Source organism: Streptomyces sp. NPDC029956 (assembly GCF_055574655.1).
Genome location: NZ_JBVHZJ010000006.1, coordinates 1 through 57,671 on the forward strand (window position 1 = coordinate 1; position 57,671 = coordinate 57,671).

The following is a 57,671-nucleotide window of genomic DNA, read 5'->3' on the forward strand; positions in this document are numbered from 1 at the left end:
CGGATGTGGAAGCCCAGTAATGGGTGGAGCTGACCGGTACTAATAGGCCGAGGGCTTGTCCTCAGTTGCTCGCGTCCACTGTGTTAGTTCTGAAGTAACGAACTGTGCTGATTCCGGTTGGTTAACTTCATAGAGTTTCGGTGGTCATAGCGTTAGGGAAACGCCCGGTTACATTCCGAACCCGGAAGCTAAGCCTTTCAGCGCCGATGGTACTGCAGGGGGGACCCTGTGGGAGAGTAGGACGCCGCCGAACAATTTTTAGCCTCAACCCCCGGACCTTGTCCGGGGGTTGAGGCATTTTTGCGTTCGGCTGCTTTCAGCCAAAGATTGATGCGCGCATGACATCTCGTGCTGGCCGTGACACGCTCCGTGGCGCACTCCGAACCCGGGCGGCTCCGGTGAGCGGCTCGGGTTCCCCCCACCCACAAGCTGTGGCAAGGAGAGCGACATGAAGTACACCCCCACCCTGACCGGCTTGGCCGCGCTCGTGATGGCGGTCGGCATCGGTGTTCCCACGTCGGCCCATGCGAGCGTCACCGTGGCCGGCGCGGAGGTCGACGGCGTGATCGTCGTCTCCGGGAACACCTGTAGTTGGACCGGAGCCGACGCCAGTGCCGTTCCGCCGAGCGCGCTCACCGTCGACCGGTCCACGATCAACAAGCCGGGAGGGAATCTGACCTGTGGCGGGGGGATCACCGCCTCGCTCAACAACAATCCGGCCTTCACCTTCGACGACGCCGCCGGCACGGCGACGACGGACGTCATCGACCTCACGGGGAAGCAGTCGTTCGTCTCCTGCCGCTACAAGGTGACGAACATCCTCTGGAACCGGGACGGAGCCACCAGGAAGTATGTGAACACCCCCTTCACGGCCACCAAGGTCTCGGGCTCGTTCCTGTGTCCGGGTTCCTTCAGCGCCGCGGCCGGGGAGGCCTCCGTCGTGTTCCGTTGATCCGGAGCGCCACGCGTGATCGATGGCCGGTGCGGCGTTCTTCGCCGCACCGGCCATCGGTGCTCGGGGCTCTACAGGCGGCCGGCTGCCTTCAGGGCGAGGTACGCGTCGGCCAGGGCAGGGGCGAGAGTGTCGGGGGAGGCGTCGACGACCGTGACGCCGTGGCGGCGGAGCTGGTCCGCGGTCCGGGAGCGCTGGGACCGGGTCTGGGTGGCCGCCGCGGCCTCGTAGACGCCCTCGATCGTGCCGCGGGTCGTCGCCATGCGAGCGATGTGAGGGTCGGAGACCGAGGCGAGCAGGACCGTGTGGCGCTGAGCGAGCTGCGGCAGCACCGGGAGGAGGCCCTCCTCGATCGGAGCGGCGTCGAGGCTCGTCAGAAGGACGATCAGCGAGCGGCGGGGAGCGCGTGAGAGGGCCGTCGCGGCCAGGCCGCGGGCGTCGGTCTCCACCAGCTCGGGTTCGAGCGGGGCGAGAGCGTTGACCACGGCGGGGAGGACGTCGCCGGCGGAGCGGCCCTGGACCTGGGCGCGGAGCCGCCGGTCGTAGGCCAGGAGGTCCACGCGGTCACCCGCGCGGGACGCGAGAGCGGTGAGCAGCAGAGCCGCGTCCATGGACGCGTCCAGACGGGGGACGTCGCCGACGCGGCCGGCCGAGGTGCGGCCGGTGTCGAGGACGATCAGGATGTGGCGGTCGCGCTCCGGGCGCCAGGTGCGGACGGCGACCGCGGTCTGGCGGGCGGTCGCCCGCCAGTCGATCGAGCGGGTGTCGTCGCCGGGGACGTACTCGCGGAGGCTGTCGAACTCCGTGCCCTCACCGCGCGTCAGGACGCTGGTGCGGCCGTCGAGTTCGCGGAGGCGGGCCAGGCGGGACGGCAGGTGCTTGCGGCTGGTGAACGGGGGCAGGACGCGGACGTTCCAGGGAACCTCGTGGTTGCCCTGACGGGCCGCCAGGCCCAGGGGGCCGTACGAGCGGACGGTGATCCGCTCGGCCCGGCGGTCACCGCGGCGGGTCGGACGCAGGCTCGTCGTGAGGCGGCGGCGTTCGCCGGCGGGGACTGTCAGACGGTGGCGTGAAGAGGCCTGTTCGGTGCCGGGGAGCCAGCTGCTGGGGGGCCATGCGTCGCGGAGCCGGGCGCGGAGGGGGCGGCGGGACCGGTTGGTGACGGTGAGCTCGACGCGTGCCGCGTCACCGAGTCGAACGGATGTATCACCACTTCGGGTGAATTGGAGCGTTCGTACTGGTGCCGCCATGGCGTAGTCGCACAGAATTGCGAGGGAGAGGGGCGCGTTCACCGCGAGCATCCCCGCCCAGCTGGGGGCGAGGACGCCGACGGGGATCGATCCGAGGGCGGCGAGCAGCGCTGTTCGTCCGGTGAGGGCCATGGGGCGCCGTTCTCAGCGGGGGACGGGGACGTGGGCGAGGATCGAGTTGATGACGGAGTCGGGGGTGACTCCTTCCATCTCGGCCTCGGGCCGCAGGTGGATGCGATGACGCAGGGTGGGGAGAGCGAGGGCCTTCACATCGTCCGGGGTGACATAGTCCCGGCCGGTGAGCCAGGCCCAGGCGCGGGCGGTGGAGAGCAGGGCGGTGGCGCCTCGGGGGGAGACCCCGAGCGTGAGTGAGGGGGATTCACGCGTGGCACGACAGATATCGACGACATAGCCGGCGATCTCGGCGGAGACCGAGACCTTGGCGACGGCATCCCGGGCGGCTTCGAGCTCGGCGGGGCCTGCGACGGGGCGGACACCGGCGGCCTTCAGGTCGCGGGGGTCGAAGCCCTCGGCGTGACGGGTGAGGACCTGGATCTCGTCCGCGCGAGAGGGCAGAGGAACCGTCAGCTTCAGCAGGAAGCGGTCCAGTTGGGCCTCGGGGAGGGGATAGGTGCCCTCGTACTCGACGGGGTTCTGGGTCGCGGCCACCAGGAAGGGTTCGGGCAGGGCGCGCGGGGTTCCGTCGACCGTGACCTGACGCTCCTCCATCGCCTCCAGAAGAGAGGCCTGGGTCTTCGGGGGCGTGCGGTTGATCTCGTCGGCGAGCAGGAGATTCGTGAAGACCGGGCCGGGCTGGAAGGAGAACTCGGAGTTCCGGGTGTCGTAGACCAGGGAGCCGGTCACGTCGCTCGGCATCAGGTCGGGGGTGAACTGGACGCGCTTGGTGTCGAGTTCGAGTGCGGCGGCGAGCGAGCGGACCAGCAGGGTCTTCGCGACGCCGGGCACGCCTTCGAGGAGAACGTGTCCGCGGCAGAGCAGGGCGACGACGAGACCGGTGACGGCGGGGTCCTGGCCGACCACGGCCTTTCCGATCTCGGTGCGCAGGGCCTCCAGGGAGGCGCGGGCGCTGTCCGAGTTCGCAACGGTCTCGGGGGTCGGGGCGCTCATGAGGTGCGTACCTCTCTTTCGAGGGCGTCGAGTTGGTCCGCCAGGCGGATGAGGGTGGCGTCGTCGGCGGGAGCCGGGCCGAAGAGGAGGTGCCGGGGGTCCGCGGTGGTCTCGGGGAGACGGGCGGAGAGTGCGGGGAGGAGGCGATCGGCGGAGTGGGCGTCCTGGACGGGGACCCCGAGCAGCGGGGCGATCCGGGTGCGGGTCGCGGTGCGCAGCACCGAGGCGGCGCGGTCGCGGGCGTTGGCCTTGCGGTACAGGCGGGCGCGGCCCTCGGTTGTCTCGGAGGCGCGGAGGGCGACGGGGAGGCGTTCGGTCACCAGGGGGCCGAGGCGTCGGGCGCGCCAGATGGCGGCGAGCAGGGCCGCGAGGGCGAGCTGGAGTGTGCCCCACAGCCAGCCGGAGGGGATGAGGGAGAGGAAGTTGCCCGTGGTGTCGTCGTCGGGTGCGTCGGCGGCGGAGGCATCGGTCAGGGAGGGGAGGTACCAGACGAGATGGGGCCGGGAGCCGAGGAGTTGCAGGGCGAGCGAGGCGTTGCCCTGCTGGTCGAGACGCTTGTTGTGGAGGATGTCGGGCGAGCCGAGGAGGACGGTGTCGGTGGCGCCCTGCCCGGGGAGGCGGAGCAGGGTCGGCAGGCCGTCGGAGGGGTAGCAGGAGTCCGCGGTGGTGCCGGGGGCGGTGCGGTAGCGCTCGCCGCCGAGGTCGACGCTGCCGGCGCGGGTGGCCTCCGCCAGGGTGCAGGAGGGGGCGCGGTTCGTCACGGGGGTGCTGGTCGAGGCGGTGACCCCTGGGGCGAGGGCGTCGAGGGAGGGCTGGCCCGCGCCCACGAGGACCGTGCGGCCGGAGGAGCTCGTCATGGTCCGGCGGAGCGTGGACTGCTGAGAGGGCGTCAGCAGGTCGGGTGTGGTGACCAGGAGGGTCGCGTCGGGGTCGGTCGCGGCGGTGGCCTCGTCGAGGGTGGTGGCGAGGGTGAGCTCGATGCCACGGGACGTGAGGAGTTGGGCGACTGCCCGGCTGCCGTTCGGGTCGGCGGAGCGGGGGTCGAGGGCGCCGTGGGCGTCGGAGGAACGCAGCGTCGCGAGGGCCAGGCCGCCGATGAGGATCAGGGCGAGGACGAGGGCCGCGCCGCGGGCCCGGGTCCAGAGCTGGCGGGCGGAAGGGGCGGTCGACGTGGTGGTGGCCGGGCGGCTCATGCGGGCGTTCCCGTGGAGGCGGTGTCGAGGAGGGGACGGGTGCGCTCCAGGGCGGTGTCCAGTTCCTCGATGCGGCGGTACGCGGGCTCGTCGGCGGTGCGGCCGCCGTATGTGACGTCGTCGAAGACACGGACGGCGAGGCGCAGGTCGTCCCCGTGGGTGGGGAGGGAGCGGCTCGCCTCGGCGGCGGCCTCGTCCGCGGTGCGGCCGGGGCGGGGGTCGAGCAGGGCGCGTTCCTCGAGGGAGCGGACGATGGCCCGGGTGCGTTCCTGGACGGCCTGGTTCCAGTGGCCAGCGGAGGCGTGGCGGGCGGCGGCCGCCCGGTGGTCGCCGGCGGTGCGGGGGCCGTCCGCGAAGAGGGAGTCGCCGGAGGCGCCCGGTGCGCGGCGGGGGGTGCCGAGGCGCCACCAGAGGGCGGCGACCGCGGCGATCACGAACAGGACGACCACGACGAGGCCGATCGCACCGCCGGGCGTGGCACCCGACGCAGCCTCGAAGAGGTCACCGACCCACTCCCAGAAGCGGTCGAGGCCGCGCTGGAGGAGGCTCGGGTCGTTCTCGTGGTACATCGGCTTTGACAGCTCCCGTTCCGCCGCCTCCTGGGCGGGGACGCGGGAGATGTCCACCGGGATGTCGTCGTCGGCGCGGAGCCGCGCCAGTGCCGTGGTCGTTCCCCCCGTGACCGTCACGGCATCAGCCTCCGACGGAGTGGGTGCCCGGGGTGGGGCCGTAGCCGGGGATGCCCGCGGCCCGTGCCAGTTCGAGGTCCAGGGCTTCGCGGCGGATGCGCTGGTCCACGTAGAGGAGGACCGTGACACCGGCCGAGATCGGATAGGTGATCGCGCTGGTGATCACACCACCGATGCCCGTGATGATCAGGAACGGCCAGCCGAAGGTGGTGGACGCGCCCGAGAGCATGCCGGAGAAGCCGTCTCCGTCGACCGCGATGCCGAGGATGGTGAACGGGATCGCGATGATCATGGAGAAGATGAAGATCAGCAACTGGGTGAGGATCGTGATGCCGAAGATCCGCCACCACACGCCCTGAACCAGCTTTGCCGAGCGCTTCAGAGACTGGGTCACGCCGCCGCGCTCCAACATCAGGGCTGGGGAGGCCAGGCTGAAGCGGATCATCAGCCAGACGGCCGCCACCACGGCGCCGAGTCCGCCGAGCAGGGTCAGGGCCGCACCAGCGGCACCGCCGATCAGAAGACCGGGGAGCAGGCCGACCATGACGATGGCGGCGCTCATCGCCGCGAGCAGCAGCGTGAGGCCGATGAGCTGGAGGAGGCGAGGTCGGGCCTCCTGCCAGGCGGCTCCGAGCGAGACCGGGCGGCCGAGGACGGCGCGGCTGATGACAACGGTCAGCAGGGCGGCACTGACCAGGGAGGCCATCAACGTCACGAGCAGGGCGGGGCCCAGGCCGATCAGGGACGACTGCGCCGCGTCGAGGGACTGCTCGAGCGCTTCGGCGGGGGTCGCGTCGGGGCTCGCCGCAGGAACGTCGGGGGCGAGGTACCGCTGGGCCAGGATGTTGGCGATCTGGGAGATCACCGCGACCGTGACCGTGATGGCGAGCACGGTGCGCCAGTAGGTGCGGAGGGTCTTCACCGCGCCGTCGAGGATCTCGCCCATGCCCAGCGGGCGCAGCGGGATCACTCCGGGCTTCGCGGCCGGCGGCCGGCCCCAGTGGACGTTCGGGGGAGGAGCTCCCCAGCCCTGGCCCTGGCCGGGGGCCGGGGGCGGGGTCTGGCCGGTCGGCGGGGACCACTGGCCGGCGGGCGGCTGGTCCTTGGACCACTGAGGGGCGGAGCCGTTCGCGTCGGCCGGAGCGGCGGGCCGGGGGATCCCGGAGCCGTTCTGGTCGTCGGAGGGGGCGGATCCGGGCGAGGTCCAGCCCGGAGTGTCGTTCACGGTCGTCCACCTCGGAGGAATGGTCGCGGTGCCGGATCGGCGAACCGGCTCGGTCACGGCGGCCGACACCTGACACGGCGGCGGGCCGGGTGCCATCGTGCCACGCGGGACCCGCCCGTGGGCCGGAGCGACCGTGACCTTCGTACCTTTGTCCGGACCTTCATTGTGCGAGCGGCAGACGGCACACTGTGCGGATACCCGATCATCTCGCGCGAACCGTGCGGTGGCGGGCCGAGCGGGGCACGGTCGACGGGATCGGGCTCCGGGCTGGGGGAGACGCTGTGGGGCAGGTCACGGCAGGTAACGATTGGCTAATGGGATGATGTCGATATGAAGGGACGCGTTCTTGTCGTCGACGACGACACCGCACTGGCCGAGATGCTCGGCATCGTGCTGCGGGGTGAAGGGTTCGAGCCGTCGTTCGTCGCGGACGGTGACAAGGCGCTTGCCGCATTCAGGGAGGCCAAGCCTGACCTGGTGCTGCTCGACCTGATGCTGCCCGGGAGGGACGGCATCGAGGTGTGCCGCCTGATCAGGGCCGAGTCGGGTGTGCCGATCGTCATGCTCACCGCGAAGAGCGACACGGTCGACGTGGTCGTGGGTCTGGAGTCAGGGGCCGACGACTACATCGTCAAGCCGTTCAAGCCGAAGGAGCTCGTGGCCCGTATCAGGGCGCGGCTGCGGAGGTCCGAGGAGCCGGCACCCGAACAGCTCACCATCGGTGATCTGGTCATCGACGTGGCAGGGCACTCCGTGAAGCGGGACGGGCAGTCCATCGCCCTGACCCCGCTGGAGTTCGACCTGCTCGTCGCGCTGGCGCGCAAGCCGTGGCAGGTGTTCACGCGTGAGGTGCTCCTCGAGCAGGTCTGGGGCTACCGGCACGCGGCCGACACCCGGCTGGTGAACGTGCATGTCCAGCGGCTGCGCTCGAAGGTCGAGAAGGACCCCGAGCGGCCGGAGATCGTGGTGACCGTACGTGGTGTCGGATACAAGGCGGGACCGAGCTGACATGAACACAGGCAGTACTGCTCCGAAGCCCGGGGACCCGGGAGACCGTACGGGGCGGGCTGCCGGACCGGGGCGGGGGGGCTCGCGTTCCGGCCGTCCGCCGCGGGGCGGACGGCTGTTCCGGGACGGGACTCCGGGAGGGCCGGTCCTCCGGCTCTTCGCACGCTGGGTGCGCCGGCCGTTGTTGCCCGCTGTGCGGCTGTGGCGGCGCAACATCCAGCTGCGGATCGTCGCGGGCACTCTGCTGATGTCGCTCGGCGTGGTGCTGCTGCTCGGCCTGGTCGTGATCGGCCAGGTCCGCAACGGACTGCTCGACGCCAAGGAGAGGGCCGCCCAGAGCCAGGCCGCCGGCGGGTTCTCCGCCGCCCAGGACCGGGCGGCGACGACGCCTTCGGCACCCGGTCAGCAGGACGGCGCGCGGGCCGGTGCCTCCGTGAACTGGCGCTCCACGCTGGTCGAGCAACTGGCCAGTGGTGGGCAGAGCGCCTTCAACGTGGTCGCGCTCTCCCTCGACACCGGTGATGCCGCGAGCCGCGGCGCCCGGGCCTCCGGGGAGGTCGACCCGACCACCAGCATTCCCGCGGAACTGCGGCAATCGGTGGCGCAGGGCACGGACACCTTCCAGAAGTTCACCCGCATCCACTACACCAGCGGGAAGCCGTCCGAGGCCGGTCTGGTGATCGGCCAGCGGCTGAACGACGCCGAGGGCACCCAGTACGAGCTGTACTACCTGTTCCCGCTGACCCAGGAGGAGGACTCCCTCACCCTGGTCAAGGGCACCCTCGCGACCGCCGGGCTCTTCGTCATGGTGCTGCTCGGCGCCATCGCCTGGCTCATGGTGCGCCAGGTCGTCACCCCCGTACGGATGGCCGCCGGGATCGCCGAGCGGCTCTCGGCCGGCCGCCTCCAGGAACGCATGAAGGTCACCGGCGAGGACGACATCGCCCGGCTGGGCGAGGCCTTCAACAAGATGGCCCAGAACCTCCAGCTCAAGATCCAGCAGCTGGAGGAGCTGTCGCGGATGCAGCGGCGGTTCGTCTCGGACGTCTCGCACGAGCTGCGGACCCCGCTCACCACGGTCCGGATGGCCGCGGACGTCATCCACGAGGCCCGGGTCGACTTCGACCCGATCACCGCCCGCTCCGCCGAACTCCTCGGCGACCAGCTCGACCGCTTCGAGTCGCTGCTCTCCGACCTTCTGGAGATCAGTCGCTTCGACGCGGGAGCGGCCGCCCTGGAGGCCGAGCCGATAGACCTGCGGCAGGTCGTGCGCCGGGTCATAGGCGGCGCCGAGCCCCTCGCCGAACGCAAGGGCACCCGGATCGTGGTCGTCGGCGACAAGCAGCCCGTGGTGGCCGAGGCGGACGCCCGCCGGATCGAGCGGGTGCTGCGCAACCTCGTCGTCAACGCCGTCGAGCACGGCGAGGGCCGCGACGTGGTGGTGAAGCTGGCCGCCGCCGGCGGTGCCGTCGCCGTCGCCGTGCGCGACTACGGCGTCGGACTCAAGCCGGGCGAGGCGACCCGGGTCTTCAACCGTTTCTGGCGCGCCGACCCCGCCCGCGCACGGACCACCGGCGGCACCGGCCTAGGCCTGTCGATCGCGGTCGAGGACGCCCGGCTGCACGGCGGCTGGCTCCAGGCCTGGGGCGAGCCCGGTGGAGGTTCGCAGTTCCGGCTCACCCTGCCGCGGACCGCGGACGAGCCGCTGCGGGGCTCCCCGATACCCCTGGAGCCCGAGGACTCCCGGCGCAACCGCGAGCAGGCGGCCGCCGGACGCGCCCAGGACAACGCCCGCCTCACGGCGGTGCCGGCGCAGCCCGCCGGAGACCGGCCGCAGCTCCCCGTACCGCCGAGGCTGCCCGCGCCGCCGCGGGCGACCGTCGACCCGACGGCCCTGCCCGGCAGCGGCGCCCGGGTCGTGGCGCGTGCGGCGGCGGAGAACGACGGTGGCGGGGCGGGGTCGGCCACGGCCGACACACACGGGAACGCGGAGCGGGAGGACGGGACACGTGGGCGCTGACTCCTCAGAGGGGCACGCGGGGCGGGGCTTCCGAAAGGGGCGCACGGTGCGGGCCTTCCCGGGCTTCCGGGCCGGGCACGCCGATCCGGATCCTCATCAGGGCCAGGGCCAGGGCCGGAGTGCGCGCGCGGTGGTGATCGCCGCGTGCGGCGGGCTCCTGGTCACCGGGTGCGCGACCATGCCCGACAGCGGCGAAGTCCAGCCGGTCAAGGGGGCCAACCAGGGCGACTCGCAGGTGCGGGTCTACGCCGTGGCGCCCCGGGAGAACGCCGACCCGGACGAGATCGTCGACGGCTTCCTCGAGGCCATGACCAGTGACGACCCCGGCTTCGCCACCGCACGCAAGTACCTGACGAACCAGGCCGCGCGGACCTGGAAGCCGGAGGAGAGCATCACCGTGCTCACCACCGCTCCCAACCGCGACCCGGCGGACCGCAACGCCGACCCCGACAACCAGGGCCGTTCCTACCCGCTCTCCGGCCGCAGGATCGCGACGGTGGACGCCCGGCACGCGTACCAGCCGTTCAGCCCCGCCCCGTACCTCCAGTCGATCCACGTGGTGCAGCAGCCCTCGGCCAGCGGCAAGGGCAAGGAGTGGCGCATCGACAGCCTGCCGCCGGGCCTGGTCCTCGGCGAGGCCGATTTCCTGCGCAACTACCGGTCGGTCAACAAGTACTACTTCGCCTCCGGGGAGGACTGGGTCGTCGCCGACCCGGTCTACATCCGGCAGCGCCAGGACCCCGTCACCCGGATGGACCCGGTGACGCAGACGGTCCGGGCGCTCCTCGAAGGCCCCACGAACTGGCTGAAGCCGGCCGTCGACTCCAGCTTCCCCTCCGGTACTGAGCTCCGGAAGGGCGTCACCACGCTCACGCCCGACGACCAGTCCACGCTCAAGGTGCCGCTGAACGCGAAGGCGGACCTGGTGGGCGGCGAGCCGTGCCGGCGGATGGCGGCGCAGCTGCTGTTCACGCTGCGCGACCTGACCTCCGTGAACGCCGAGCAGGTGGAGCTCCAGGGGTCGAAGGGCCAGGCGCTGTGCCGTCTCGGCAAGGGACAGGCGACCGACGAGTTCGCCCCCGTGCGGAACACGGACCCGGACGAGAACCCGTACTTCGTCGACGAGCAGCACAAGCTGGTGATGCTGCGCGGCGCGGGCAAGGACGCCAACCCGCCCACTCCGGTGCCCGGCCCGCTCGGCAAGGGCACTCTGCGGCTGGGTTCGGTCGCCGTCGACCGGGGCGAGACCCGGGCCGCAGGCGTCGGGGAGAACGGCCGCGAGCTGTTCGTCTCCTCCATCACCACCGAGGAGGAGGCGGCCCCGGCGATCCTGCGGAGCAAGGCCGTCAAGCCCACCGACCGGCTGTCCGCGCCCAGCTGGGACGGCCGGGGCAACCTGTGGATCGCCGATCGCGACCCCGCCGCCCCTCAGCTGTGGATGGTGCCCGGCGGCACCGGCGACCCCGTCAAGGTGCAGACGCAGTGGCCGGCGGACGAGGCGAGGATCGAGTCGCTGCGGCTCTCCGCCGACGGGGTCCGGATCGCGCTCGTGATCACCAGGGACGGGGACACGACCCTGCAGATCGGCCGGGTCGAGCGGCAGATGTCGGGCGACGAGCCGGTCGTCTCCGTGACCGGTCTCCAGCCCGCCGCGCCCCGGATGGAGTCGGTCACCGCCGTCTCCTGGGCCGGGCCGAGCCGGCTCGTCGTGGTCGGCAAGGAGGCGGGCGGCGTCCAGCAGATCCGCTACCTCCAGACCGACGGCTCGACCTCGGCGACCTCGGTGCTCCCCGGCCTGAACGGGGTGACCTCGGTGGCCGCGCCGTACAAGGGCTCCGTGCCGCTGGTCGCCGACTCGGGCAACGACGGCATCGTGCGGCTCGCGCCGGGCACGAACTGGCAGCCCGTGGTCAAGACCGGGACCTCGCCCGTCTATCCGGGGTAGCGGTCTCCGGGGTGCGTTGCCAGGGGTGGCGCACCCCCGGGGTGCGGGCCCGGGGTGCGGTGCCCCGGGGTGGTGGACTCCGTCGCCCGTGTCCGGGGTACCTGACGTACTCCGGGGGCACCCACGGGGGTTTTCCACAGGGGTGGCCGAGGCGCCGGGGAAGGCGCACAGTGGAGCCATGCGGGGGTGGTGGCGCGAGATCGCCGGGCTGGTGCTGCCGGTCGCCTGCGGAGGCTGCGGCAGGCAGCGCACCGAGCTGTGCCCGTCGTGCGAGGCCGCGTTGACCGGGGCGGGGGAGGGGCCGCGCAGGGTGCGGCCGTCGCCCGAGCCGGCCGGGCTGCCCGTCGTGCATGCCGTCGCGCCCTACGCCGACGCCGTACGCGAACTGCTCATCGCCCACAAGGAACGTGGGGCGCTCTCCCTCGCCGGCCCCCTGGGCGGCGCGCTCGCCGTCGCCGTGGAGGCCGCTGCCGGGGGCACCGAGGGCCTCGCGGCCCGCCCCCTGCTCCTTGTGCCGGTGCCCTCCTCGCGGCGCTCCGTACGGGCGCGTGGCCACGATCCGACGCGCCGGATCGCGCTGGCCGCGGCGGCCCGACTGCGGGGCGCGGGGCGGCAGGCGCGGGTCGTGCCGGTGCTGCGGCAGCGGCGGTACGTGGCGGACCAGGCGGGTCTCGGGGCGCGCGGACGGCTCGCGAACCTCTCCGGCGCGCTGGAGGTCGTGCCCGGCGGCGGGCGGTTGCTCTGGTCGGGAAAGGTGGTGCTCGTCGACGATCTGATGACCACCGGTGCCTCGTTGACGGAGGCGGCGCGCGCCCTCGGAGGCGTACACCTCCCGTTCATTCCTGGAATACCGAACTGCTTACCGCGCGGTTCGGCGCAGCGCGGATTCGAACAGCGGGCGGCGGCTGTGATCGCATCCTCTCCCGCTTCGTTCGAAATAAACCGGAACTCGCAAGGAACTTGGAACGTTGCAGGTGGTGAGAGGTGAAGGCACCCGAACGGAGGTATGTCGCGGTAGCGGGTGCCGACACCCGTCCGAAGGGGCTATGTTCGGTTGTGAGGAATGGCGAAAGCCATCGCCTAGCCGAATACATGGTTGCGCCTACAGGACAGGAGTTCAGGGCGAATTAACCTCTCGTCGATGGGGTGGGGATCTTGTCGACTGGGGAGGAGGAGGTGAAAGTCGCCGAGTCCGAGCTCCGGTAACCACCGGAGTCTGGTGCAAAGGGAGATGCCCTGCGGCCGAGAGAGCCGATCAGGGCTATCCGGGAACGGAGTTCTGCGTGGACATCGTCGTCAAGGGCCGCAAGACCGAGGTGCCCGAGCGGTTCCGCAAGCACGTGGCCGAGAAGCTGAAGCTGGAGAAGATCCAGAAGCTCGACGGCAAGGTGATCAGCCTCGACGTCGAGGTGTCCAAGGAACACAACCCGCGGCAGGCCGACAGGTCGGACCGCGTGGAGATCACCCTCCACTCCCGAGGCCCGGTGATCCGGGCGGAAGCCGCGGCGGCGGACCCGTACGCGGCCCTCGACCTCGCCAGCGACAAGCTCGAGGCACGACTGCGCAAGCAGCACGACAAGCGGTACACCCGCCGTGGAAACGGCAGGCTTTCGGCGGCGGAGGTCGGGGACGTGGTGCCCGGCGCCGCCCAGCTCAACGGAGACGGCCAGCTCGTCGCCGACGAGTCCGACAAGGTGCCCACCACGATGATGGGCTCGATCGAAGTCCAGGGCGAAGGCCCGCTGGTGGTCCGCGAGAAGACCCACCGGGCCGCACCGATGACGCTCGACCAGGCTCTCTACGAGATGGAGCTGGTCGGACACGACTTCTACCTCTTCGTCGACTCCGACACGAAGCAGCCGAGTGTCGTCTACCGCCGACACGCGTACGACTACGGCGTCATCCATGTGGAGAGCGACCCGCTCGCCGAGGGTGGCGGCGCCGGTGGTGCGCTCGGCGGCTGACCGCCGTCTCGCGCCCCCACACCCCCATTGCCTCTCACGGTGCCCCTGGAGCGCCTTTCGCGCCCCCAGGGGCACCCCCGTGTGCCCGCGGGTCGCCCCGCGGGCGCCGGAGCATGAAAGCATGGCGTGCACGCCAACCGGTGCTCCCTGAGTAGCGGTTGGAGGACCGGAAACGAATTCAGGCCACGGCCTTCAGGGGGAGGAACGATGGCGGACAGCTTCGGGCCGGTGCTCAGCGGGCGCGAGCACGGTGGTGCGGTCCCGGAAGGATCGGAATCGGACAGCGGCGCATTCCGCAAGGAGCCGATCCGAGTCCTCGTCGTGGACGACCACGCCCTCTTCCGCCGCGGACTCGAGATCGTCCTCGCGCAGGAGGAGGACATCCAGGTCGTCGGCGAGGCCGGTGACGGGGCGGAGGCCGTCGACAAGGCGGCCGATCTGCTGCCCGACATCGTCCTGATGGATGTGCGGATGCCCCGGCGCGGCGGCATCGAGGCGTGCACCTCCATCAAGGAGGTGGCCCCCAGCGCGAAGATCATCATGCTGACGATCAGTGACGAGGAGGCCGACCTCTACGACGCGATCAAGGCGGGGGCCACCGGCTACCTCCTCAAGGAGATCTCCACCGACGAGGTCGCGACGGCGATCCGCGCGGTCGCCGACGGGCAGTCGCAGATCAGTCCCTCGATGGCGTCGAAGCTCCTCACCGAGTTCAAGTCGATGATCCAGCGCACCGACGAGCGCAGGCTCGTTCCCGCGCCCCGGCTGACCGACCGGGAGCTGGAGGTCCTCAAGCTCGTCGCGACCGGGATGAACAACCGGGACATCGCCAAGGAGTTGTTCATCTCCGAGAACACGGTGAAGAACCACGTCCGGAACATCCTGGAGAAGCTGCAGCTGCACTCCCGGATGGAGGCCGTGGTCTACGCGATGCGGGAGAAGATCCTCGAGATCCGTTAGATCCGGTAGCCCGAACCAGATCACTAGGCCAGCGCCGCCACCAGGTCCTTCGCCAGTCCCGGGGTGTCCACCCGCTCCACCCTCACCGCGTCGCAGCCGACCCACTCGGCCGCCTCGCGCAGCGCCTGCGCCACCGCCGGTACGGCCTTGGGGCCGTCGAGCGTCACCTGGCGGGCGACGAGCGTCCCGCCCTCCCGCGCCGGGTCCACCCGGCCGACCAGCCGGCCGCCGGCCAGGACCGGCATCGCGAAGTAGCCGTGGATCCGCTTCTGCTTCGGCACGTACGCCTCCAGGCGGTGCGTGAAGCCGAAGATCCGCTCCGTGCGCGGCCGCTCCCAGATCAACGAGTCGAACGGCGACAGCAGGGTCGTACGGTGCCTGCCGCGGGGCTCCGAGGCCAGCGCCGCCGGGTCCGCCCAGGCGGGCTTCCCCCAGCCCGCGACCGTGACCGGCACCAGGCCCGCCGCCTCGACCACCGCGTCGAACTGCTCCCCCTTGAGCCGGTGGTAGTCGGCGATGTCCGCGCGCGTGCCCACGCCCAGCGCCTCGCCCGCCTGCCGCACGAGACGTCGCACGCACTCGGCGTCGTCCAGGTCGTCGTGGAGCAGCGCCTGCGGGATCGCCCGCTCCGCCAGGTCGTACACCCGCTTCCAGCCGCGCCGCTCGACCACGACCACCTCGCCGTACATCAGCGCCCGCTCGACGGCGATCTTGGCGTCCGACCAGTCCCACCACTCGCCCTTGTTCTTCGCGCCGCCCAGCTCGGTCGCCGTCTGCGGCCCCTCGGCCCGCAGCTGGTCGATCACCTTGTCGTACGCCCCCGCCGACAGCTCGTGGCCCCAGTGGGGTCGGCCGCGGTAGGCGCGCCTGCGGAAGGCGAAGTGCGGCCACTCCTCGACGGGCAGCACGCAGGCCGCGTGCGACCAGTACTCGAAGGCGTGGGAGCCGGTCCAGTAGGCGTCCTCGACCGTCGTACGGCCGACGGCGCCCAGACGGGCGTACGGAATGAGCTCGTGTGAGCGGGCGAGGACGGAGATCGTGTCGAGCTGGACCTGGCCGAGCCCGCGCAGCACGCCGCGCACCCCGGCGCGGCGGTCGGGCGCGCCCAGGAAGCCCTGGGCTCGCAGCGCGATCCGGCGGGCGTCGTCGGCGGACAGTTCGGCGGCGGGGCGCGGCACAGTCGTCATGGTCCGCACCCTAGGCCCCGGCACTGACATTCCGGGCCCGGTGGATCCGGGGGGAGCGGGGCTCAGGAGGGGGCCGGCAGGTCGCGGGCCGGGAGGTACGGCAGGGGGCTCGGGAGGCCGAAGTCGGAGGGGAGCAGGGCGGCGATCCAGCTGTCCCGGAGCGTGCCCTTGTTGGTGAGTCCGGCACGCTGGGCGCCCTCGACGACGAAGCCGACCCGCTCGGCCACGGCGCGCGAGCCGGTGTTCCCGATCTCGGCGCGCCAGACCAGGCGGGTGCAGCCGAGTCCGGTGAAGGCCCAGTGGGCGACGGCCCGGACGGTCTCCGTCATGTAGCCGTTGCCGCGGTGGCCGCCGGCCAGCCAGTAGCCGACCTCCCAGACGCCCGTGCCGCGACTGCTGAGGCAGACGGCGGCGAGCAGCGGGCCGCCGGCCAGCGGTTCGACGGCGAAGGCGTACTCGGTGTCCTCGCGCCAGCCGTCGGGCACGAGCCGGTTCAGGAAGAGCTCTGCGTCCTGCCGCGTATAGGGGTCGGGGACGACGGTCCAGCGTCGGATGTCCGGGTCCTGACAGATGGCGTGCACCGCGTCGACGTCCTCGGGGACGAAGTTCCGCAGGCGCAGGCGGTCGGTGGTGAGGGTGATCGGATCCATGCCGGGATTGTGGTGAGCCGCCGGACCGGAAGCGAACACTTTTCGGGTGGGGCGGCACCTTCCGCCCACCTCGTGCGTTCTCTTTCCGGGCGGACGTACGGCTCCGGCACTGTGGGCCTCCCTTCGCGAGGGCGGTCTCGCTTACGATGGCCGTTGCGGTGGGGACCACCTGCCGTGCCCGCGCTCGCGTCCATGACAAGACCCAGTGCCAGGCCCGACCGGCAAGGAGACCAGCCTCAGTGTCCGTCTTCAACAAGCTCATGCGTGCAGGCGAAGGAAAGATCCTGCGCAAACTGCACCGCATCGCGGACCAGGTCAACTCCATCGAAGATGACTTCGTCAACCTCTCCGACGCCGAGTTGCGGGCGCTCACCGATGAGTACAAGCAGCGGTACGCCGACGGCGAGAGCCTCGACGACCTGATGCCCGAAGCGTTCGCGACGGTCCGCGAGGCCGCCAAGCGCGTCCTCGGTCAGCGCCACTACGACGTCCAGTTGATGGGTGGCGCCGCGCTGCACCTCGGCTATGTCGCCGAGATGAAGACCGGTGAGGGCAAGACCCTCGTGGGTACCCTCCCGGCGTACCTCAACGCGCTCTCCGGCGAGGGCGTGCACCTGATCACGGTCAACGACTACCTGGCCGAGCGCGACTCCGAGCTCATGGGCCGGGTGCACCGCTTCCTGGGTCTGTCCATCGGCTGCATCCTCGCCAACATGACGCCGGCCCAGCGCCGTGAGCAGTACAACTGCGACATCACGTACGGCACGAACAACGAGTTCGGCTTCGACTACCTGCGCGACAACATGGCGTGGTCCAAGGACGAGCTCGTCCAGCGCGGCCACAACTTCGCCTGTGTCGACGAGGTCGACTCCATCCTCGTCGACGAGGCCCGTACGCCGCTGATCATCTCCGGCCCGGCCGACCAGGCGACGAAGTGGTACGGCGACTTCGCCAAGCTCGTCACCCGCCTCTCCAAGGGCGAGCCCGGCAACCAGCTCAAGGGCATCGAGGAGACCGGCGACTACGAGGTCGACGAGAAGAAGCGCACCGTCGCCATCCACGAGGCCGGCGTCGCCAAGGTCGAGGACTGGCTCGGCATCGACAACCTCTACGAGTCGGTGAACACCCCGCTCGTGGGCTACTTGAACAACGCCATCAAGGCGAAGGAACTGTTCAAGAAGGACAAGGACTACGTCGTCATGGACGGCGAAGTCATGATCGTCGACGAGCACACCGGCCGTATCCTCGCCGGCCGCCGCTACAACGAGGGCATGCACCAGGCGATCGAGGCGAAGGAAGGGGTGGCGATCAAGGACGAGAACCAGACCCTCGCCACGATCACCCTCCAGAACTTCTTCCTCCTGTACTCGAAGCTCTCCGGCATGACCGGTACGGCCATGACCGAGGCCGCCGAGTTCCACCAGATCTACAAGCTGGGCGTCGTCCCGATCCCGACGAACAGGCCGATGATCCGCAAGGACCAGTCCGACCTGATCTACCGGACCGAGGTCGCCAAGTTCGCCGCCGTCGTCGACGACATCGCGGAGAAGCACGAGAAGGGTCAGCCGATCCTCGTCGGCACGACCTCCGTCGAGAAGTCCGAGTACCTCTCGCAGCAGCTCTCCAAGCGCGGTGTCCAGCACGAGGTCCTCAACGCCAAGCACCACGACCGCGAGGCGAGCATCGTCGCCCAGGCCGGCCGCCGCGGCGCCGTCACCGTCGCCACGAACATGGCCGGTCGCGGTACGGACATCAAGCTCGGCGGCAACCCGGACGACCTCGCCGAGGCCGAGCTGCGCCAGGCGGGTCTCGACCCGGTCGACCACGTCGAGGAGTGGGCCGCGGCCCTCCCCGCCGCCCTGGAGCGCGCCGGGAAGGCCGTGAAGGCGGAGTTCGAGGAGGTCAAGGACCTCGGCGGGCTGTACGTCCTGGGTACCGAGCGCCACGAGTCCCGTCGTATCGACAACCAGCTGCGCGGTCGTTCCGGCCGTCAGGGCGACCCGGGCGAGTCCCGCTTCTACCTCTCGCTCGGCGACGACCTGATGCGTCTGTTCAAGGCGCAGATGGTCGAGCGCGTGATGGCCATGGCCAACGTGCCGGACGACGTGCCGATCGAGAACAAGATGGTCACCCGGGCGATCGCCTCCGCCCAGTCGCAGGTCGAGACCCAGAACTTCGAGACCCGCAAGAACGTCCTGAAGTACGACGACGTCCTCAACCGGCAGCGTCAGGTCATCTACGGCGAGCGCCGTCGCGTCCTGGAGGGCGAGGACCTGCAGGAGCAGATCCAGCACTTCATGGACGACACGATCGACGACTACATCCGCCAGGAGACCGCCGAGGGCTTCGCGGAGGAGTGGGACCTCGACCGTCTGTGGAACGCCTTCAAGCAGCTCTACCCGGTGAAGGTCACCGTGGACGAGCTGGAGGACGCGGCCGGGGACCGGGCGGGCATCACCGCCGAGTTCATCGCCGAGTCCATCAAGGACGACATCCACGAGCAGTACGACTCGCGGGAGAAGCAGCTCGGCTCGGAGATCATGCGTGAGCTGGAGCGCCGCGTGGTCCTCTCGGTCCTGGACCGCAAGTGGCGCGAGCACCTCTACGAGATGGACTACCTCCAGGAGGGCATCGGTCTGCGCGCCATGGCGCAGAAGGACCCGCTGGTCGAGTACCAGCGCGAGGGCTTCGACATGTTCACCGCCATGATGGAGGGCATCAAGGAGGAGTCCGTCGGCTACCTGTTCAACCTGGAGGTCCAGGTCGAGCAGCAGGTCGAGGAGGTCCCGGTGCAGGCGAGCGGTCCGTCGCTCGCCAAGGAGGACGCGGTGCCGGCCGGTGCCGGACGTCCGGAGATCCGCGCGAAGGGGCTCGACGCCCCGCAGCGGCCGGACCGCCTGCACTTCTCCGCGCCGACGGTGGACGGTGACGGCGGTGTCGTCGAGGGCGACTTCGCCTCGGACGACGTCGACGCCGGTGACGGGATGACGCGGGCGGAGCGCCGCAAGGCGCAGAAGAACGCGGGCGGCGGCGGGCGTCGTCGCAAGAAGTGACTGGAGCCGCCGGGTGCGGTGCCGTTCGCGCGGCACCGTTCGCACGGCACCGCTGAGACGGTGCCGCTGACGCGGTGAGTTCGTGCGGAGGGGTCGGTCGCCCGGTGGGCGGCCGGCCCCTCCGTCATGCCGGGTGGGGTGCGGGGCGGGTGGTCGCGCCCAGGCCGTCGAGCTCCACCGCGGCGCACCGCCAGCGCTGGTCCTCGCCGCGTTCGAGGCGGAACGCCATGGCGCGTACGCGGGCGCCGGTGGCGATCGTCGCGAAGGCCTCGACCGCGGTCCGCCCGGGGTCGACCTGGACCGAGCAGCGGCGCAGGACCGGGCGGGGTCCCTGGGAGCGCAGGGGTGTCTCCGGGGCGATCCGGACGAGCTGTTCGTACGCCTCGCCGACGGTGTGTCCGAGCATCCAGTGGACCGGGCGTTCGCCGCTGAGCACGGCGAGGAGGCGCTCGGCGAAGACGGTGTGCGGCGGAAGGGTACGGGGGTGGCCCGTGCGGGGGTGGGTGCCCGCCGGGCCGCGGGGACGGGTGCCCGTCGGGCCGCCGGGGCGGGTGCCCGCGGGGCCGCCGGGCGCCCTGCGGGGACGCGGGGTGCCGGTCGCGGTGAGGGTGGTGGTGGTCATGGTGGGCCTGCCCCTGTCGTCGCGTCACCGAGGGATACCGGTCGGTAACTTTCCGTTGGGGATCTTGTACGGCTCGGCTCGGAGGGGCCGCAAGGAGTCCACCGCCGCTCGACGGCCCGAAAACGGAATCACCTATCCGGGTGACGCGGAGGAAAATCGGCTCCCACCGGTCCCGAGAAGGGCCTCCCGGAGTGGACGTACGCCGACTCCGGCCGGCCACCCCGAAGGGGGACTCCGCACGTATCCTGAGGGCCTCTCCGTCTACGAAAGCGGCCAGCCATGCGCGTGTACGTCCCCCTGACCCTCCCCGGTCTCGCACAGGCGCACAAGGCGGGCGAGCTCGGCCCCGGTCCGCTGACCGCCTACGCCGTCACCCCCGCCCTGCGCGAGTGGTACGTCTCCGACGACATCGAGGAGCTGGAGTACGCGGCGCTCAACCGGGCCGCGTCCGCCTCCCTGCGCCTGCTCGCCGGGGACCCCGAGGCGCCCCGGCGCCGGATCGTCGTGGCCGTCGACGTCGCCGACAAGGACGCGGCCACGGACCCCGACGGGGCGCTGACCGTGAGCTCCATCGGCGAGGTCCGGGTCACCGGGCCCGTACGGCTCGCCAAGGCGGCGGCCGTGCACGCGGACGCGGACGACGCGGAGGCGGACGTGACGGCGGCGGCGGGCGCGCTGGGCGCGGCGGACCAGGGGGACGACGACGCGCAGTTCGTCGTCGACGGGGCCGAGGACCATGAGCTGCTGTGGTTCGGGGTGCAGGAGATCCCCGGGTTGCTGGGCTGACGCATTGCTGGGCTGACGCACCGCAGGGCCCACGCCCTCGGGTCTTGGGTGTCGGTGGCTGCGGGTACCGTCTTCGCATGGGGAAGCACGACGGCTTGCGCGGCAAGCATCTGGTCTGGGACTGGAACGGCACACTGCTCGACGACATCAGCGCGGTCATCGGCGCGACCAACGCGGCGTTCGCCGAGCTGGGGCTCGAAGCGATCACTCTGGAGCGGTACCGGGAGCTCTACACGGTGCCCGTGCCCAAGTTCTACGAGCGGCTCATGGGGCGGTTGCCCACCGACGCCGAGTGGTCGGTCATGGACGGCGCCTTCCATCGGCACTACTGGGAGCGGGCCGAGAGCTGTGGGCTGACCTCCGGTGCCGCGGAGCTGCTCGCGGCGCGGCAGGCGTCCGGGTTCACGCAGTCACTGCTGTCGCTCGCGCCGCACGCGGAGCTGATACCGCTGGTGCGCCGGCACGGGATCGCGGAGCGGTTCGTACGGATGGACGGGCGGGTCGACGCGTCCACGGACGGGAAGTCGGGGCACATGGTGCGGCACCTGGCCGCGCTGGAGGGGGTGCTTCCCGAGCGGGTCGTCGTCATCGGTGACGCGGCGGACGACGCGATCGCGGCACGCCACGTGGGTGCGCGAGCGGTGCTGTACACCGGGGGGTCGCACAGTCGGGCGTCGCTCTCGCGGGTCGGGGTGCCGGTGGTCGACTCCCTGGAGGAGGCGGTGGCCGTCGCGGAGGAGCTCGTCTGACGGGTGCCGGCCGGTTGCGGGCGGGGGCCGGGTGCCGGCCGGGCGGGCGGCGGAGCGCCGCCCGCCCCCGTGTCAGGCCTTGGCCCGGAGGACCTTCAGGAACTCGCGCATCCAGGTGGGATGGTCCGGCCAGGCCCTCGAGGAGACCAGCAGGCCGTCCACCACCGCCGCGCTGTCCTGGAAGGTCGCGCCGGCCGCCTGCATGTCCAGTTCCAGGGCCGGGTACGCCGTGACCCGGCGGCCCTCCAGGCCGCCGACCGCCGCCGTCAGGAGCGGGCCGTGGCAGATCTGGGCCACCGGCTTGTCCGCGTCGAAGAAGGCCTTGAGGATCTTGCGGAGCTCCGGGTCGTTGCGCAGGTACTCCGGCGCCCGGCCGCCCGGGATCACCACCGCCACGTACGCGCCCGGGTCGACCTCGGAGAAGGCCAGGTCGGCGGGCCAGGTGTAGCCGGGCTTCTCGGTGTACGTGTCGAAGCCCGGCTCGAAGTCGTGGACGACGAAGCGGAGCTGCTTGCGGGCCGGGGCGGCGATGTCGACCTCGTAGCCCTCTTCCAGCAGCCGCTGGTAGGGGTACATCACCTCCAGCGACTCCGCCGCGTCCCCGGTCACGATCAGGATCTTCGCCATGGCTCTCCCAGATCACAGATGGTCGGTCTGCCGTGCTGCGCCCATGCTCGCGTACACGCTGCCCGCGTCGGAGCGCTTTGCCAAGAGGACATGTGTCGCTGTCCAGAACGTCAAACTTCCACCCCCTCTTTTGTACACATACGGACCATGACGGTTCGGGGGGCGAGGACGATAGGCTTTTGCCGTGATCAGCGCGATACGCCGTGGGGGCAGTGAAGCCCCCGGCTGCCGCCCGACCCGCGACAGCGGCCGGGCCGACAGTGCGTTCGCCGATCCTCTCCGCCCGGGCGCGCCGCTCTCCGTGGCCGATAACGACCCGGGCATCTCTCATTCGGGCATAACGTCGTCTTCGACCGGAATCACCGCGTCGAGGCGTCGTTCTGTCCTTTCTTCCACCGACGTCACGCAACGGCGCGCGACAGGAGTCAGAGGACATGCAGACCAAGCTGGACGAAGCCAAGGCCGAGCTGCTCGAAAGGGCCGCTCGGGTAGCTGAGCACAGCCCGGTCGGGGGGCGACTTCCGACGGGCCCGGAGGGTGCCGGCAAGCAGCCGGACCGGGACACCGTGCTCGAGTACCTCCAGCGCTACTACCTGCACACCGCGCCGGAGGACCTCGGCGACCGGGACCCGGTCGACGTGTTCGGTGCGGCGCTCTCTCACTACCGCCTGGCGGAGAACCGTCCGCAGGGCACCGCGAACGTGCGCGTCCACACTCCGACGGTCGAGGAGAACGGCTGGACGAGCAGCCACTCCGTCGTCGAGGTCGTCACCGACGACATGCCGTTCCTGGTCGACTCGGTCACCAACGAGCTCTCGCGCCAGGGCCGCGGCATCCATGTCGTGATCCACCCGCAGGTCCTCGTCCGCCGCGACCTCACGGGCAAGCTCATCGAGGTCCTGTCGGCGCAGATCCAGGGCGAGCTGCCGCACGACGCGCTCACCGAGTCGTGGATCCACGTCGAGATCGACCGGGAGACCGACCGCGCCGACCTCAAGCAGATCACCGCCGATCTGCTGCGCGTCCTGTCCGACGTCCGTGAGACGGTCGAGGACTGGGAGAAGATGCGCGACGCCGCCCTGCGGATCGCCGAAGGCCTCCCCGAGGAGCCCACCGCCTCCGACCTGCGGCCCACCGAGGTGGAGGAGGCCCGTGAGCTGCTGCGCTGGCTCGCCGACGACCACTTCACCTTCCTCGGCTACCGCGAGTACCAGCTGGTCAACGGCGACGCCCTGTCCGCCGTGCCCGGCACCGGCCTCGGCATCCTGCGCTCCGACCCGCAGCACGCGGGCGACGACCAGGGCCACCACGCCCACCCCGTCTCGCCCTCGTTCAGCCGGCTGCCCGAGGACGTCCGCGCGAAGGCGCGCGAGCACAAGCTGCTGATCCTGACGAAGGCCAACAGCCGCTCGACCGTGCACCGCCCCTCGTACCTCGACTACGTCGGTGTGAAGAAGTTCGACACCGACGGCAACGTCATCGGCGAGCGCCGCTTCCTCGGCCTGTTCTCCTCGGCCGCCTACACCGAGTCCGTGCGCCGCGTCCCCGTCGTCAAGCGCAAGGTCCAGGAGGTCCTGGCGGGCGCCGGCTTCTCGCCGAACAGCCACGACGGCCGCGACCTGCTCCAGATCCTGGAGACGTACCCGCGCGACGAGCTCTTCCAGACCCCGGCCGACCAGCTCCAGTCCGTCGTCACCAGCGTCCTGTACCTGCAGGAGCGGCGCCGGCTGCGCCTGTACCTGCGCCAGGACGAGTACGGCCGCTACTACTCGGCCCTCGTCTACCTGCCGCGCGACCGCTACACGACCCGCGTCCGGCTGCGGATCATCGACATCCTGAAGGAGGAGCTCGACGGCACCAGCGTCGACTTCACCGCCTGGAACACCGAGTCGATCCTGTCCCGGCTGCACTTCGTCGTCCGCGTCCAGCCCGGCACCGAGCTGGCGAAGCTCACCGACGCCGACGTCGACCGGATCGAGGCCCGGCTCGTCGAGGCCGCCCGCTCCTGGTCCGACGGCTTCGCCGAGGCGCTCAACGCCGAGTGCGGCGAGGAGCGTGCCGCGGAGCTGCTCCGCCGTTACGGCAACGCCTTCCCCGAGGGCTACAAGGCCGACCACTCGCCGCGCGCGGCCGTCGCCGACCTGGGCCACCTGGAGGCCCTCGCCCGGACCGGCGGCGGCAAGGACTTCGCGCTCTCGCTCTACGAGCCGGTCGGCGCGGGCCCCGGCGAGCGCCGCTTCAAGATCTACAAGACGGGCGACCCGATCTCGCTCTCGGCCGTGCTCCCGGTGCTGAACCGGCTCGGCGTCGAGGTGACCGACGAGCGGCCGTACGAGCTGCGCTGCGCCGACCGTACGCACGCCTGGGTCTACGACTTCGGCCTGCGGATGCCCGTCGCGACCGGCAACGGCGGCGACTACCTCGGCGACGACGCCCGCGAGCGCTTCCAGGAGGCCTTCGCCGCCACCTGGACCGGCGCGGCCGAGAACGACAACTTCAACTCGCTCGTCCTCTCCGCCGGCCTCAACTGGCGCGAGGCGATGGTGCTGCGCGCCTACGCCAAGTACCTGCGCCAGGCCGGTGCGACGTTCAGCCAGGACTACATGGAGGACACCCTCCGCAACAACGTCCACACCACCCGGCTGCTCGTCAACCTCTTCGAGGCCCGGATGGCCCCGGAGCGCCAGCGCGCCGGCACCGAGCTGATCGACGCGCTCCTGGAGGAGCTGGACGCCGCCCTCGACCAGGTCGCGAGCCTGGACGAGGACCGGATCCTGCGGTCCTTCCTGACCGTCATCAAGGCCACGCTGCGGACGAACTTCTTCCAGCTGGCGGCGGACGGCACGCCGCACTCGTACGTGTCGATGAAGTTCGACCCGCAGGCCATCCCGGACCTTCCGGCGCCCCGCCCGGCCTTCGAGATCTGGGTCTACTCCCCGCGCGTCGAGGGCGTCCACCTGCGCTTCGGCAAGGTCGCCCGAGGCGGTCTGCGCTGGTCCGACCGCCGTGAGGACTTCCGTACGGAGATCCTCGGCCTGGTCAAGGCGCAGATGGTGAAGAACACCGTCATCGTGCCCGTCGGCGCCAAGGGCGGCTTCGTCGCCAAGCAGCTCCCGGACCCGTCCGTGGACCGTGACGCCTGGCTGGCCGAGGGCGTCGCCTCGTACAAGACCTTCATCTCGGCGCTGCTCGACATCACCGACAACCTGGTCGCGGGCGAGGTCGTGCCGCCGCTCGACGTGGTCCGCCACGACGAGGACGACACCTACCTGGTGGTCGCCGCCGACAAGGGCACCGCGACCTTCTCCGACATCGCCAACGGGGTCGCCGAGTCGTACGGTTTCTGGCTCGGCGACGCGTTCGCCTCCGGCGGCTCCGCCGGATACGACCACAAGGGCATGGGCATCACCGCCCGCGGCGCCTGGGAGTCCGTCAAGCGGCACTTCCGCGAGCTGGGCCACGACACGCAGACCGAGGACTTCACGGTCGTCGGCGTCGGCGACATGTCGGGCGACGTCTTCGGCAACGGCATGCTGCTGAGCGAGCACATCAGGCTCGTCGCCGCGTTCGACCACCGGCACATCTTCATCGACCCGAACCCGGACGCGGCCGTCTCGTACGCCGAGCGCCGCCGGCTCTTCGAGCTGCCCCGCTCGTCCTGGGCCGACTACGACACCTCGCTGCTCTCCGCGGGCGGTGGCATCCACCCCCGCAGCGCCAAGTCGATCCCGGTCAACGCGCAGGTCAGGGCCGCCCTCGGCATCGAGGACGGCATCACCAAGATGACCCCGGCCGAGCTGATGAAGGCCGTGCTCCACGCGCCCGTCGACCTGCTGTGGAACGGCGGCATCGGTACGTACGTCAAGTCCTCGGCCGAGTCGAACGCCGACGTCGGCGACAAGGCCAACGACGCCATCCGCGTCGACGGCCAGGACGTCCGCGCCCAGGTCGTCGGCGAGGGCGGCAACCTCGGCGCGACCCAGCTGGGCCGTATCGAGTTCGCTCGCACCGGCGGTCCCGAGGGCCAGGGCGGCAAGGTCAACACCGACGCCATCGACAACAGCGCCGGCGTCGACACCTCCGACCACGAGGTCAACATCAAGATCCTGCTCAACGGGCTCGTCGCCGAGGGCGACATGACCGTCAAGCAGCGCAACAAGATCCTCGCGGAGATGACCGACGAGGTCGGCAAGCTCGTCCTGCGCAACAACTACGCGCAGAACACGGCCCTCGCCAACGCCGTCGCCCAGTCGCCGTCCCTGCTCCACGCCCACCAGCGCTTCATGCGCCGTCTGGGCCGTGACGGGGCCCTCGACCGGTCCCTGGAGTTCCTGCCCAACGACCGGCAGATCCGCGACCTGCTCAACAACGGCCGCGGCCTGAGCCAGCCGGAGCTCGCCGTCCTCCTCGCGTACACCAAGATCACGGTGGCCGACGAGCTCATCGGTACGGAGCTGCCGGACGACCCGTACCTGCGCGGGCTGCTCCACGCGTACTTCCCGACGCTGCTGCGCGAGAAGTTCACCGAGGCCGTCGACAACCACGCCCTGCGCCGCGAGATCATCACCACCGTCCTGGTCAACGACACCGTCAACGCCGGTGGCTCGACCTTCCTGCACCGACTCCGCGAGGAGACGGGCGCGTCGATCGAGGAGATCGTCCGGGCGCAGACCGCGGCCCGGGTCGTCTTCCGCCTCGGCCAGGTCTGGGACGCCGTCGAGGCCCTCGACAACCAGGTGCCGGCCGACGTCCAGACCCGGATGCGGCTGCACTCCCGTCGGCTCGTCGAGCGCGGCACGCGCTGGCTGCTCAACAACCGACCGCAGCCGCTGCAGCTCACCGAGACCATCGAGTTCTTCGCCGAGCGCGTGGAGCAGGTCTGGGCGCAGCTGCCGAACCTGCTGCGCGGTGCGGACCTGGAGTGGTACCAGTCCATCGTGGAGGAGCTGACCGAGGTCGGCGTGCCGGAGGAGCTCGCGCTGCGGGTGGCCGGCTTCTCCTCCGCCTTCCCGACCCTCGACATCGTGGCGATCGCGGACCGGACGGCCAAGGACCCGCTGGCGGTGGCCGAGGTCTACTACGACCTGGCCGACCGGCTGCGGATCACCGACCTGATGGACCGGATCATCGAGCTGCCGCGCGACGACCGGTGGCAGTCGATGGCCCGTGCGTCGATCCGTGAGGACCTGTTCGCGGCGCACTCGGCGCTGACCGCGGACGTCCTGGCGGCCGGGGACGGCACGTCGAGCCCGGAGCAGCGGTTCAAGGACTGGGAGGACAAGAACGCGGCGATCCTGGGCCGCGCGCGGACGACCCTGGAGGAGATCCAGGGCTCGGACACCTTCGACCTGGCAACCCTTTTGGTGGCGGTAGGAACGAGCAGCACGCTGTTGCTCAGGCAAAGCTGGCCACGGGAGAGGAGGGGGCCCCTCCGGCCTCCCGGCGGGGCCCTTCCCCTGTGCACTCTCCCTGTGCGCTCTACGCCGTCTCCTCGGGAGGTCCCGTCACCGTCGACGTCCACAGGCGGTGGGCGGCGAGCAGGGTCGCGGCGACCAGCAGGCCGTTGCGGAGGACCATGACGGTCAGCCCCTGGGCGGTGCCGGCGACGACGTGGTCGTACAGGACGGGGTACGCCAGTGAGCTGAGGGCGGCCGCCGGGAGCAGCAGCAGCGCCACCGGGCGCATCACGGTGCTGCGTGAGGTCAGGCAGACGGCGGCGAGGCCGAGCAGCCAGATCATGTACTGGGGGCTGATCACCCGGCTGGTGACGGTGAACAGCAGGACGGCGGTGAGGGCCGCGTCGAGCGGGGTGGCGGCGGTCCAGCGGTGGGCCCGTACGCGCCACAGGAGCAGCCAGCCGAAGGCGATGACGGTGAGCAGCAGGGCGAGGTGGCCGATGCTGGAGACGTACGGGCCGACGTACTCGAAGGCCCCGTAGCGGAACTCGACCCTGCCCGGCCAGATGCCGCCGGCTCCGGCCAGCGCGAGGGCCGTGCCGCCGAGCGACTCGATCTGGATGCCCCGGCTGCCCTGCTGCCGCAGGAAGCCGAGGGAGTCGGAGAAGAACAGCGCGAGGGTGGCGAGGAGGGCGAGGGCCGCGACGCCCGCGGCGACCCAGGCCTCACGGGTGGTACGGCCCCGGGGGGTGCCGATCAGGGCGAGCGCCGGCCAGACCTTGACCATCGCGCCGATGCCCGCGAGGGCCCCGCCGAGCCGGTGGGCGGCGGTCGAGCGGGCGGTGAGCGCGAGCAGCGCGAGGACGGCGAGGGCGGTGGTCTGGACGTCGTACCGCGCGAGCGGCAGGTGCAGGAGCAGCGGCAGTCCGCAGACCCAGATCCAGGTGCCGTGGGTGAGCCGGGCGCTGTCGGCGCGGGCGAGCGCGGCGGTGACGGCCGCGTCGGCCAGGAGGGTGAGCGCGACGAAGGCCTGGACGTACGTCAGCCAGGGGAGGATGCCCGGCGACATGATCACGAGTCCCGCGCCGGGCGGGTACTGCCAGGTGGCGTCGCCGCGCGGGAAGGTGCCCTGAGTGAACTGCTCGTACCAGTAGCGGTAGAGGTCCACCTCGCGGCCGACGCCGCCGATGCCGAGGGTGTCGCGGAGGAGCAGCAGCACCATGCCGACGCGGGTGATCAGCCAGACGGAGGCGACGGCGAGGTAGGGGCCGCGGCCGACCGTGACGAAGGTGGCGGAGGTGAAGGTGTCCGACGCGAAGGGGGACCCGGTGAGGGAGGGCGGCTCCGTCCCGGTCCGGTGCGGGTGCTGCGGGTGATCGGTCGTCATCTTTCCGCACTGTAGCCCGCAATGTGTTATTTGCCCGGTTTTCCGGGCCCTGTTCCGGTACCTGTCGCGGTGAACTCCTCGTACGCCGCCACCACCTCCTTCGCCGGGCCGTCCATCCGCAGCGTGCCCGCCTCCAGCCACAGGGCCCGCTCGCAGGTCTCCGTGATCGTCGAGTTCGAGTGGCTGACCAGGAACACCGTGCCCGCCTCCGCCCGCAGTTCGTCGATCCGCCGCTGGCTCCGGCGGCGGAAACGCGCGTCCCCGGTGGACAGGGCCTCGTCGATGAGCAGGACGTCGTGGCTCTTCGCGGCGGCGATGGAGAAGCGCAGCCGCGCCCCCTCGCCGGAGGAGTACGTCCCCATGGGGCGGGAGATCGCGTCGTCCTTCTCGTTGATGCCCGAGAAGTCCACGATCTCGTCGTGGCGCTCGCGGATCTCCGTGCGGCTCATGCCCATCGCGAGGCCGCCCAGGAACACGTTCCGCGCGCCGGTGAGGTCGTTCATGAGGGCCGCGTTGACGCCGAGGAGCGAGGGCTGCCCGTCGGTGTACACCTGGCCCCGCTCGACGGGCTGGAGGCCCGCGATGGCCTTCAGAAGGGTGGATTTCCCAGATCCGTTCGAACCGATCAGGCCAATTGCCTCGCCCCGGTACGCGACGAAGCTGACGCCCTTCACGGCGTGGACCCGGCGGCCGGTCGGCCGTTTCTCACCGCGCCGGAGCATGCGGCTCAGCGCGGCCGTCGCGGCGCCCCGGCCGCCGGCGGTCCCGCCGTCGACCGTGTAGGCGACGTGGACTCCGTCGACCACGACGGTGGGGGTGGGGGTGGGGGTGGGGGTGCTCTTCGGGTCAGCCACGGCCGTACGTCTCCTCCGCCTTCCAGAACCAGATGAAGCCGCCCCCGAAGGCCAGCAGGGCCCAGCCGGCGGCCAGCGCCCAGACGTGCGGCGGCAGCTGCGCCGAGGTGTAGCTCCCGATGAGCGCGAAGCGCATCAGGTCGATGTAGACCGCCGCCGGGTTGCACTGGAGGGCGAGCACCACGCCGTCGGGGAAGCGTCCGCTACCCGCCAGGTTCTGGATCGACCACATCGCGCCCGAGGCGTACATCCAGGTGCGGAGCACGAACGGCATCAGCTGGGAGATGTCCGGGGTGCGGGCCGCGAGCCGGGCGAGGACCAGCGCCACGCCCGTGTTGAACAGCGCCTGGCAGAACAGTGCGGGGACGGCGAGGAGCCAGCTCCAGGTGGGGAACTCGCCGAGCCCGGACAGGATCATGACCAGTGCGGCGAGCGAGAGCAGAAGTTGCTGGAGCTGCTGGAGCGACAGCGAGATCGGCAGGCTGGCGCGGGGGAAGTGCAGGGCGCGGACGAGTCCCAGGTTGCCGCTGATCGCCCGGGTGCCGGCCAGGATCGTGTTCGAGGTGAACGTCCACACGAAGATCCCGGTGATCAGGAAGGGCACGTAGTCGGCGACACCCTCCTTGGCGTCCATGAGGACCCCGAAGATCAGGTAGTAGACGGCGGCGTTGAGCAGCGGGGTCATCACCTGCCAGACCTGGCCGAGCCGGGCCTGGCTGTACTGGGCGGTCAGCCGCGCGGTCGCGAAGGCGGCGATGAAGTCGCGGCGGGACCAGATCTGCCGGGCGTAGGCGGGCAGCGAGGGGCGGGCGCCGCTGACGGTGAGGCCGTGGCGCCGGGCGAGTTCGCCCAGGTCCTCGGTGGAGGCCTTGTGCGGAGGGGGCTCGCGCAGAGGGGGCTCGCGCAGGGGGGCCTCGTGGGGAGGGGGCTGTTGCGGCTGCTGCTGCGGGGGCGGGGGAAGCGTCTGTGTGGTCACGGGTGGGCGCTTTCGACGAAGGGTGCGGGCATCCTCGGCGATGGAACGGGTCCGTATCGTCGCTACGGGGAGATTAGGGTGATTCCACGTCGGAACGCAACCGTATCGTCGTGACGCCCTCGGGGCGTCGCCGTTGGTTAGGATGCCGTTCATGACCGATCCGACCCCCCGCCGCGCTCCCGCCGGAGCGGCCGTCCTCCGCGAGGACGTGACCGAGGCCATCCGCGCCGCCGTCTTCGAGGAGCTCGCGGCCGTCGGCTTCGCCCGGATGTCCATCGAGGGCATCGCGCGCCGCGCGGGAGTCGGCAAGACCGCCGTCTACCGGCGCTGGAAGTCCAAGCTCGCCCTCGTCCTCGACCTCGTCGGGGCCTTCGCCACCCAGGGCCTGCCCGCTCCCGCCACCGGCTCCCTGCACGGGGACGTGCGCGCGCTCCTCCAGGTGGCCTCGCACGCGCTGCGCCACCCCGTCGCCTCGCAGGTCATCCCGGACCTGCTCGTCGAGGCGGCCCGGCAGCCCGAGATCGCCGAGGCGGTCACCGCCGCACTGCTCGACGGCCAGCGCGGCGTCGTGACCCAGATCGTCCGCGAGGCCGTCGCCCGCGGCGAACTCCCCGAGGACGCCGACCCGGGCCGCGCCCTCGACCTGGTCGTCGGTCCGCTCTACTGGCGCCTCGTCGTGGTCCGTACGCCCCTGCCCCCGGGGTACGTGGACGATCTGGCGCGGTCGGCGGTGGCGGCGCTCAAGGCCTGAGACCGGCGGTGGCGGCGCTCAAGGCCTGAGACCGGCGGTGGCGGCGCTCAAGGCCTGAGACCGGCGGGGGGGGGGGGGGGGGGGGGGGGGGCCCCCCCCCCCCCCCCCCCCCCCCCCCCCGCCGGCGTACGACCGGCCACGTCACCCCGCACCCGGCCCCCCGCCGGCGTACGAGGGCCGCTCCATCGCGCTCGCCGGCGTACACCCCGCTACTTCACCGCCCCCGCCATCACCCCCGTGGCGAACTGGCGCTGGAACGCGAAGAAGACCACCAGCGGCACCACCATCGACACGAACGCCCCCGGCGCCAGCACGTCGACGTTGTTGCCGAACTGCCGTACCTGCTGCTGGAGCGCCACCGTGATCGGCGGCGACTGCGAGTCCGCGAAGATCAGCGCGATCAGCATGTCGTTCCACACCCACAGGAACTGGAAGATCCCCAGCGAGGCGATCGCGGGACCGCCGAGCGGCAGCACCACCCGGGTGAAGAGCCGTATCTCGCCGGCCCCGTCGAGCCGCGCCGCCTCCAGGAGCTCACGGGGGATCTCCGCGAAGAAGTTCCGCAGCAGGAAGATCGCGAACGGCAGGCCGAAGGCCGTGTGGAACAGGACCACCCCGAGCGTCGTCTCGAAGAGGCCGACCGCTCCGAAGAGCTTCGACACCGGAACGAGCGCCACCTGCACCGGGACCACGAGCAGGGCGACCACCCCGAGGAACCACCAGTCCCTTCCCGGGAACTCCAGCCACGCGAACGCGTACCCGGCGAACGAACCGAGGAGGAGGACGAGGAGCGTGGACGGGACGGTGATCAGGACCGTGGAGAGCAGGGAGTCCGTGATCGTGTCGTTGGCGAGGAGACGGCTGTAGTTCTCGGTGGTCAGCTGGGCCGGGGCCGTGAACACCTGCCACCAGCCGCTCGCCGCGATGTCGGAGGGGGAGCGGAGCGAGGAGAGCAGCAGCCCGATCGTCGGCAGCAGCCAGAACAGACCGGCCAGGACGAGGAAGACCCGGACCGCGCCCCCGGCGGCCCGGGCGGCGGCCCGCGCCGCGAACGTCCGGGGCGCGGGGGAACCCGCGAGCGGGGCCGAGACGTCGGTACGCGCGCGCGTGCGGGTGGCGGAGGAACTCATCGGCGGGCCTCCCGGCGCATGCGGCGGATGTTGAGGACCATCACCGGGACCACCAGGAGCAGCAGCAGGACGGCGATGGCCGAGCCGACCCCGAGATCGGCGTCCGTACCGAACGACGAGCGGTACAGCTGGAGCGCGAGCACGTTCGCGTCGTCCTGCGCGGAGCCGGGCGCGATGACGAAGACGAGGTCGAAGACCTTGAGCACATTGATCATCAGGGTGACGAGGACGACGGCGAGGACCGGAGCGAGCAGCGGCACCGTGATCCGGCGGAACACCTGCCACTCGTTCGCCCCGTCCACCCGCGCCGCCTCCAGCAGCTCGCGCGGGACGGCCGCGAGACCGGCGCCGATCAGCACCATCGCGAACCCGGCCCACATCCACACGTACGCGCCGATCACGGCCGGGGTGACGAGCCGGGGGCCGAGCCATTCCACGCCGTTGTACTGCTCCCGGAAGTTGCTCGCGGGCAGCCGTAGTACGGCTCCGTCGGCGCGGTCGGCGGGCAGCGTGAAGGTGCCGTCGGCCGCCGCCGTGGCCCGGGCGACCACCGTGCCGTCCCGCACGGCCTCGATCCGCAGGCCCGCGAGGCCCAGTTCGGCCGGGTCGACGGCGTTCTGCCTCCCGCCGCCGCCCCGGGTGAAGTCCAGCCAGGCGGTGCCGGTGATCGTGTCCGGCGCCGTGTCCGGCGCACGGGCCGGACGTGCCTCCTCCGGCATCTGACCGGGCGCCACCCCGATCAGCGGAAGCCGTACGGGCTCCCCGGCGCGCACCGGCTCCTTCGTGACGAACGCGCCCCCGCCGGCCGCCTCCAGCGGATGGGCGGGCAGCGGCCGGGCCCGCGGAAAGCCGGACGACTCGGCGAAGGTGTCGTGGACGCCGACCCAGACGGCGTTGGCCACCCCGCGGTCCGGGTCCTGCTCGTAGACCAGCCGGAAGATGATCCCGGCGGCGAGCATCGAGATCGCCATCGGCATGAAGACGACCAGTTTGAACGCCGTTCCCCAGCGCACCCGTTCGGTGAGCACGGCGAAGATCAGGCCGAGGGCGGTCGCGACCACCGGGGCGACGATCAGCCAGATCACGTTGTTGCGGGCGGCGGTGCGCAGCGACTCGTCGGTGACCAGGGCGAGGTAGTTGTCCAGGCCGACGAAGGAGGAGCCGGAGCGGTCGAAGAACGAGCGCTGGACGGAGTACCCGATGGGATAGACGACGAGCGCGCCGAGCAGGACCAGGGCGGGGAGCAGGAACCCCGCCGCCACCGTCCGGTTCCTGTCTCCGGTCCTGTGTCCTTCTCTCCGGGATGTGGTGTGCCTCGGCATGCCGGGGCCTCAGCTCTTCGCCGCGGCCCGGTACGCCTTCTCCGCGTCCTTCTCCAGACGCGCCTGGGTCCCCGCGATGTCCTTCGGGTTCTTGAGGAAGTCCTGCAGCGCCTTCCACTCGCCCTTGCCCGGCGTTCCGCCGAAGGACTGCGGCATCTGGTCCGACATGTCGAAGCGGAAGTCGTCACCGGCGCCGATCAGCGCCTTGGCGATCTCGCGCTGGACGTCGTTCGGGTACGCCGACGGGTCCAGGTTCTTGTTGGGGGAGACGAAGCCGCCCTCGGCCGCCCAGATCTTCGCCGCGTCCGGGGAGGCGAGGAAGGCGAGCAGCGCCTGTGCGCCCTTGGTGTCCTTGAGGGCCACGGCCGCGTCGCCCGCCGTCACCACGGGGGTGGTGCCCGTACCGACGGTGGGGAACGGGAAGACCTTCGCGTCCGTGCCGATCTTCGCCTTCGTCTGCGCGATGTTGACGGCGGCGAAGTCGCCCTCGAAGACCATCGCCCCCTTGGGTGTGTCGCCGCCCGTGAAGGTCTGGGTGACCGACACCGGGTACTCCGTCTGCAGCGCGCCGCTCGTGCCGCCCGCGAGCAGCGACGGCTTGCCGAAGAGCTCGCCGAGCGTCGTCAGGGCCGCCGTGACGGACGGGTCGGTCCACTTGATGGTGTGCTTCGCCAGCTGGTCGTACTTGGCCGGGCCCGCCTGGGAGAGGTAGATGTTCTCGAACCAGTCGGTGAGGGTCCAGCCGTCCGCGCCGCCGACCGAGACCGGGGTGACGCCGTAGGCCGAGATCGTCTCCGCGGTGGTGAGGAACTCCTTCCAGGTCTTCGGCTCGGTCGCGCCGGCGCTCTCGAAGACCGCGGAGTTGTACCAGACCAGGGACTTGTTGGCGGCCTTGAAGTACACCCCGTACTGGGTGCCGTCGACCGCGCCGAGCTCCTGCCAGCCGCGGGAGTAGTTGGCGGCCAGCTGGGCCTCGGCCTCCGGGCCGACCGGCTTCAGCCACTTCTGGGCGGCGGCCTGCTGGATCGCGCCGACCTGCGGGAGCATCGCGACGTCCGGCGGCGAACCGCCCGCGATCTTCGTGCCGAGGAAGTTCACGATCGGGTCCTGGGCGGGCACGAAGGTGACGGTCGCGCCCGTGCGCTTCTCGAACTCCTTCAGGACCTTGGTGAAGTTCTCCTGCTCGGGGCCCGTCCAGACGGCGGCGACCTCGATCTTCTCGCCCTTGAGGGGAAGGGCGCCGCCGCTGGACCCGGACTCCCCCGGATCCCTGTCGGATCCGCCGCCACCGCAGGCCGCGAGGGTCAGTGCGGTGATGGCGGTGAACGCCGTGACGGCCACCGCGGTCTTGCGTGGACGAAGAGTTGTACGCATTGCTGCCCCGTCTCCTTCGTGCGCTTCGCTGTACCGTGCCGACAGGTCTACGCCCGGTGACGGGGCCCCGCAATACCGCCTTCCGTGTCAAGTGGGCGATCGTGACGCCCTCGTGACGTCATGTCAGCTGTGGGTCGCGGGGGTCAGCGGGGGCACGGGGGTCGCCTCGACCGAGCGGGCGGCACGGTCGAGGGCGCTCGCGAGGAGGGCCAGATCCGTCGGTCCGTTGCCCAGCTCGCGGACCGGGCGGCGGGTCGGCGGATCGCCCATCCGCTCCCACTCCAGCGGCACGACGGTGGGGCGGAGCGTCGCCGTCCGGGGGATCCGTCCGGTGACACGGCCCGCCTGGAAGGGCGTCACCCGGCCGTCCGGATGACCGAGGCGCCCGCGCCCGGCGGCCGGTACGTCCGGTCCCGCGGTCGCCGGGGGCGCGTCGAGCACGATCCTTAGCCGGGCCCCGTGGGCGAGCTCCGTGTCGGCGGTCCGGTCGGGACGCGCGGAGGTCGCGACGAGGTGCACGCCCAGCCGCTCGCCGTTGCGCGCGACGGCCTCCAGGGCCCGTACGACGGAACCGGCGGCGGGGCGCCCGGAGGCGCCGAGCGCGGGGGCGACGAGGGCGTCGAAGTCGTCGACGAGCACGATGAGCCGGGGGAGGTGGGCGGGTCCGCCCTGCGCTCGACCGGGCCCCTGCTCGCCGCCGGCGGGCCGGGGGATCCGCCCGGCCGTCTCCTCACCGGAGGGGCGGGGCACGCGGCCGCTCGGGTATCCGCCGAGGTCGCCGTCGCCGGGCCGGGGGACGCGCCCGCTGCCGTGGCCGACGACGTCCTCCGCTCCGGTACGGGGCACGCGGCCGCTCGGGCGGTCCGTGAGATCACCGTCGCCGGTGCGCAGGGTGCGGCCGCCGGAGCGCTCGTCGCTGTCCCGGCGCGGCAGCCGCCCACTGGGCGTATCGGTCAGGAAGGCGTCGGCGCCGGTCCGCGTCCGGGCACCGGACCGCTCGTCGAGCGAACCGTCGCCGGGGCGGGGCACGCGCCTGCCGCCGGGCCCGCCGCGGTCGTCCGCCGGGGGACGGGGCACTCGTCCGCTGCCGTGGCCGCCCAGGTCCTCCGCACCGGCGCGGGCCGTACGGCTGCTCGGGTGGTCGGTGAGGTCGTCGTCGCCCGTGCGCAGGGTGCGGCTGCTGGGACGTCCGGCCGGGTCCTCGGACCCGGCGTACGTGATCCGGCCGCCGGTCCGGCCGCCGAGGTCGTCGGCACCCGGGTACGCGCTCCGCCCGCCGGTCCGGCTGTCGAGGTCTCCGGGGTACGCGCTCCGCGTGCTCGGACGGCCGTCGACGTCGCCCGGGTACGCGCTCCGGCCGCTCGGCCGGCCGTCGAGGTCGCCCGTGTACGTGATCCGGCCGCTCGGGCGGCCGCCGAGGTCCTCCGACGCGGGGTACGGGCCGTCCGTGCGGCCGCTTCGCGTGCTCGGGAGGGCGCCGATCGTGCCGTCGCCGGTGCGCAGGGTGCGGCCGCTGGGGCGGTCCGTGAGGTCGCCGGAGTCCGGGAGGCGGACGGTCGCGCGGGCACCCTGGGGCACGGACTCCGCCGCGCTCGGGGCACGCTGGCCGATCAGCCGGTCCGCGGCGGTCGCGGGTGCGGCGCGCGTCCCCCTGCGGTCGGCGAAGTGGCCGTCGCCGAGCAGTTCCGCCCTGCGCTTCAGCTCCGCGCCGAGAGCCTGCGCGAACTCCCGCATCCGCACCGGGTCCGAGGCGACCAGGTGTTCCGTGACGTGCGGCAGCTCCGTGCAGACCGCGAGTCCCTCGCCGCGGTCGCCGCCCGCCCCGTCCACCAGGAGCAGGCCGAGCCGGTCGGGGCGGCCGCCGGCCGCGAGCGAGGCGGCGATCGAGCGGAGCAGCTCCGTCCGTCCGCTTCCCGCGGGTCCCTCGATCAGCAGGTGCGGGCCCTCGCGGGTGAGGTCCACGGCCAGCGGGCCGCGCGGCCCCGTGCCCAGGACGGCCGTGCCGTCACCGGCGGAGGCCCAGCGGGCCATCAGGGAGGCGGGGGTGGCACGGGCGAGCCCGAGCTCGTCGAGGAGGCGGGACGACGGGGGCAGCGCGGCGGCACGCGCGCCGGGCGCCGCCGTCGTGTCCGTACGCAAGGGGGCGAGCGCGCGGCCGAACCGCTCGGCCCAGGCGACGGAGACCGCGTCGACCACACCGACCGTGCCGTGACCGGCGACCCGCCCGCCGGAGGTCCTGAGCAGCCGCAGCGCCGTCGCCACGTCGCCGCTGAGGAGCGCGGCGGCCCCGCACTCGCGGAACGCGAGGGACGCGGCGCAGGCCGTCTCGTAGGTGGCGGCCACCGGGGAGACCGGGGAGGCCGAGGGCGCCTCGGCGAGGCACAGGAGATGGATCCCGGCCGCCGCTCCGGCTCCGGCCAGCCGCGCCACCGTCTCGCGCAGCGCCGCCGAGCCGGGGTCGCCGTCGACGATCACGACGGTCGTCGGCCCTTCGTGGCGGGCCGACGCATCGGCGACGGACGCGCGGTCGGCGCTGGGCCAGCCCGGGCCGAGCGGGCCGTCGTCGAGGCGGCGGGTCAGCTCCGCCGTACGGGCCTGGGCCTGCTCGCGGTCGTACGCCAGGAGCAGCCGGCAGTCCTGGCCGTGGGCGGGCCGGACGTGCGGGAGCCAGCCGAGCCAGCCCCAGGACCGGCGCCGCTCCTCGACCGAGCGGTTCCGGTCGGCGCTGATCAGCACGATCTCCAGGTCGGAGGGGGAGTGCAGGGCGGCGAGCTGGGCGACCACCGAGCGGGCGAGACCGGCGAGCCGGTCGGCGGGGCCGGCGAGGCCCAGCGAACCGGCCTCCCGCAGCCCCACGGTGACCGGGACGCCGGAGAGGTCGGCGCGGTCCGTGGTGCCGAGCCGGACCACCAGGGACTCGGGGTGGTCAGGGCCGCGCTCCCAGAGCCGGGGGCCGGGACCGAGCGCGGTGAGCAGCACGGTGGCCGGGTCGGGCCAGGTGTCGGCCGTCGGCACGGGCGCGGGGGAGCCGCTCCGGCCTCCGGCGCCGAGCCGGGCGCCCGCGTGGGTGTCCGGTGCACCACGGGGGTCGGCGGCGGGCGCCGGGAGTTCCTCGCGTCCGCCGGCCAGGCGCCGGGCCCAGGCGCCGAGGCCCCGCTTGCCACCGCCACCGGCGCGCGGGGAGCCCGCCTGGGCCGGGGGAGTGTCGCCGCGGTGCGGACGGGTCCTGCTGTGGGCCTCGCCGCCGCCGTCGGGCCCCTCGTGACCGCCGGGGTGGTCGCCCGCGCGGGCGTGGCCCGCGCCGGGGGAGTCCGTACCGCGGTCGCGGGCGCCCGGGCCGTACGGGTCGTCGTACGCGCGCTCGGGGGCACCGGCGAGCGGGACGCCGCGCGCCCCGCCGTGGGTGGTGTCGTCCACCGGGCCGCCGACGGGCGTGCGGGGCACGCCCGCGTGGGCGGGCCGGTCGCCCGTCGCCGGGGCGCGTCCGTCGGCTCCGGGCGGTGCCACGCGCAGGTGGCCCTCGCCGTCCGGGGCCGTCGCCCTCGTCTCCGTACCGCCGAGGTCGTCGCCGGGGCCGGTCAGTCGGAGGGCGGACTCGCCGAGGCGCAGCAGCGCGCCCGGCCGGAAGGCGACCGGGCGGTCGCCGACCGGTGTGCCGTCGAGGGTCGTGCCGTTCGTCGAGCCCCGGTCGGCGACCGTGACCCGGCCGTCCTCGCCGACGGTCACCGTGCAGTGCGCGCGGGAGACGTCCGGGTCGTCGAGCGGTACGTCGGCGTCCACGGAACGGCCGATTCTGATCGCTCCGCCGTGCAGCAGGTGCACTCCGCCGGCGTCCGGGCCCGCCACCACGTGCAGCCGGGCCGCGGCGGCCTCGTCGACGCGGTCGTCGGGGCCGGGCACCTGGAGGGAGAGGACCGCGCCGTCGACCAGCGGGGGTTCGCCCAGGACGCAGCGGCGGCCGTCGAGGCGCTCCGCGCCCGCGTAGAGCACGGTGGTGCCCGAGGCGGAGGTGTCGGGGCCGGTGACGGCGGCGGCGAGATTCGAGGCCACGGCGGCCAGGGCCGTCCCGGCGGGGGCCGTGACGAGCACGTCGCAGGTACGTCCGGCGCCGTGGCCGGCGTACGGCGCGAGGACGGTCAGCCGGATCTGCATCGCCGTCAGCGGTCCCTTCTGCGTGATGCCCGGCAGGGGAACCGCCCTGTGACTCCCCCCACCCGGCACGGACGCGTCGCCCGGTACAGGTCGGCACGGCGCGGGGGCTCCCGACCCCACCGATGCGACGTGCTGGAGGCATCCTCGCACCTGCCACCGACAACCCGCCCCCGGGTCGGCCGGAAGTGATCTTGAATGGTCGGCTGTGGACGCAAAAGTGCCTGGTTGAGCATGCCTTCGGAACATGCCCGGCAACCGTCCGGCCTCCGGAAGCGTCTTCTTTCGGACAGACCGGACCCACCCGGACCCACCCGGGCCCGGCCCGGCGACAGCACGCGCCACACCGGCCTCGGCACGGCACCGGCCCGCCCCCGGCAGGCCGCCGGAATCGGAATCGGCCTGTGGACGACCGGCCTGTACCTCGTTCGGCGGCACTAAAGTGGGTCGGACACCCGGACGGGTCACAACAGAGAACAGGGACCCCGGGAACACCACCGGATCACCCCAGGACCACGATCAGCAGGGAGCTCGTGACGTGCGGCCTATCGGCAGCAAGTACCTGCTCGAGGAGCCGCTCGGCCGCGGCGCCACGGGCACCGTCTGGCGAGCCCGCCAGCGGGAGACGGCAGGCGCCGAGGCGGCCGTGCCCGGCCAGCCCGGCGAGACCGTCGCGATCAAGGTCCTCAAGGAGGAGCTGGCCAACGACGCGGACATCGTGATGCGCTTCCTGCGCGAGCGGTCCGTGCTGCTCCGGCTCACCCACCCCAACATCGTGCGCACCCGCGACCTGGTCGTCGAGGGCGATGTGCTCGCGCTCGTCATGGACCTCGTCGAGGGCCCCGACCTGCACCGGTACATCCGGGACAGCGGCCCGCTCACCCCGGTCGCCGCCGCCCTCCTGACCGCCCAGATCGCCGACGCGCTCGCCGCCAGTCACGCCGACGGCGTCGTCCACCGCGACCTGAAGCCGGCCAACGTGCTGCTCGCCGAGCAGGGCGGCCAGATGCACCCGATGCTCACCGACTTCGGCATCGCGCGCCTCGCGGACTCCCCGGGCCTGACCCGCACCCACGAATTCGTCGGCACGCCCGCGTACGTGGCGCCGGAGTCCGCCGAGGGTCGCCCGCAGACCTCCGCCGTCGACATCTACGGCGCCGGCATCCTGCTCTACGAGCTGGTCACCGGCCGGCCCCCGTTCGCGGGCGGCACCGCCCTCGAGGTCCTCCACCGGCACCTCAGCGAGGAGCCCCGCAGGCCCTCGACCGTGCCCGGGCCCCTGTGGACCGTCATAGAGCGCTGCCTCAGCAAGGACCCGGACCGGCGGCCGAGCGCGGTGAACCTCGCGCGCGGTCTGCGCGCGGTCGCCGCCGGCATCGGCGTGCACTCCACGCCCGCCCAGATCGAGGCGGCCGAGGGCGTCGGCGCGCTCCTCGCCCCGGACCCCGCGCCCGCTCCCGTCCCGGAGACCCCCGGGACGGGAGCCGCGGATCCCACCCAGGTGCTGCCCAGCGGCGCCGGGATGCCGCCGCAGTACGATCCCGCCGGCGCGACCAGCGTCATGCCGACCAGCGGGCAGGCGGGCGCCGCCGATCCGACGGCCGTCATGCCCCCCGTACCGCCGGGGCCGCCGCAGGGCGCGCAGTCCGAGGAGCCGCACCCCTGGCAGAGCCAGCTCCGCGCGGCCCGCGACCGCAACGAGCAGACGCAGGTGCAGTACCTGGACCCGAGCCAGGACCCGCTGCGCCGCCGCCCGCAGCGGCAGCAGCCCCCGCAGGACCAGCGGCCCGGCCAGTACGGGCAGCAGGGGCAGCAGGGGCAGCAGGGCCAGTACGGGCAGCAGGGCCAGCAGGGTCAGTACGGGCAGCAGCCGCCTCAGCCGTACCAGCAGCAGCGTCCGGCGCAGCAGCGGCCGCAGCAGCCGTACCCGCCGCAGCAGCACCAGCCGCAGCAGTACGCGCCGCCGCCCGCCCCGCAGCAGTACGCGCCGCCCCAGCAGCAGTACACCCCGCCTCAGCCGCCGCCCCAGGCTCCGGCCCCGCGCGAGCCTCGTCCGCCGCGTCAGCGCAGCGCCAACCCGGTGCGGATCCCCGGCCTCGGCTGCCTCAAGGGCTGCCTGGTCATGATCGTGCTGTTCGTGGTCGCGGGCTGGCTCGTCTGGGAGCTGACCCCGCTGCAGGACTGGATCGCCGAGGGCAAGGGCTACTGGGAGGCCATCGGCGACGGCATCTCGAAGGTCACCGACTGGTTCGCCACGATCGGCGAGGCCACCGACTCCACCGGTGCTACCGGCGGTACGACCGGGCAGTGACCCCGTAGGACCACGTAATACTGCCGATTTATCGACTTCCGAGGGGTGATTTCCTCTCGGAAGTGACGTCCGGCGGCTGCGGACGCGTAACTTTGCACGCGAACCGCAGCCGCTGAGGGAGCAGTCTTGGCACGGAACATCGGCAGCCGCTACACCACCCACCAGATCCTGGGGCGGGGCAGTGCAGGAACGGTGTGGCTCGGCGAGGGACCCGAGGGGCCCGTCGCCGTCAAACTGCTGCGCGAGGACCTGGCCTCCGACCAGGAGCTCGTCGGCCGCTTCGTCCAGGAGCGGACCGCCCTGCTCGGCCTCGACCACCCCCGCGTGGTCAAGGTCCGCGACCTCGTCGTCGACGGCAACGACCTGGCCCTCGTCATGGACCTCGTGCGCGGCACCGACCTGCGCACCCGCCTCGACCGGGAACGCCGGCTCGCCCCCGAGGCCGCCGTCGCGATCGTCGCCGACGTCGCCGACGCCCTCGCGGCCGCGCACGCCGCCGGGATCGTCCACCGGGACGTCAAGCCGGAGAACATCCTGCTCGACATGGAGGGACCGCTCGGACCCGGCGGCTCGCACCCCGCCCTGCTCACCGACTTCGGCGTCGCCAAGCTGATCGACACACCGGGCCGCACCAAGGCCACCCGGATCATCGGCACCCCCGACTACCTCGCCCCCGAGATCGTCGAGGGCCTCCCGCCGCGCGCCGCCGTCGACATCTACGCCCTCGCGACCGTCCTGTACGAGCTGCTCGCCGGCTTCACCCCGTTCGGCGGCGGCCACCCGGGCGCCGTGCTGCGCCGCCACGTCACCGAGACCGTCGTCCCGCTGCCCGGCATCCCCGAGGAGCTGTGGCAGCTGATCGTCCAGTGCCTGGCCAAGGCCCCGGCGTCCCGGCTGCGCGCCTCCGAGCTCGCCGCTCGCCTCAAGGACGTCCTGCCGCTGCTCAAGGGCATCCCGCCGCTCGACGTGGACGAGCCGGACGCGGAGCCGGCGCCGGAGCCGTACGAGGAGGACGCGTACCCGACCGGTACGGGCGCGGGGGAGCCCGGTCCGCGCCGGGCCGCAGTCCCGCTCGTCCCCGGCGCCTCGGCCGACTCCAACCGCGACACCCACACCTCCATGCGGGTCCCGGCCCCCGACGAGCTCTCCGGCGGCCCCCTGGGCACGGCCCGCGCCCCGCGCTCCGCGGGGGCCCGCAGACCCGGCTCGGCCCGTCACAAGGCCGAGACGGTCCGCAAGCGCCGGATCACCCTCTCCATCGCCGCGGTGGTGGTCGCGGGCGCCCTCGGCGCGGGCGGCTATCTGGCGGTCTCCGGGGACGCGGACACCCCGCCGCAGGACTCCAAGCAGTCCTCACTGCCGTAGCAGCGGCGGCGAGCCGTTACGCTGGACGCGTGGCAGTCGTCGATGTATCCGAAGAGCTGAAGTCCCTCTCCTCGACCATGGGGTCGATCGAGGCCGTCCTGGACCTCGAGAAGCTGAGGGCCGACATCGCCGTGCTCGAAGAGCAGGCCGCGGCCCCGTCCCTGTGGGACGACCCGGAGGCGGCGCAGAAGATCACGAGCAAGCTTTCGCACCTGCAGGCCGAGGTCCGCAAGGCCGAGACCCTGCGCGGGCGCATCGACGACCTCGGAGTGCTGTTCGAGCTCGCCGAGGAGATGGACGACCCGGACACCCTCGCCGAGGCCGAGACGGAGCTCGTCTCCGTCCGCAAGGCCCTCGACGAGATGGAGGTCCGCACCCTCCTCTCCGGCGAGTACGACGAGCGCGAGGCCCTGGTCAACATCCGTGCCGAGGCCGGCGGCGTCGACGCCTCCGACTTCGCCGAGCGGCTCCAGCGCATGTACCTGCGCTGGGCGGAGCGCCACGGCTACTCGACCGAGATCTACGAGACCTCGTACGCGGAGGAGGCCGGCATCAAGTCGACCACCTTCGTGGTGAAGGCGCCGTACGCCTACGGCACGCTCTCCGTCGAGCAGGGCACCCACCGCCTGGTCCGCATCTCGCCCTTCGACAACCAGGGGCGTCGCCAGACCTCCTTCGCCGGTGTCGAGATCCTGCCGGTCGTCGAGTCCTCCGACCACGTCGAGATCGACGAGTCCGAGCTGCGCATCGACGTCTACCGCGCCTCGGGCCCCGGCGGCCAGGGCGTCAACACGACCGACTCGGCCGTCCGCATCACGCACCTCCCGACCGGCATCGTCGTCTCCTGCCAGAACGAGCGCTCGCAGATCCAGAACAAGGCGAGCGCCATGAACGTCCTCCAGGCCAAGCTCCTCGAGCGCCAGCGCCAGGAGGAGCGGGCCAAGATGGACGCCCTGAAGGACAGCGGCAGCTCCTGGGGCAACCAGATGCGCTCGTACGTCCTGCACCCGTACCAGATGGTCAAGGACCTCCGTACGGAGTTCGAGGTGGGCAACCCGCAGTCCGTCCTGGACGGCGAGATCGACGGCTTCCTCGAGGCGGGCATCCGCTGGCGCAAGCAGCAGGAGAAGTAACCCCGGAACACGGCAGGTTCGGGCCCCGCACCGTCACGGTGCGGGGCCCGTCGTCGTTCTGTGCGGTGGCCTCCGTCCGGTCAGCGGATTCGCTGACGCAAGCGGAAACGGGGCCGTCGGGGAGCTTTGTCGACAAGGGAACTGATGGCGCAGGGCCCGGAGTTCTGGGATTACGTCACAGTTGCATCGTCGTATGCGGGACACCTCATGATCTTTCGGGCATCGCACGCGCAACGACCTTGACGCTTCATCGGAAACTCGGAAGGGTGGCGTACTGGCATGCGCATTTCTGGGGCGCGTGCGAACGGGGGCGGGCCCAGTGGTGAGCCGCCCCTGTCGCGTGCCCCGAGCGCTGCCCCATGACGATGATGAGCTACTGGGGGTAGCAGCCAGATGACCAAGCAGATGCGAATCCGTATCGCGCGCATCGCCGCCGGTGCGGTGATCGCGGCCGGTGCGTCGCTGACGGCGGCGGGCGCGGCGCAGGCCGTGGACGTTTTCAGCGAGCCGGACCCGACGCCCACGTGCATCCCGGGAACCGCCGGTTGCCCGGACCCGGAGCCGACGGACCCTGAGCCGACGGACCCGGAGCCCACGGACCCGGAGCCGACGGACCCGGAGCCGACCGATCCGGAGCCCACGGACCCGGAGCCGACGGACCCGGAGCCGACGGACCCGCAGCCGACGGACCCGCAGCCGACCGATCCGCAGCCCACGGACCCGCAGCCCACGGACCCGCAGCCGACCGATCCGCAGCCCACGGACCCGCAGCCCACGGACCCGCAGCCGACCGACCCGGGGCAGACCACCAACCCCGGCCCCGGTCCGTCCACGGAGCCGGACCCCGACTCGACGGACGAGCCGACCACCCCGGATGACGGCGGCAACACCGACAACGGTGACGCCGGCACCTGCACCGTCGACCTCGACGGCGCCGAGTGCGTGGACAGCGGCAACAACAACACCGACACCAACAACGCCGGCTCGCAGCCCGTGCAGCAGGGTCAGGCGAAGGAGGAGCTCGCCGAGACCGGTGCGGCCGAGACCTCGTTCCTGATCATCGGCGCCGCGACCATGATCGCCGGTGGCATCGGCTTCCGCATGCTGCCGCGCCTCGTCGGCGGCGGCCGCGCAGCCGTCTGATCCAGCCCTGAGCATGGATCCGTACGGCGTATGACGTACAGAGCATGAGGAAGGGCCGGGGAGATGCTCCCCGGCCCTTTCCCATGGTTCCGGCTCGTGTGGACGCCGTGCGGTCCCGCTAGACCGTACGGACCGCCGCGAGCAGGGCGATCGCAGCCAGCAGGGCGATCGCCAGCGTCAGCAGCATCGCGGGCGAGAGACCACCTTGAGGGGTCAGTCGCTCCCGGTTCGCGCGGCAGACGGGGCAGCGGCCCTCGGCGACCGGGGCCGCGCAGTTGGCGCACACCAGTCGGTCGTAGGTCATGCGCTCTCCTCCTCCCGCACTGGGTTTCACACCAGGACAACGCCCGACGGTGTCCGGACGTTCCCCCTACCACTCTGCCAGCTCGGCGGCGTTTCGGCGCGCCCCGCCGGATCGCGACCGTTCCGTCCGCGAGGGCGAAAAGGATAAACGTCGCAAGCCGGAACCGCGACTGCGCGGGTCTTCCCCGGTCGCGTAAGGTCACGCACACCTACTCCCGGCCGACCGTGGTGCATTCGTGATCCGATTCGACAACGTCTCCAAGTCCTATCCGAAGCAGAACCGCCCCGCGCTCCGGGATGTATCCCTGGAGATCGAGAAGGGGGAGTTCGTCTTCCTCGTCGGTTCGTCCGGCTCCGGAAAGTCGACTTTCCTGCGGCTGCTCCTCCGTGAGGAGCGCGCCAGCCAAGGCCAGGTGCACGTCCTCGGCAAGGACCTGGCCAGGCTCTCCAACTGGAAGGTGCCGCACATGCGGCGTCAGCTCGGCACCGTCTTCCAGGACTTCCGCCTCCTTCCCAACAAGACCGTCGCCGAGAACGTGGCCTTCGCCCAGGAGGTCATCGGCAAGCCGCGCGGCGAGATCCGCAAGGCCGTGCCGCAGGTGCTCGACCTGGTCGGGCTCGGCGGCAAGGAGGACCGGATGCCGGGCGAGCTCTCCGGTGGTGAGCAGCAGCGCGTCGCCATCGCGCGGGCCTTCGTCAACCGCCCGATGCTGCTGATCGCCGACGAGCCCACCGGCAACCTCGACCCGCAGACCTCGGTCGGCATCATGAAGCTGCTCGACCGCATCAACAGGACAGGGACCACCGTCGTCATGGCGACCCACGACCAGAACATCGTCGACCAGATGCGCAAGCGCGTCATCGAGCTGGAGAAGGGCCGCCTCGTCCGCGACCAGGCTCGCGGCGTCTACGGATACCAGCACTGAGCAGGTAGGGGACTCAACACACCATGCGCGCTCAGTTCGTGCTCTCCGAGATCGGCGTCGGTCTCCGGCGCAATCTCACGATGACGTTCGCCGTCATCGTCTCCGTGGCCCTCTCGCTCGCCCTGTTCGGCGGTGCGCTGCTCATGCGCGAGCAGGTCAGCACGATGAAGGACTACTGGTACGACAAGGTCAACGTCTCCATCTTCCTCTGCAACAAGGCCGACGCGGCCTCGGCCGCCAAGTGCGCCAAGGGCGCGGTCACGGCACAGCAGAAGGAACAGATCGAGGCCGATCTGAAAGAGATGGACATCGTCGACACCGTCATGCACGAGACGGCCGACGAGGCGTTCAAGCGTTACAAGGAGCAGTACGGCGACACCGCCATCGCCTCCGTCGTGACGCCGGACCAGATGCAGGAGTCGTTCCGGGTCAAGCTCAAGGACCCGGAGAAGTACAAGGTGGTCGCCACCGCCTTCGCCGGCCGTGACGGCGTCGAGTCGGTCGCGGACCAGCGGGGCATCCTGCAGAACCTCTTCGACCTGATGAACGGCATGAACATCGCCGCCCTCGGCGTCATGGGGCTGATGCTGGTCATCGCGCTGATGCTGATCGTCAACACGGTCCGCGTCTCGGCCTTCAGCCGCCGCCGCGAGACCGGGATCATGCGGCTCGTCGGCGCGTCCAGCTTCTACATCCAGATGCCGTTCATCATGGAGGCGGCGTTCGCCGGACTCCTCGGTGGCGCGGTCGCCTGTGTGCTGCTGCTCGTCGGCCGGTACTTCCTCATCGACCACGGCATCGCGCTCGCCGAGAAGATGCAGCTCGTCAACTTCATCGGCTGGGACGCCGTCTTCGCCAAGCTGCCGCTGGTGATCGCCATCGGGCTGCTGATGCCCGCCGTGGCGGCTTTCATCGCGCTGCGCAAGTACCTGAAGGTGTGAGAAGACACCACTGACGGCGGATGGCGTCGTACGGGCAAAGCCCGTGCGGCGCCATTGCCTTGTCCTAGAGTGGGCGCCATGCCGGCCGGCACCGACCATCTCTGTATCCGGCCCCGCGGAGTACTCCGTGGGGCCGTTCTGACGTTGGTCTTCACCGGAGTCCTGGCCACCGCCGCCGCCACCGGCTCGCTGCCCCGGCAGGAGTCCGCCGACGGCCGCACGGGGGCGACCCTGCGCGCGGCCGAGAGGTCCGGGGACTCCTCGACGGTCGACAGCGCCGCCCTGAACCGGGCCGCGGCCGACGCCATGGCGGACGGCAAGTCGGGCAAGCAGGCGGCCGAGGAGTTCGTCAGCCGCAGCGGGGACCGCTGGGGCGCGGTGTACGACAAGAGGGAGTACGCCGAGTTCGAGCAGGCCCTCGACGGCACCTACACCGGCGTGGGGCTCTCCGCCGGCCGGGCCGCCGGGGGCAGGGTCCGGGTGACCCGGGTGCAGAGCGGCGGCCCCGCCGCGCGGGCCGGGCTCCGGGCCGACGACCGGCTCGTCTCCGTCGACGGCCGCCCGGTCGACGGACTCTCGGTCTCCGAGGTCGTCGCCCTCCTGCGCGGCGACGGCGTCCCCGGCTCCGCCGTCGCCCTCCGGGTCGAGCGCGGCCGCACGGCCTGGACCCGGACCCTGCACCGGGCCAGGCTCGCCACCGACCCGGTCACCGTCCGCCGCCTCGACGACGGGACCCTGATGATCCGGGTCGCCGCCTTCACCAAGGGCGCGGGCGCGCGCGTGCGGGACGCGGTACGGGCCGCCCCGGCCGGCGCCGGCGTCCTCCTGGACCTGCGGGGCAACGCCGGCGGCCTGGTATCCGAGGCCGCCGTGGCCGCCTCCGCCTTCCTCGACGGCGGTCTGGTCGCCACGTACGACGTGGAGGGCGAGCAGCGCGCCGTGTACGCGGAGGGCGGCGGCGACACCGGCAGGCCCCTGGTGGCGCTGATCGACGGCGGCACGATGAGCGCGGCCGAGCTGCTCACCGGCGCCCTCCAGGACCGGGGCCGGGCCGTCACGGTCGGCTCGCGCACCTTCGGCAAGGGGTCGGTCCAGATGCCGAGCGCCCTGCCGGACGGATCCGTCGCCGAGCTGACCGTCGGCCACTACCGCACCCCGGCCGGTCACGCCGTCGACGGCCGGGGCATCACCCCCGACCTGACCGCCGGGGAACGGGCGGAAGAACGGGCGAAGACGGTATTGAGTGGCCTCGGAGGGGGCTCGTAGTGCGAAAATGGCCGCACTATGGCAAAGGGACTCGTGAACGTGCAGGGCAAGCCTGCGAAGAAGAACCAGGACAAGGCGCCCGAGCGCAAGATCATCGCGCAGAACAAGAAGGCGCGCCACGACTATCACATCGTCGACACCTACGAGTGCGGTCTCGTGCTCATGGGCACCGAGGTGAAGTCGCTGCGGATGGGCCGCGCCTCGCTGGTCGACGGCTTCGTGCAGATCGACCGGCACGAGGCGTGGCTGCACAACATCCATGTGCCCGAGTACATGCAGGGCAGCTGGACCAACCACTCGGCGAAGCGGAAGCGCAAGCTGCTGCTGCACCGCGAGGAGATCGACAAGCTGGAGGCGAAGTCGCAGGAGACGGGTCACACGATCGTGCCCCTCGCGCTGTACTTCCTGAACGGCCGGGTCAAGGTCGAGATCGCGCTCGCCAAGGGCAAGAAGGAGTTCGACAAGCGCCAGACCCTGCGCGAGAAGCAGGACACCCGCGAGACGAACCGGGCCATCGCGGCGGCCAAGCGCAAGCAGCGGGCGGCGCAGGTCGCGTGACCCCGCGGCGCTGCTCGACGGAGCGGCGCGGTCGCGGCTAATACGCTGGCGACAGCACCCGTCGGTCACGTACGATGGGTCGTGCCCGCCTCGCAAGAGGTGTGCTTTGAAAAATAAACATGGGGATGATCGGTTTCGACAGCGGATACCGATGCAGGGGAAGCGTGTCGAGGAAGCGGCAATGATCTCGTTAACCATATGTCGCAACCAATAATCGCCAACTCCAAGAGCGATAACTCCCGCTTCGCCCTCGCTGCCTAATTTTAGGTAACGACAAGAAGCCTCTGTGAGGAGCGTCAGCCCGGGGGTGGTCCCGACCCGGATCCTGGCGTCATTTAGGGATCTAAACCTCCAACCCCGGTCACGGGGGTTGGAGGGAAATCAAACAGTGACTGAGCCCGTCGGAGACTTGTCCGTGTGATCTCCGGGGCTGAGAAACTCGTAGCGGACTGCGCACGGAGAAGCCCTGTTTCCGTACCGTTGGACGCGGGTTCGATTCCCGCCATCTCCACCGAGCGTCCGAGAGGCTCGCCTCCTCGGACACCTCATCCCATGTGGGCGAAGGCCCGGCAGTCATCCGACTGCCGGGCCTTCGTCATGCCCGGCCGCCCACCTCGGCCGCCGCGCAGAGCGCCAGCGCCACGGCTGCCGCGGTGGCCGGGACCAGGAAGCCGAAGGACGCGAACGGGGCGTGGTCGGCGGCCCAGCCGCCGGTGGCGGAGCCGGCCGCGATGCCGCCCAGCAGAGCGGTCACGGCCAGCGTCATGCCCTCGTTGAGCTGGGACGCCGGGGTCAGGCGCTGCACCAGGCCCATGCCCGTCACCATCGTCGGAGCCGTCGCCATGCCCGCCAGGAGCAGCCCGGCGGCGAGCGCGAGCAGCGAGCCGGTCGAGGCGGCGAGCAGCGGCATCGTCATCAGGACGGCCATCGCGGCCAGGCAGGTGCGGAGCCGGACGGTGCGGCGGGCGTGGCCGTAGAGGAGGCCCGCCGCGCAGGAGCCCGCGGCCTGGAGGGCCAGCACCGGACCGGCGACGGGGCCGTCCACGTACGCCACGGTCACCACCTCCATGGAGCCGAAGACCGCGCCGGTGGCGAGGAAGACCACAAGGAGCGGAGCCATGCCGGGGACCCGCAGCGGGGAGCCCGCGGCGGTACGGGGGGAGACCGGCGGCTCGGTGGAGCGCTGGGCGGCGAAGATCAGGACGCCGGTGAGGAACAGGGCGGCGCCGACGAGGGTGCCGGCCTCGGGGAAGAGCGTGGAGCAGAGCAGCGCGGCGACGACCGGGCCGAGCATGAAGCAGAGCTCGTCGGTGGCCTGCTCGAAGGCGTTGGCGGTGTGCAGGGCGTCCCGGTCGCCCTTGAGGAGATGGGCCCAGCGTGCCCGGGACATGCCCCCCGTGTTGGGTGAGGTGGCGGTGAGCGCGGTGGTGGCGAACAGGGCCCAGACGGGCGCCTTCTCGTGGACGCAGAGCAGCAGCACCAGATGGCCGAGGACGGCGTAGGCGGTGGCGGGGACCGCGATCCGCGCCTGGCCGTACCGGTCGACGAGCCGGGCGATCCAGGGGGCGGTGAGGGCCCCGGCGGCCATGCCGGTGGCGGTCACGCCGCCCGCGAGGGCGTACGAGTCGTAGGCCGCCGCGATCATGATCACGGCGCTGACGCCGAACATGCCCATGGGCAGCCGGGCGATCAGATTGCCGACGATGAAGCCGCGGGCGCCGGGGACGGTGAAGAGGCGGAGGTAGGCGTTGCGGGGGGCGGGGGTGGGGGAGGGAGTGTGAACGGGGGTCGGGGAGTGGGCGTGGCCGGGGGAGCGGGTGCGGGCGGCGCTGGGGCTTGGGCTGGGGCTTGGGGTGGCACTGCTGGGGGCGGCGGTGCGCCGGTCGCGGTAGCGGGGGGCGAGGGCCGGGCCCGCCGGGGTGAGGGTGAGGTCCGGTTGCGGCATGGATCAAGGCTCGCCGGAGGGGGTCGGGCCGGTCCAACACCTGTTCGGTGGCCATTCACGCAGCTGTGTTGTTAAATGCGGCGATGCCCTCCCCGGTACCTTCCCCCATGCCGGCGTCGCCCGCGCCGGCGTCCGCCGCGCCGCGCGACATCGACCCCCGCCTCCTGCGCGCCTTCACCGCCGTCGCCGAGGAGCTGCACTTCACCCGCGCCGCCGCCCGCCGCTACGTCGCCCAGCAGGCCCTCAGCCGTGACATCCGGCGGCTGGAGCGCGAAGTGGGCGCCGAGCTCTTCGTGAGGACCACCCGGCAGGTCTCCCTCACGCCCGACGGCGAGCGCCTCCTCCCGTACGCGCTCCGGGTGCTGGCCGCGCACGACGAGTTGACCGAGGCCTTTCGGGCCGCGCCCCGGCCGCTCCTCGTCGACCTCAACAGCCCCGGCCTCGCCCCCGAGAACGTACTGCGCCGGGCCCGTGAACTCGCCCCGGACCAGGAGCTGATGGCCCGCTACGAGAGCGGACTCACCGGCGCCGTACGGGAGATGCTCGCCGGGCGGCTCGACACCTCCTTCGGCCGGTACGGCGGGCTCGACGCCGGGCTGCGGGCACGGCTCGACTCCCAGTTCGTGCGGTACGAGCGGATGGCCGTGATCCTCCCCGACGACCACCCCCTCGCCGAGCTGACGGAGGTGCCGCTCGCCGCCCTCGCCGGGGAACGGATCTACGCGGGCGCGGGGAACGACCGCACGCCCGAGTGGACCGACCTCGCCGCCCGGCTCTTCGCCGGGCGCGGCATCGAGATCGCCCCGCCCGCGCCGCTCGCCGTGGGCAAGGAGGAGTTCCGCCGCATCATGGCCAAGCACCGCAACCCGGTGCTCGCCGTCGTCGACTTCCCGCCCATGCCGGGCTGCGTGCTCAGGCCGCTCGTCGACCCCGTACCCCTGTCGCCCGTGAGCCTGGTGTGGCGCAAGGGACTGCGTCATCCCGGTCTGGACGCGCTGCGGACCGCGGCCGCCGAGATCGGCGCCAGGGAGGGCTGGCACGCCCGCCCGGCCGGGTCCTGGCTGCCGGAAGAGGAGCCGGGGCTGCCGGGCGCCTGAGGACGGCTGCCCGGGGCGGCACGCATCGGGACCCGGTCACGTCCACCGGTAGGACCCGGCGAGTGAGCCGAAGGGGTGCGCCGGGGGAACAGGGCCGAGCGCGCGGAGCCTCCCGAGGAACGAGGGAGGCGAGCACGGTCGGTCCTGTGAGCCCGGCTTCAGCGCCCCGGAGGCGAGCCGAGCCAGGAGAAGGGGCCGCGCTCACAGGGGCCGCGCGCTCCGGGTGAGAGCAAGGTTCCGTTGACGTCACCTCACGGCACCGGGCCGAAACGCGACCTCCCTAGCGTCGGGGACAGGTGGACCGGGGCTGTGGACGCCCCAGGACCCGACACCCGCGGAGGTACGACATGGGCGGCCGGTGGATCGAGCAGTGGGAACCTGAGGACGAGACCTTCTGGCGCGAGACGGGGGAGAAGATCGCACGGCGGAACCTGCTCTTCTCCGTGATCTCCGAGCACATTGGCTTCTCCATCTGGAGCCTGTGGTCGGTCATGGTGCTCTTCATGGGCCCCCAGTACGGCGTCGACCCGGCCGGCAAGTTCTTCCTGATCGGCACCGCGACCTTCGTCGGCGCGCTGATCCGCATCCCGTACACCTTCTCCGTCGCCCGCTTCGGCGGCCGCAACTGGACGGTCTTCAGCGCCCTGCTGCTCCTGCTGCCCACCGGCCTCGCCTTCGCGGTGATGGAGCCAGGGACCTCGTACACCACCTTCGTCCTGGTGGCGGCGCTCACCGGCGTCGGCGGCGGCAACTTCGCCTCCTCGATGACCAACATCAACGCCTTCTTCCCGCTGCGGAAGAAGGGCTGGGCGCTCGGGCTCAACGCGGGCGGCGGCAACATCGGCGTCCCCGTCGTCCAGCTCATCGGCCTCCTCGTCATCGGCACGGCGGGCGCCATGCACCCGCGGATCGTCCTCGGCGTCTACCTGCCGCTGATCATCGTCGCCGCCGTCTGCGCCGCGCTCTTCATGGACAACCTCGCCCCCGTCAAGAACGACACCGGCGCCGCGAAGGAGGCCGTCCGGGCCCGCCACACCTGGATCATGGCCTTCCTGTACATCGGCACCTTCGGCTCCTTCATCGGCTACAGCTTCGCCTTCGGCCTCGTCCTCCAGACCCAGTTCGGCCGCACCCCGCTCCAGGCCGCCTCGCTCACCTTCATCGGCCCGCTGCTCGGCTCCCTCATCCGGCCGATCGGCGGCTCCCTCGCCGACCGGCACGGCGGCGCCCGCATCACCCTGGGGACCTTCGCCGCGATGGCCCTCGCGACCGGAGTCGTCATCTACGCCTCCGTGATCGAGTCCCTCGCCGTCTTCCTCGTCGGCTTCATCGGCCTCTTCGTCCTCAGCGGCCTCGGCAACGGCTCCACGTACAAGATGATCCCGGCGATCTTCCTCGCCCAGGGACACCGCAAGGGCCTCGCCGGAGAGGCCGCCGAAGGCTACGGCCGGCGGCTCTCCGGCGCCGCGATGGGCCTCATCGGGGCGGTCGGCGCGCTCGGCGGCCTCGGCATCAACCTCGCCTTCCGCCAGTCCTTCCAGACCTCCGGCACCGGCACCGCGGCCTTCGTGGCCTTCCTGGCCTTCTACGCGGCCTGCATGGTCGTCACCTGGGCGGTATACCTTCGCGCTCCGGTCGCGGTCCCCTCCACGGTCCCGGAGGACGCCGGAGACGTCACCGACCCGGAGCCCCGGCCCGGCTACGCGAAGGTGTGACGCCCGATGCCCGGCGCGGACCGTAACGATCAGGAAATACGGGCGAACCGAGACCGTCACGCGTTCCCGTCAGGCTCTGACCCCATGGACGAGCAGCAAGAACCCGGCCCCGCCGGTCCCCTCGCCGGCTTCACGGTCGGCGTCACCGCGGCGCGGCGCGCGGACGAACTCATCGCGCTGCTGCGCCGACGCGGCGCGGCCGTCGTCCACGGGCCCGCCCTGCGGATCGTGCCCCTCGCGGACGACACCGAACTCCTCGCCGCCACCAAGGAACTCATCGGCCACGCCCCGGACGTCGTCGTCGCCACCACGGCGATCGGCTTCCGGGGCTGGGTCGAGGCGGCGGAGGGCTGGGGATGCGGGGAGCAGCTCCTCGCCGTCCTGCGCGACGTCGAACTCCTCGCCCGGGGACCCAAGGTCAAGGGAGCCGTACGGGCCGCCGGACTCACCGAGTCCTGGTCGCCCGGCTCGGAGTCCATGGCCGAGGTCCTCGACCGGCTCCTCGCCGAGGGCGTGGAGGGCCGGCGGATCGCGCTCCAGCTGCACGGGGAGCCGCTGCCCGGCTTCGTGGAGGCACTCACGGCCGGCGGCGCGGAGGTCGTCGGCGTGCCCGTCTACCGCTGGATGCAGCCCGAGGACATCGGACCGCTCGACCGGCTCCTCGACGGGATCCTGGCCGGAGGCCTGGACGCGGTCACCTTCACCAGCGCGCCCGCCGCGGTGTCGCTGCTGTCGCGTGCCGAGGAGAAGGGCGTACGGTCCGCACTCGTCGCCGCGCTCAAGCACGACGTCCTCGCGGTGTGCGTGGGTCCCGTGACGGCGCTTCCGCTCCAGGCCGAGGGCATCGACACGTACGCCCCCGAGCGGTTCCGGCTCGGGCCGGTGGTCCAGCTCCTCTGCAAGGAGCTGCCGGGCCGCTCACGGGTCCTGCCCGTGGCGGGCCACCGGGTGGAGGTCCGCGGGCACGCCGTCCTCGTCGACGGCCTCCTGCGGCCCGTCCCGCCCGCCGGAATGGCCCTTCTCGGGCTCCTCGCCCGCCGGCCCGGCTGGGTCGTCTCCCGCGCGGACCTGTTGCGCGCGCTGCCGGGCGCGGGGCGGGACGAGCACGCCGTGGAGACGGCGATGGCGCGCCTGCGGGCGGCGCTCGGCACGCCGAAGCTGATCCAGACGGTGGTGAAGCGGGGGTATCGGCTGGCGCTGGATGCGGCGGCGGACGCGAAGTACGACGACTAGGCGGCACTTGCCCCCGCGGGGGGCCCGCCACCCACGGGCCTCAGCCCCTCCGCCAGCGCGGCCCCACGCCCCGACGCCCCGACGGCCCTGTACGGGCCGCTGCCTCCGCTGCCTCTGCGTGGGGCGCGTCCGTCTGTCTCCGCCTGCGCGGGGCGCGTGCCTGTGCCGCCGCCCCTGCCGGGTCTCCGCCTCCGCTGCCCGCGCGCGGGGCCCGGGCCTCTGTGCGGCCCCGCGTGCGGGGCCGGCGCCCTTTGCCGCTGCACACCTCTCCGTGCGGACCCGCGCCCGCCGGCCGGCACCCCGCCCACACGGGGGTGGGGTGGGGGTTCGTGGTGGTTGGGTGGGGGGTGCGGGGGAGGTGGAGGGTGGCGTGGGGGGATCTCGCCTGACACGGTGCCTTCCGGTGGCGTACGCTCGACGGCTGCCCAGTGCACGTCAGAAGGGGGCCTTAGGTGGCCGCGCAGGAAGCCGTGGACACGGTCAGAGACCGTGAGATCGGTGTCGAGCAGGAACATCTGGACCACGTCTACCGCCGACTGGAGGAGAAGATCCACGAGGCGGAGTTCCTGATGAACGACGCCGCCCAGCGGGGCCAGGTCGGCACGCCCGGCGCGCTCGCCGAGCGCGACGCCCAGGTCTTCCGGGCCGGCATCCACCTCAACCGGCTCAACAACGAGTTCGAGGACTTCCTCTTCGGCCGGATCGATCTGCTGTACGGCAAGGACGGGAAGAAGGGACCCGACGGGGCGTACACCTCCGTCGAGCCCGCCGAGGACGCCGTACGGCCCGACAACACCGCCGAGATCGGCGAGACACTCCACATCGGCCGGATCGGCGTCCTCGACTCCGACTACGCGCCGCTGGTCATCGACTGGCGCGCACCCGCCGCCGCGCCCTTCTACCGGTCCACGCCGGTCGATCCGGGCCGGGTCGTACGGCGCAGGGTCATCCGTTCCAAGGGCCGCCAAGTCCTCGGCGTCGAGGACGACCTGATGCGTCCCGAGCTCCGGGCCACCCTGGACGGGCGCGAGCTGCCCGTCATCGGCGACGGAGCCCTGATGGCCGCCCTCGGGCAGGCCCGCAGTCACACGATGCGGGACATCGTGTCCTCCATCCAGGCCGAGCAGGACCTCGTCATCCGCGCGCCCGCCGCCTCCGTCACCTACGTCGAGGGCGGGCCGGGCACCGGGAAGACGGCGGTCGCGCTGCACCGGGCCGCCTACCTGCTCTACCAGGACAGGCGGCGGTACGCGGGCGGCATCCTGATCGTCTCGCCGACCCCGCTGCTCGTCTCGTACACCGAGGGCGTCCTGCCCTCCCTGGGCGAGGAGGGGCAGGTCGCCATCCGCGCCGTCGGCAGTCTCGTGGACGGCGCGGAGGCCACCGCCTACGACGACCCGGCGGTCGCCCGGATCAAGGGTTCCTCCCGGATGCTCCACGTGCTCCGCAAGGCCGCGCGTGGCGCCCTGGAGACCCCGGCGCCCAGGGGCCAGGCCCAGCTCGCGCTGGGCGACGAGGACGACGACCCCAGCGTGCCCGCCGTGCCCGCCGGTACGCCGACGCGGCTGCGGGTCGTCGCCTTCGGCCGCCGTCTGGAGCTGGAGGCCGACGAGCTGCGGCGCATCCGGCACAACGTCCTCGGCGGCACCGCTCCCGTCAACCTGCTGCGCCCGCGCGCCCGCCGTCTGCTCCTGGACGCGCTGTACGCCAAGTCGGGCGCGGTCGGCCGGCACAGCGACCCCGAGCTCGCCGCCGAGCTGCGTTCCTCCTTCGACGAGGACGTGTCGACGGAGGACTCCTTCCTCGGGTTCCTCGACGCCTGGTGGCCCGAACTCACGCCGCGCCGGGTGCTCGACGCGATGGCCGACGAGCGCCGGCTCGGCCGCTGGGCCCGTCGCATCCTCAACCCGGGCGAGGTGCGGCGGCTCGCCCGTTCGCTGCGCCGCACGGAGCTGTCCGTCCACGACGTGGCGCTCCTGGACGAGCTGCACACCCTGGTGGGGACTCCGTCCCGGCCCCGGAAGAAGCGCGAGTACGACCCGCTGGACCAGCTCACGGGTCTGGAGGAGCTCATGCCCGTCCGGGAGGAGACCCAGCGCGAGCGGGCGGAGCGGCTCGCCGCGGAGCGCACCGAGTACGCGCATGTGATCGTCGACGAGGCGCAGGACCTCACGCCCATGCAGTGGCGGATGGTCGGGCGGCGCGGCCGGCACGCCACCTGGACGGTCGTGGGCGACCCGGCGCAGTCCTCCTGGTCGGATCCGGACGAGGCCGCGGCGGCCCGCGACGAGGCCCTCGGGTCGCGGCCGCGGCGCCGTTTCGAGCTGACCGTGAACTACCGGAACCCGGCCGAGATCGCCGAGCTCGCGGCCAGGGTGCTGGCGCTCG

At 72.1% G+C, this 57,671-nt stretch carries 42 protein-coding genes, 1 rRNA gene and 1 other RNA gene (1 of these 44 running past the window's edge); 26 read left to right on the top strand and 18 right to left on the bottom strand.

Features of this window, described 5'->3' with window-relative positions:
• Positions 1–136 precede the first annotated feature (136 nt).
• Both rrf and ACZ4XX_RS06210 read left to right on the top strand, forming a co-directional pair.
• Positions 137–253, top strand: a 5S ribosomal RNA gene (gene rrf / locus ACZ4XX_RS06205).
• A gap of 195 nt (positions 254–448) precedes the next feature.
• Positions 449–952, top strand: a complete 504-nt coding sequence (locus tag ACZ4XX_RS06210) for a hypothetical protein (RefSeq protein WP_468506784.1) — start codon at positions 449–451, stop codon at positions 950–952.
• Positions 953–1,023: 71 nt separating this feature from the next.
• On the opposite strand, the gene ACZ4XX_RS06215 is transcribed toward ACZ4XX_RS06210, so the two are convergent.
• The 5 genes from ACZ4XX_RS06215 to ACZ4XX_RS06235 are packed head-to-tail and all read right to left on the bottom strand — an operon-like array spanning position 1,024 to position 6,437.
• Complete coding sequence (locus tag ACZ4XX_RS06215) at positions 1,024–2,334, bottom strand: DUF58 domain-containing protein (protein WP_468506785.1); 1,311 nt, start codon at positions 2,332–2,334, stop codon at positions 1,024–1,026.
• A 12-nt stretch (positions 2,335–2,346) separates the two neighbouring features.
• Entirely contained in the window at positions 2,347–3,330 is a 984-nt protein-coding gene (locus ACZ4XX_RS06220) for an AAA family ATPase (protein WP_468506786.1), read from the bottom strand.
• Positions 3,327–4,523 carry a DUF4350 domain-containing protein gene (locus ACZ4XX_RS06225; protein ID WP_468506787.1) on the bottom strand — a complete coding sequence of 399 codons (1,197 nt, stop codon included), beginning with the start codon at positions 4,521–4,523 and terminating at the stop codon, positions 3,327–3,329. Before ACZ4XX_RS06225 ends, ACZ4XX_RS06220 begins: the two co-directional genes overlap by 4 nt.
• Complete coding sequence (locus ACZ4XX_RS06230; protein WP_468506788.1) at positions 4,520–5,212, bottom strand: DUF4129 domain-containing protein; 693 nt, start codon at positions 5,210–5,212, stop codon at positions 4,520–4,522. The genes ACZ4XX_RS06225 and ACZ4XX_RS06230 overlap by 4 nt, the downstream gene beginning before the upstream one ends.
• A gap of 4 nt (positions 5,213–5,216) precedes the next feature.
• Positions 5,217–6,437: a proline-rich domain-containing protein gene (locus tag ACZ4XX_RS06235; protein ID WP_468506789.1), complete on the bottom strand. Its 1,221-nt coding sequence runs from the start codon at positions 6,435–6,437 to the stop codon at positions 5,217–5,219.
• 330 nt (positions 6,438–6,767) lie between these two features.
• On the opposite strand from ACZ4XX_RS06235, the gene mtrA reads away from it, so the two are divergent.
• The 6 genes from mtrA (at position 6,768) to ACZ4XX_RS06265 (ending at position 14,334) form a co-directional block, all read left to right on the top strand.
• A complete protein-coding gene (gene mtrA / locus ACZ4XX_RS06240) occupies positions 6,768–7,445 on the top strand; it encodes a two-component system response regulator MtrA (protein ID WP_010356958.1) in 678 nt (225 codons plus the stop codon).
• 1 nt (position 7,446) lies between these two features.
• On the top strand, positions 7,447–9,465 hold the full coding sequence (gene mtrB / locus ACZ4XX_RS06245; protein WP_468506790.1) for an MtrAB system histidine kinase MtrB: 2,019 nt from the start codon (positions 7,447–7,449) through the stop codon (positions 9,463–9,465).
• Positions 9,466–9,643: 178 nt separating this feature from the next.
• A complete protein-coding gene (locus ACZ4XX_RS06250; protein WP_468506941.1) occupies positions 9,644–11,410 on the top strand; it encodes an LpqB family beta-propeller domain-containing protein in 1,767 nt (588 codons plus the stop codon).
• A gap of 178 nt (positions 11,411–11,588) precedes the next feature.
• Complete coding sequence (locus ACZ4XX_RS06255) at positions 11,589–12,398, top strand: ComF family protein (protein WP_468506791.1); 810 nt, start codon at positions 11,589–11,591, stop codon at positions 12,396–12,398.
• 295 nt (positions 12,399–12,693) lie between these two features.
• On the top strand, positions 12,694–13,374 hold the full coding sequence (hpf, locus tag ACZ4XX_RS06260; protein WP_055603779.1) for a ribosome hibernation-promoting factor, HPF/YfiA family: 681 nt from the start codon (positions 12,694–12,696) through the stop codon (positions 13,372–13,374).
• Positions 13,375–13,581: 207 nt separating this feature from the next.
• The gene (locus ACZ4XX_RS06265; RefSeq protein ID WP_073913298.1) at positions 13,582–14,334 is read left to right on the top strand and encodes a response regulator; all 753 of its coding nucleotides are present in this window, start codon (positions 13,582–13,584) and stop codon (positions 14,332–14,334) included.
• 23 nt (positions 14,335–14,357) lie between these two features.
• On the opposite strand, the gene ACZ4XX_RS06270 is transcribed toward ACZ4XX_RS06265, so the two are convergent.
• Both ACZ4XX_RS06270 and ACZ4XX_RS06275 read right to left on the bottom strand, forming a co-directional pair.
• Complete coding sequence (locus tag ACZ4XX_RS06270) at positions 14,358–15,521, bottom strand: winged helix-turn-helix domain-containing protein (protein ID WP_468506792.1); 1,164 nt, start codon at positions 15,519–15,521, stop codon at positions 14,358–14,360.
• Positions 15,522–15,583: 62 nt separating this feature from the next.
• Positions 15,584–16,171, bottom strand: coding sequence for a GNAT family N-acetyltransferase (locus ACZ4XX_RS06275; protein ID WP_468506793.1), 588 nt, complete (start codon positions 16,169–16,171; stop codon positions 15,584–15,586).
• A 239-nt stretch (positions 16,172–16,410) separates the two neighbouring features.
• Here ACZ4XX_RS06275 and secA point away from each other — a divergent pair, with 239 nt between their 5' ends.
• Positions 16,411–19,224: a preprotein translocase subunit SecA gene (gene secA, locus ACZ4XX_RS06280; protein ID WP_468506794.1), complete on the top strand. Its 2,814-nt coding sequence runs from the start codon at positions 16,411–16,413 to the stop codon at positions 19,222–19,224.
• Positions 19,225–19,348: 124 nt separating this feature from the next.
• Here the strand turns inward: secA and ACZ4XX_RS06285 are convergent, their stop codons facing one another.
• Entirely contained in the window at positions 19,349–19,846 is a 498-nt protein-coding gene (locus ACZ4XX_RS06285; RefSeq protein WP_468506795.1) for an Rv3235 family protein, read from the bottom strand.
• Positions 19,847–20,125: 279 nt separating this feature from the next.
• Between ACZ4XX_RS06285 and ACZ4XX_RS06290 the strand changes: the two genes are divergently transcribed.
• Both ACZ4XX_RS06290 and ACZ4XX_RS06295 read left to right on the top strand, forming a co-directional pair.
• Positions 20,126–20,632 carry a DUF6912 family protein gene (locus ACZ4XX_RS06290; protein WP_468506796.1) on the top strand — a complete coding sequence of 169 codons (507 nt, stop codon included), beginning with the start codon at positions 20,126–20,128 and terminating at the stop codon, positions 20,630–20,632.
• Between the two features lie 77 nt (positions 20,633–20,709).
• A complete protein-coding gene (locus ACZ4XX_RS06295) occupies positions 20,710–21,381 on the top strand; it encodes an HAD family hydrolase (protein ID WP_468506797.1) in 672 nt (223 codons plus the stop codon).
• Positions 21,382–21,453: 72 nt separating this feature from the next.
• On the opposite strand, the gene ACZ4XX_RS06300 is transcribed toward ACZ4XX_RS06295, so the two are convergent.
• Positions 21,454–22,008, bottom strand: coding sequence for a DJ-1/PfpI family protein (locus ACZ4XX_RS06300; RefSeq protein ID WP_229314013.1), 555 nt, complete (start codon positions 22,006–22,008; stop codon positions 21,454–21,456).
• 434 nt (positions 22,009–22,442) lie between these two features.
• Between ACZ4XX_RS06300 and ACZ4XX_RS06305 the strand changes: the two genes are divergently transcribed.
• Complete coding sequence (locus tag ACZ4XX_RS06305) at positions 22,443–27,587, top strand: NAD-glutamate dehydrogenase (RefSeq protein WP_468506798.1); 5,145 nt, start codon at positions 22,443–22,445, stop codon at positions 27,585–27,587.
• On the opposite strand, the gene ACZ4XX_RS06310 is transcribed toward ACZ4XX_RS06305, so the two are convergent.
• From ACZ4XX_RS06310 to ACZ4XX_RS06320, 3 genes are read right to left on the bottom strand one after another with little or no spacing between them, the layout of a single operon-like run.
• Positions 27,487–28,791 carry a glycosyltransferase 87 family protein gene (locus tag ACZ4XX_RS06310; RefSeq protein WP_468506799.1) on the bottom strand — a complete coding sequence of 435 codons (1,305 nt, stop codon included), beginning with the start codon at positions 28,789–28,791 and terminating at the stop codon, positions 27,487–27,489. The two genes, ACZ4XX_RS06305 and ACZ4XX_RS06310, sit on opposite strands and share 101 nt — an antisense overlap.
• Positions 28,792–28,817: 26 nt before the next feature.
• Positions 28,818–29,645, bottom strand: coding sequence for an ABC transporter ATP-binding protein (locus ACZ4XX_RS06315; protein WP_468506800.1), 828 nt, complete (start codon positions 29,643–29,645; stop codon positions 28,818–28,820).
• A complete protein-coding gene (locus ACZ4XX_RS06320; protein ID WP_468506942.1) occupies positions 29,638–30,552 on the bottom strand; it encodes an ABC transporter permease in 915 nt (304 codons plus the stop codon). Before ACZ4XX_RS06320 ends, ACZ4XX_RS06315 begins: the two co-directional genes overlap by 8 nt.
• Positions 30,553–30,763: 211 nt before the next feature.
• Between ACZ4XX_RS06320 and ACZ4XX_RS06325 the strand changes: the two genes are divergently transcribed.
• A complete protein-coding gene (locus ACZ4XX_RS06325) occupies positions 30,764–31,372 on the top strand; it encodes a TetR/AcrR family transcriptional regulator (RefSeq protein WP_468506801.1) in 609 nt (202 codons plus the stop codon).
• Positions 31,373–31,581: 209 nt separating this feature from the next.
• On the opposite strand, the gene ACZ4XX_RS06330 is transcribed toward ACZ4XX_RS06325, so the two are convergent.
• The 4 genes from ACZ4XX_RS06330 to ACZ4XX_RS06345 form a co-directional block, all read right to left on the bottom strand.
• On the bottom strand, positions 31,582–32,502 hold the full coding sequence (locus tag ACZ4XX_RS06330; protein ID WP_468506802.1) for a carbohydrate ABC transporter permease: 921 nt from the start codon (positions 32,500–32,502) through the stop codon (positions 31,582–31,584).
• Positions 32,499–33,824 (bottom strand): carbohydrate ABC transporter permease, encoded by a 1,326-nt coding sequence (locus tag ACZ4XX_RS06335; protein ID WP_468506803.1) that lies wholly within the window; start codon positions 33,822–33,824, stop codon positions 32,499–32,501. Before ACZ4XX_RS06335 ends, ACZ4XX_RS06330 begins: the two co-directional genes overlap by 4 nt.
• A 9-nt stretch (positions 33,825–33,833) precedes the next feature.
• Positions 33,834–35,198: an ABC transporter substrate-binding protein gene (locus tag ACZ4XX_RS06340; RefSeq protein ID WP_468506804.1), complete on the bottom strand. Its 1,365-nt coding sequence runs from the start codon at positions 35,196–35,198 to the stop codon at positions 33,834–33,836.
• A 123-nt stretch (positions 35,199–35,321) separates the two neighbouring features.
• Positions 35,322–39,350 carry an FHA domain-containing protein gene (locus ACZ4XX_RS06345; RefSeq protein ID WP_468506805.1) on the bottom strand — a complete coding sequence of 1,343 codons (4,029 nt, stop codon included), beginning with the start codon at positions 39,348–39,350 and terminating at the stop codon, positions 35,322–35,324.
• Positions 39,351–39,885: 535 nt separating this feature from the next.
• Here ACZ4XX_RS06345 and ACZ4XX_RS06350 point away from each other — a divergent pair.
• From ACZ4XX_RS06350 to ACZ4XX_RS06365, 4 genes are all read left to right on the top strand, one after another.
• Positions 39,886–41,658 carry a serine/threonine-protein kinase gene (locus tag ACZ4XX_RS06350; protein WP_468506806.1) on the top strand — a complete coding sequence of 591 codons (1,773 nt, stop codon included), beginning with the start codon at positions 39,886–39,888 and terminating at the stop codon, positions 41,656–41,658.
• Between the two features lie 126 nt (positions 41,659–41,784).
• Positions 41,785–43,023, top strand: coding sequence for a serine/threonine-protein kinase (locus ACZ4XX_RS06355; protein ID WP_468506807.1), 1,239 nt, complete (start codon positions 41,785–41,787; stop codon positions 43,021–43,023).
• A gap of 29 nt (positions 43,024–43,052) precedes the next feature.
• Positions 43,053–44,156 carry a peptide chain release factor 2 gene (gene prfB, locus ACZ4XX_RS06360; protein ID WP_468506808.1) on the top strand — a complete coding sequence of 368 codons (1,104 nt, stop codon included), beginning with the start codon at positions 43,053–43,055 and terminating at the stop codon, positions 44,154–44,156.
• Between the two features lie 393 nt (positions 44,157–44,549).
• The gene (locus tag ACZ4XX_RS06365) at positions 44,550–45,299 is read left to right on the top strand and encodes a hypothetical protein (RefSeq protein ID WP_468506809.1); all 750 of its coding nucleotides are present in this window, start codon (positions 44,550–44,552) and stop codon (positions 45,297–45,299) included.
• Between the two features lie 118 nt (positions 45,300–45,417).
• On the opposite strand, the gene ACZ4XX_RS06370 is transcribed toward ACZ4XX_RS06365, so the two are convergent.
• A complete protein-coding gene (locus ACZ4XX_RS06370) occupies positions 45,418–45,603 on the bottom strand; it encodes a hypothetical protein (protein WP_030324454.1) in 186 nt (61 codons plus the stop codon).
• Between the two features lie 235 nt (positions 45,604–45,838).
• Between ACZ4XX_RS06370 and ftsE the strand changes: the two genes are divergently transcribed.
• The 5 genes from ftsE (at position 45,839) to ssrA (ending at position 49,807) form a co-directional block, all read left to right on the top strand.
• A complete protein-coding gene (ftsE, locus tag ACZ4XX_RS06375; protein WP_030223113.1) occupies positions 45,839–46,528 on the top strand; it encodes a cell division ATP-binding protein FtsE in 690 nt (229 codons plus the stop codon).
• Positions 46,529–46,551: 23 nt separating this feature from the next.
• Positions 46,552–47,469: a permease-like cell division protein FtsX gene (gene ftsX, locus ACZ4XX_RS06380; protein ID WP_468506810.1), complete on the top strand. Its 918-nt coding sequence runs from the start codon at positions 46,552–46,554 to the stop codon at positions 47,467–47,469.
• A gap of 78 nt (positions 47,470–47,547) precedes the next feature.
• Positions 47,548–48,735 carry a S41 family peptidase gene (locus ACZ4XX_RS06385; RefSeq protein ID WP_468506811.1) on the top strand — a complete coding sequence of 396 codons (1,188 nt, stop codon included), beginning with the start codon at positions 47,548–47,550 and terminating at the stop codon, positions 48,733–48,735.
• Positions 48,736–48,753: 18 nt separating this feature from the next.
• Positions 48,754–49,293 (top strand): SsrA-binding protein SmpB, encoded by a 540-nt coding sequence (smpB, locus tag ACZ4XX_RS06390; RefSeq protein WP_389025903.1) that lies wholly within the window; start codon positions 48,754–48,756, stop codon positions 49,291–49,293.
• Between the two features lie 121 nt (positions 49,294–49,414).
• Positions 49,415–49,807: a transfer-messenger RNA gene (gene ssrA, locus ACZ4XX_RS06395) on the top strand.
• Positions 49,808–49,888: 81 nt separating this feature from the next.
• Here ssrA and ACZ4XX_RS06400 read toward each other — a convergent pair.
• Entirely contained in the window at positions 49,889–51,238 is a 1,350-nt protein-coding gene (locus ACZ4XX_RS06400; protein WP_468506812.1) for an MFS transporter, read from the bottom strand.
• A gap of 107 nt (positions 51,239–51,345) precedes the next feature.
• Between ACZ4XX_RS06400 and ACZ4XX_RS06405 the strand changes: the two genes are divergently transcribed.
• The 4 genes from ACZ4XX_RS06405 to ACZ4XX_RS06420 form a co-directional block, all read left to right on the top strand.
• On the top strand, positions 51,346–52,335 hold the full coding sequence (locus tag ACZ4XX_RS06405; protein ID WP_468506813.1) for a LysR family transcriptional regulator: 990 nt from the start codon (positions 51,346–51,348) through the stop codon (positions 52,333–52,335).
• Between the two features lie 347 nt (positions 52,336–52,682).
• Positions 52,683–54,050 (top strand): nitrate/nitrite transporter, encoded by a 1,368-nt coding sequence (locus ACZ4XX_RS06410; RefSeq protein ID WP_468506814.1) that lies wholly within the window; start codon positions 52,683–52,685, stop codon positions 54,048–54,050.
• A gap of 84 nt (positions 54,051–54,134) precedes the next feature.
• Positions 54,135–55,283 (top strand): uroporphyrinogen-III synthase, encoded by a 1,149-nt coding sequence (locus ACZ4XX_RS06415; protein ID WP_468506815.1) that lies wholly within the window; start codon positions 54,135–54,137, stop codon positions 55,281–55,283.
• A gap of 452 nt (positions 55,284–55,735) precedes the next feature.
• Positions 55,736–57,671 carry the 5' portion of a HelD family protein gene (locus ACZ4XX_RS06420; RefSeq protein WP_468506816.1) on the top strand. 425 nt of this gene lie beyond the right edge of the window, so 1,936 of the gene's 2,361 nt are visible here — the first part of the coding sequence; the start codon lies at positions 55,736–55,738; its stop codon lies beyond the right edge, outside the window.

What these genes read in the sequence shown, in the direction of transcription:
- ACZ4XX_RS06210 (WP_468506784.1), top strand. Translation starts at nt 449, where the DNA reads ATGAAGTACACCCCCACCCTGACCGGCTTGGCCGCGCTCGTGATGGCG.
- ACZ4XX_RS06215 (WP_468506785.1), bottom strand. Translation starts at nt 2,334, where the DNA reads ATGGCCCTCACCGGACGAACAGCGCTGCTCGCCGCCCTCGGATCGATC.
- ACZ4XX_RS06220 (WP_468506786.1), bottom strand. Translation starts at nt 3,330, where the DNA reads ATGAGCGCCCCGACCCCCGAGACCGTTGCGAACTCGGACAGCGCCCGC.
- ACZ4XX_RS06225 (WP_468506787.1), bottom strand. Translation starts at nt 4,523, where the DNA reads ATGAGCCGCCCGGCCACCACCACGTCGACCGCCCCTTCCGCCCGCCAG.
- mtrA (WP_010356958.1), top strand. Translation starts at nt 6,768, where the DNA reads ATGAAGGGACGCGTTCTTGTCGTCGACGACGACACCGCACTGGCCGAG.
- mtrB (WP_468506790.1), top strand. Translation starts at nt 7,447, where the DNA reads ATGAACACAGGCAGTACTGCTCCGAAGCCCGGGGACCCGGGAGACCGT.
- ACZ4XX_RS06250 (WP_468506941.1), top strand. Translation starts at nt 9,644, where the DNA reads ATGCCCGACAGCGGCGAAGTCCAGCCGGTCAAGGGGGCCAACCAGGGC.
- ACZ4XX_RS06255 (WP_468506791.1), top strand. Translation starts at nt 11,589, where the DNA reads ATGCGGGGGTGGTGGCGCGAGATCGCCGGGCTGGTGCTGCCGGTCGCC.
- ACZ4XX_RS06265 (WP_073913298.1), top strand. Translation starts at nt 13,582, where the DNA reads ATGGCGGACAGCTTCGGGCCGGTGCTCAGCGGGCGCGAGCACGGTGGT.
- ACZ4XX_RS06270 (WP_468506792.1), bottom strand. Translation starts at nt 15,521, where the DNA reads ATGACGACTGTGCCGCGCCCCGCCGCCGAACTGTCCGCCGACGACGCC.
- ACZ4XX_RS06275 (WP_468506793.1), bottom strand. Translation starts at nt 16,171, where the DNA reads ATGGATCCGATCACCCTCACCACCGACCGCCTGCGCCTGCGGAACTTC.
- ACZ4XX_RS06285 (WP_468506795.1), bottom strand. Translation starts at nt 19,846, where the DNA reads ATGACCACCACCACCCTCACCGCGACCGGCACCCCGCGTCCCCGCAGG.
- ACZ4XX_RS06290 (WP_468506796.1), top strand. Translation starts at nt 20,126, where the DNA reads ATGCGCGTGTACGTCCCCCTGACCCTCCCCGGTCTCGCACAGGCGCAC.
- ACZ4XX_RS06295 (WP_468506797.1), top strand. Translation starts at nt 20,710, where the DNA reads ATGGGGAAGCACGACGGCTTGCGCGGCAAGCATCTGGTCTGGGACTGG.
- ACZ4XX_RS06300 (WP_229314013.1), bottom strand. Translation starts at nt 22,008, where the DNA reads ATGGCGAAGATCCTGATCGTGACCGGGGACGCGGCGGAGTCGCTGGAG.
- ACZ4XX_RS06305 (WP_468506798.1), top strand. Translation starts at nt 22,443, where the DNA reads ATGCAGACCAAGCTGGACGAAGCCAAGGCCGAGCTGCTCGAAAGGGCC.
- ACZ4XX_RS06310 (WP_468506799.1), bottom strand. Translation starts at nt 28,791, where the DNA reads ATGACGACCGATCACCCGCAGCACCCGCACCGGACCGGGACGGAGCCG.
- ACZ4XX_RS06325 (WP_468506801.1), top strand. Translation starts at nt 30,764, where the DNA reads ATGCCGTTCATGACCGATCCGACCCCCCGCCGCGCTCCCGCCGGAGCG.
- ACZ4XX_RS06330 (WP_468506802.1), bottom strand. Translation starts at nt 32,502, where the DNA reads ATGAGTTCCTCCGCCACCCGCACGCGCGCGCGTACCGACGTCTCGGCC.
- ACZ4XX_RS06335 (WP_468506803.1), bottom strand. Translation starts at nt 33,824, where the DNA reads ATGCCGAGGCACACCACATCCCGGAGAGAAGGACACAGGACCGGAGAC.
- ACZ4XX_RS06340 (WP_468506804.1), bottom strand. Translation starts at nt 35,198, where the DNA reads ATGCGTACAACTCTTCGTCCACGCAAGACCGCGGTGGCCGTCACGGCG.
- ACZ4XX_RS06345 (WP_468506805.1), bottom strand. Translation starts at nt 39,350, where the DNA reads ATGCAGATCCGGCTGACCGTCCTCGCGCCGTACGCCGGCCACGGCGCC.
- ACZ4XX_RS06365 (WP_468506809.1), top strand. Translation starts at nt 44,550, where the DNA reads ATGACCAAGCAGATGCGAATCCGTATCGCGCGCATCGCCGCCGGTGCG.
- ACZ4XX_RS06370 (WP_030324454.1), bottom strand. Translation starts at nt 45,603, where the DNA reads ATGACCTACGACCGACTGGTGTGCGCCAACTGCGCGGCCCCGGTCGCC.
- ftsX (WP_468506810.1), top strand. Translation starts at nt 46,552, where the DNA reads ATGCGCGCTCAGTTCGTGCTCTCCGAGATCGGCGTCGGTCTCCGGCGC.
- ACZ4XX_RS06385 (WP_468506811.1), top strand. Translation starts at nt 47,548, where the DNA reads ATGCCGGCCGGCACCGACCATCTCTGTATCCGGCCCCGCGGAGTACTC.
- smpB (WP_389025903.1), top strand. Translation starts at nt 48,754, where the DNA reads ATGGCAAAGGGACTCGTGAACGTGCAGGGCAAGCCTGCGAAGAAGAAC.
- ACZ4XX_RS06400 (WP_468506812.1), bottom strand. Translation starts at nt 51,238, where the DNA reads ATGCCGCAACCGGACCTCACCCTCACCCCGGCGGGCCCGGCCCTCGCC.
- ACZ4XX_RS06405 (WP_468506813.1), top strand. Translation starts at nt 51,346, where the DNA reads ATGCCGGCGTCGCCCGCGCCGGCGTCCGCCGCGCCGCGCGACATCGAC.
- ACZ4XX_RS06410 (WP_468506814.1), top strand. Translation starts at nt 52,683, where the DNA reads ATGGGCGGCCGGTGGATCGAGCAGTGGGAACCTGAGGACGAGACCTTC.
- ACZ4XX_RS06415 (WP_468506815.1), top strand. Translation starts at nt 54,135, where the DNA reads ATGGACGAGCAGCAAGAACCCGGCCCCGCCGGTCCCCTCGCCGGCTTC.